Source organism: Ensifer sp. ENS08, from assembly GCF_014852195.1.
Classification (GTDB): Bacteria; Pseudomonadota; Alphaproteobacteria; order Rhizobiales; family Rhizobiaceae; genus Ensifer; species Ensifer adhaerens.
Genome location: NZ_JACVBF010000017.1, coordinates 1 through 57504, shown reverse-complemented (window position 1 = coordinate 57504; position 57504 = coordinate 1). Strand labels below are relative to the sequence as shown.

Annotated in this window: 52 protein-coding genes and 6 pseudogenes; 21 read left to right on the top strand and 37 right to left on the bottom strand. The window is 61.0% G+C overall.

The window, feature by feature from the left end; genetic code table 11:
* Positions 1-262: 262 nt before the first annotated feature.
* The 12 genes and pseudogenes from IB272_RS35055 (at position 263) to IB272_RS27410 (ending at position 13133) form a co-directional block, all read left to right on the top strand.
* Positions 263-971: pseudogene (locus IB272_RS35055) on the top strand (sulfite exporter TauE/SafE family protein).
* A 161-nt stretch (positions 972-1132) separates the two neighbouring features.
* On the top strand, positions 1133-1387 hold the full coding sequence (locus IB272_RS27460) for a type II toxin-antitoxin system VapB family antitoxin (protein WP_034798574.1): 255 nt from the start codon (positions 1133-1135) through the stop codon (positions 1385-1387).
* Positions 1387-1774: pseudogene (locus tag IB272_RS27455) on the top strand (type II toxin-antitoxin system VapC family toxin). Before IB272_RS27460 ends, IB272_RS27455 begins: the two are co-directional and overlap by 1 nt.
* A 199-nt stretch (positions 1775-1973) precedes the next feature.
* Positions 1974-2123, top strand: a pseudogene (locus tag IB272_RS27450) (integrase); the annotation flags it as partial.
* 1205 nt (positions 2124-3328) lie between these two features.
* Positions 3329-4111, top strand: coding sequence for a GntR family transcriptional regulator (locus IB272_RS27445; protein ID WP_060529962.1), 783 nt, complete (start codon positions 3329-3331; stop codon positions 4109-4111).
* A 28-nt stretch (positions 4112-4139) separates the two neighbouring features.
* The gene (gene ugpC / locus IB272_RS27440; RefSeq protein WP_192445472.1) at positions 4140-5255 is read left to right on the top strand and encodes a sn-glycerol-3-phosphate ABC transporter ATP-binding protein UgpC; all 1116 of its coding nucleotides are present in this window, start codon (positions 4140-4142) and stop codon (positions 5253-5255) included.
* A 16-nt stretch (positions 5256-5271) separates the two neighbouring features.
* Positions 5272-6192, top strand: coding sequence for an ABC transporter permease subunit (locus IB272_RS27435; protein WP_060520814.1), 921 nt, complete (start codon positions 5272-5274; stop codon positions 6190-6192).
* A 5-nt stretch (positions 6193-6197) separates the two neighbouring features.
* Positions 6198-7079 carry a carbohydrate ABC transporter permease gene (locus tag IB272_RS27430; RefSeq protein WP_192445471.1) on the top strand — a complete coding sequence of 294 codons (882 nt, stop codon included), beginning with the start codon at positions 6198-6200 and terminating at the stop codon, positions 7077-7079.
* Between the two features lie 39 nt (positions 7080-7118).
* Positions 7119-8687, top strand: coding sequence for an extracellular solute-binding protein (locus IB272_RS27425; RefSeq protein WP_192445470.1), 1569 nt, complete (start codon positions 7119-7121; stop codon positions 8685-8687).
* A 64-nt stretch (positions 8688-8751) separates the two neighbouring features.
* On the top strand, positions 8752-11076 hold the full coding sequence (locus IB272_RS27420; protein ID WP_192445469.1) for a DUF4962 domain-containing protein: 2325 nt from the start codon (positions 8752-8754) through the stop codon (positions 11074-11076).
* Between the two features lie 16 nt (positions 11077-11092).
* Positions 11093-11842 carry a glucose 1-dehydrogenase gene (locus IB272_RS27415; RefSeq protein WP_192445468.1) on the top strand — a complete coding sequence of 250 codons (750 nt, stop codon included), beginning with the start codon at positions 11093-11095 and terminating at the stop codon, positions 11840-11842.
* A gap of 7 nt (positions 11843-11849) precedes the next feature.
* Entirely contained in the window at positions 11850-13133 is a 1284-nt protein-coding gene (locus tag IB272_RS27410) for an SGNH/GDSL hydrolase family protein (RefSeq protein WP_192445467.1), read from the top strand.
* Positions 13134-13226: 93 nt separating this feature from the next.
* On the opposite strand, the gene IB272_RS35050 is transcribed toward IB272_RS27410, so the two are convergent.
* From IB272_RS35050 to IB272_RS27375, 8 genes and pseudogenes are all read right to left on the bottom strand, one after another.
* Entirely contained in the window at positions 13227-13721 is a 495-nt protein-coding gene (locus IB272_RS35050) for an MFS transporter (RefSeq protein ID WP_246810445.1), read from the bottom strand.
* Positions 13722-13782: 61 nt separating this feature from the next.
* Positions 13783-14382, bottom strand: a pseudogene (locus tag IB272_RS35045) (MFS transporter); the annotation flags it as partial.
* A 175-nt stretch (positions 14383-14557) separates the two neighbouring features.
* Entirely contained in the window at positions 14558-14989 is a 432-nt protein-coding gene (locus IB272_RS27400; protein WP_246810444.1) for a hypothetical protein, read from the bottom strand.
* Positions 14976-15977, bottom strand: a complete 1002-nt coding sequence (locus IB272_RS27395; protein WP_192445466.1) for an alpha/beta hydrolase — start codon at positions 15975-15977, stop codon at positions 14976-14978. Before IB272_RS27395 ends, IB272_RS27400 begins: the two co-directional genes overlap by 14 nt.
* Positions 15978-16164: 187 nt before the next feature.
* Positions 16165-17136 (bottom strand): ABC transporter permease, encoded by a 972-nt coding sequence (locus IB272_RS27390; RefSeq protein WP_110819009.1) that lies wholly within the window; start codon positions 17134-17136, stop codon positions 16165-16167.
* Between the two features lie 11 nt (positions 17137-17147).
* A complete protein-coding gene (locus tag IB272_RS27385) occupies positions 17148-18128 on the bottom strand; it encodes an ABC transporter permease (RefSeq protein ID WP_060644214.1) in 981 nt (326 codons plus the stop codon).
* Positions 18125-19666, bottom strand: coding sequence for a sugar ABC transporter ATP-binding protein (locus IB272_RS27380; RefSeq protein WP_192445465.1), 1542 nt, complete (start codon positions 19664-19666; stop codon positions 18125-18127). The genes IB272_RS27385 and IB272_RS27380 overlap by 4 nt, the downstream gene beginning before the upstream one ends.
* Positions 19667-19737: 71 nt before the next feature.
* Positions 19738-20862 (bottom strand): sugar ABC transporter substrate-binding protein, encoded by a 1125-nt coding sequence (locus IB272_RS27375; RefSeq protein ID WP_034798635.1) that lies wholly within the window; start codon positions 20860-20862, stop codon positions 19738-19740.
* A 350-nt stretch (positions 20863-21212) separates the two neighbouring features.
* On the opposite strand from IB272_RS27375, the gene IB272_RS27370 reads away from it, so the two are divergent.
* Genes IB272_RS27370 through IB272_RS27360 form a run of 3 tightly spaced genes read left to right on the top strand, consistent with a single transcriptional unit; the run spans position 21213 to position 23416 of the window.
* Positions 21213-22124, top strand: coding sequence for an SMP-30/gluconolactonase/LRE family protein (locus IB272_RS27370; protein ID WP_060644216.1), 912 nt, complete (start codon positions 21213-21215; stop codon positions 22122-22124).
* Positions 22125-22139: 15 nt separating this feature from the next.
* The gene (locus IB272_RS27365; RefSeq protein WP_192445464.1) at positions 22140-22364 is read left to right on the top strand and encodes a tautomerase family protein; all 225 of its coding nucleotides are present in this window, start codon (positions 22140-22142) and stop codon (positions 22362-22364) included.
* Positions 22361-23416, top strand: a complete 1056-nt coding sequence (locus IB272_RS27360) for a LacI family DNA-binding transcriptional regulator (RefSeq protein WP_234824553.1) — start codon at positions 22361-22363, stop codon at positions 23414-23416. The genes IB272_RS27365 and IB272_RS27360 overlap by 4 nt, the downstream gene beginning before the upstream one ends.
* Before the next feature lie 327 nt (positions 23417-23743).
* On the opposite strand, the gene IB272_RS27355 is transcribed toward IB272_RS27360, so the two are convergent.
* The 6 genes from IB272_RS27355 to IB272_RS27330 all read right to left on the bottom strand — a co-directional run bounded on the left by IB272_RS27355 (position 23744) and on the right by IB272_RS27330 (position 29534).
* Positions 23744-24535 carry an inositol monophosphatase family protein gene (locus IB272_RS27355; RefSeq protein WP_281436409.1) on the bottom strand — a complete coding sequence of 264 codons (792 nt, stop codon included), beginning with the start codon at positions 24533-24535 and terminating at the stop codon, positions 23744-23746.
* The gene (locus IB272_RS27350; protein WP_192445462.1) at positions 24532-25563 is read right to left on the bottom strand and encodes a TIM barrel protein; all 1032 of its coding nucleotides are present in this window, start codon (positions 25561-25563) and stop codon (positions 24532-24534) included. The genes IB272_RS27355 and IB272_RS27350 overlap by 4 nt, the downstream gene beginning before the upstream one ends.
* Positions 25564-25605: 42 nt before the next feature.
* Positions 25606-26664: an ABC transporter ATP-binding protein gene (locus IB272_RS27345; RefSeq protein ID WP_192445461.1), complete on the bottom strand. Its 1059-nt coding sequence runs from the start codon at positions 26662-26664 to the stop codon at positions 25606-25608.
* 2 nt (positions 26665-26666) lie between these two features.
* Positions 26667-27455: an ABC transporter permease gene (locus IB272_RS27340; protein ID WP_192445460.1), complete on the bottom strand. Its 789-nt coding sequence runs from the start codon at positions 27453-27455 to the stop codon at positions 26667-26669.
* Positions 27452-28336: an ABC transporter permease subunit gene (locus IB272_RS27335; protein ID WP_192445459.1), complete on the bottom strand. Its 885-nt coding sequence runs from the start codon at positions 28334-28336 to the stop codon at positions 27452-27454. Before IB272_RS27335 ends, IB272_RS27340 begins: the two co-directional genes overlap by 4 nt.
* 79 nt (positions 28337-28415) lie before the next feature.
* Complete coding sequence (locus IB272_RS27330; RefSeq protein WP_113080419.1) at positions 28416-29534, bottom strand: ABC transporter substrate-binding protein; 1119 nt, start codon at positions 29532-29534, stop codon at positions 28416-28418.
* Between the two features lie 227 nt (positions 29535-29761).
* On the opposite strand from IB272_RS27330, the gene IB272_RS27325 reads away from it, so the two are divergent.
* Entirely contained in the window at positions 29762-31273 is a 1512-nt protein-coding gene (locus IB272_RS27325) for a PLP-dependent aminotransferase family protein (RefSeq protein ID WP_192445458.1), read from the top strand.
* Between the two features lie 116 nt (positions 31274-31389).
* Here IB272_RS27325 and betA read toward each other — a convergent pair whose 3' ends face one another.
* The 7 genes from betA to speB all read right to left on the bottom strand — a co-directional run bounded on the left by betA (position 31390) and on the right by speB (position 38211).
* Positions 31390-33075 (bottom strand): choline dehydrogenase, encoded by a 1686-nt coding sequence (gene betA / locus IB272_RS27320; protein ID WP_192445457.1) that lies wholly within the window; start codon positions 33073-33075, stop codon positions 31390-31392.
* A gap of 18 nt (positions 33076-33093) precedes the next feature.
* Positions 33094-34557 (bottom strand): cytosine permease, encoded by a 1464-nt coding sequence (locus IB272_RS27315; protein WP_192445456.1) that lies wholly within the window; start codon positions 34555-34557, stop codon positions 33094-33096.
* 1 nt (position 34558) lies between these two features.
* Positions 34559-34729 carry a hypothetical protein gene (locus tag IB272_RS27310; RefSeq protein ID WP_090297727.1) on the bottom strand — a complete coding sequence of 57 codons (171 nt, stop codon included), beginning with the start codon at positions 34727-34729 and terminating at the stop codon, positions 34559-34561.
* Between the two features lie 102 nt (positions 34730-34831).
* Positions 34832-35722, bottom strand: a complete 891-nt coding sequence (locus tag IB272_RS27305; protein ID WP_127890255.1) for a polysaccharide deacetylase — start codon at positions 35720-35722, stop codon at positions 34832-34834.
* Positions 35719-36456: an SDR family oxidoreductase gene (locus IB272_RS27300; RefSeq protein WP_112772678.1), complete on the bottom strand. Its 738-nt coding sequence runs from the start codon at positions 36454-36456 to the stop codon at positions 35719-35721. Before IB272_RS27300 ends, IB272_RS27305 begins: the two co-directional genes overlap by 4 nt.
* Entirely contained in the window at positions 36453-37235 is a 783-nt protein-coding gene (locus IB272_RS27295) for an SDR family oxidoreductase (protein WP_192445455.1), read from the bottom strand. Before IB272_RS27295 ends, IB272_RS27300 begins: the two co-directional genes overlap by 4 nt.
* A 4-nt stretch (positions 37236-37239) precedes the next feature.
* The gene (gene speB / locus IB272_RS27290) at positions 37240-38211 is read right to left on the bottom strand and encodes an agmatinase (protein WP_060582008.1); all 972 of its coding nucleotides are present in this window, start codon (positions 38209-38211) and stop codon (positions 37240-37242) included.
* Positions 38212-38303: 92 nt separating this feature from the next.
* Between speB and IB272_RS27285 the strand changes: the two genes are divergently transcribed.
* The gene (locus IB272_RS27285; RefSeq protein ID WP_051659442.1) at positions 38304-39233 is read left to right on the top strand and encodes a LysR family transcriptional regulator; all 930 of its coding nucleotides are present in this window, start codon (positions 38304-38306) and stop codon (positions 39231-39233) included.
* 1089 nt (positions 39234-40322) lie between these two features.
* Here IB272_RS27285 and IB272_RS27280 read toward each other — a convergent pair.
* The 3 genes and pseudogenes from IB272_RS27280 to IB272_RS35040 all read right to left on the bottom strand — a co-directional run.
* On the bottom strand, positions 40323-40916 hold the full coding sequence (locus tag IB272_RS27280) for a mobile mystery protein B (RefSeq protein ID WP_034798541.1): 594 nt from the start codon (positions 40914-40916) through the stop codon (positions 40323-40325).
* Between the two features lie 5 nt (positions 40917-40921).
* Entirely contained in the window at positions 40922-41386 is a 465-nt protein-coding gene (locus tag IB272_RS27275) for a mobile mystery protein A (RefSeq protein ID WP_034798540.1), read from the bottom strand.
* A gap of 853 nt (positions 41387-42239) precedes the next feature.
* Positions 42240-42479: pseudogene (locus IB272_RS35040) on the bottom strand (hypothetical protein); the annotation flags it as partial.
* Between the two features lie 11 nt (positions 42480-42490).
* Between IB272_RS35040 and IB272_RS35645 the strand changes: the two are divergent.
* Positions 42491-42811: pseudogene (locus IB272_RS35645) on the top strand (Fic family protein); the annotation flags it as partial.
* Positions 42812-42885: 74 nt separating this feature from the next.
* Here the strand turns inward: IB272_RS35645 and IB272_RS27270 are convergent.
* From IB272_RS27270 to IB272_RS27225, 10 genes are all read right to left on the bottom strand, one after another.
* Positions 42886-43308 (bottom strand): hypothetical protein, encoded by a 423-nt coding sequence (locus IB272_RS27270; protein WP_177235763.1) that lies wholly within the window; start codon positions 43306-43308, stop codon positions 42886-42888.
* A 22-nt stretch (positions 43309-43330) separates the two neighbouring features.
* A complete protein-coding gene (locus IB272_RS27265; protein WP_034798539.1) occupies positions 43331-44119 on the bottom strand; it encodes an SDR family oxidoreductase in 789 nt (262 codons plus the stop codon).
* A gap of 103 nt (positions 44120-44222) precedes the next feature.
* Positions 44223-45167: an ABC transporter permease gene (locus IB272_RS27260; RefSeq protein ID WP_234798869.1), complete on the bottom strand. Its 945-nt coding sequence runs from the start codon at positions 45165-45167 to the stop codon at positions 44223-44225.
* 41 nt (positions 45168-45208) lie between these two features.
* A complete protein-coding gene (locus tag IB272_RS27255) occupies positions 45209-46744 on the bottom strand; it encodes a sugar ABC transporter ATP-binding protein (protein WP_127890257.1) in 1536 nt (511 codons plus the stop codon).
* Between the two features lie 47 nt (positions 46745-46791).
* Positions 46792-47727 carry a sugar ABC transporter substrate-binding protein gene (locus tag IB272_RS27250; protein WP_034798535.1) on the bottom strand — a complete coding sequence of 312 codons (936 nt, stop codon included), beginning with the start codon at positions 47725-47727 and terminating at the stop codon, positions 46792-46794.
* A gap of 22 nt (positions 47728-47749) precedes the next feature.
* Positions 47750-48514 carry an SDR family oxidoreductase gene (locus tag IB272_RS27245; protein ID WP_051659440.1) on the bottom strand — a complete coding sequence of 255 codons (765 nt, stop codon included), beginning with the start codon at positions 48512-48514 and terminating at the stop codon, positions 47750-47752.
* Between the two features lie 100 nt (positions 48515-48614).
* On the bottom strand, positions 48615-49397 hold the full coding sequence (locus IB272_RS27240; protein ID WP_034798533.1) for an SDR family oxidoreductase: 783 nt from the start codon (positions 49395-49397) through the stop codon (positions 48615-48617).
* Positions 49398-49473: 76 nt separating this feature from the next.
* Positions 49474-50418 (bottom strand): LysR family transcriptional regulator, encoded by a 945-nt coding sequence (locus tag IB272_RS27235; RefSeq protein ID WP_060529983.1) that lies wholly within the window; start codon positions 50416-50418, stop codon positions 49474-49476.
* The gene (locus IB272_RS27230; RefSeq protein ID WP_192445454.1) at positions 50415-51080 is read right to left on the bottom strand and encodes a TetR/AcrR family transcriptional regulator; all 666 of its coding nucleotides are present in this window, start codon (positions 51078-51080) and stop codon (positions 50415-50417) included. The genes IB272_RS27235 and IB272_RS27230 overlap by 4 nt, the downstream gene beginning before the upstream one ends.
* 173 nt (positions 51081-51253) lie before the next feature.
* Positions 51254-52144: a LysR family transcriptional regulator gene (locus IB272_RS27225; protein ID WP_192445453.1), complete on the bottom strand. Its 891-nt coding sequence runs from the start codon at positions 52142-52144 to the stop codon at positions 51254-51256.
* Between the two features lie 110 nt (positions 52145-52254).
* Between IB272_RS27225 and IB272_RS27220 the strand changes: the two genes are divergently transcribed.
* Positions 52255-53322 carry an SDR family oxidoreductase gene (locus IB272_RS27220; protein WP_192445452.1) on the top strand — a complete coding sequence of 356 codons (1068 nt, stop codon included), beginning with the start codon at positions 52255-52257 and terminating at the stop codon, positions 53320-53322.
* A gap of 153 nt (positions 53323-53475) precedes the next feature.
* Here the strand turns inward: IB272_RS27220 and IB272_RS27215 are convergent, their stop codons facing one another.
* A complete protein-coding gene (locus IB272_RS27215; protein ID WP_034798527.1) occupies positions 53476-53784 on the bottom strand; it encodes a NifU family protein in 309 nt (102 codons plus the stop codon).
* Positions 53784-54791: an amidohydrolase family protein gene (locus IB272_RS27210; protein ID WP_060582015.1), complete on the bottom strand. Its 1008-nt coding sequence runs from the start codon at positions 54789-54791 to the stop codon at positions 53784-53786. The genes IB272_RS27215 and IB272_RS27210 overlap by 1 nt, the downstream gene beginning before the upstream one ends.
* Before the next feature lie 197 nt (positions 54792-54988).
* Here IB272_RS27210 and IB272_RS27205 point away from each other — a divergent pair, with 197 nt between their 5' ends.
* Together IB272_RS27205 and IB272_RS27200 are read left to right on the top strand one after the other, a co-directional pair.
* Positions 54989-55876 (top strand): transketolase, encoded by an 888-nt coding sequence (locus IB272_RS27205; protein WP_090297713.1) that lies wholly within the window; start codon positions 54989-54991, stop codon positions 55874-55876.
* Position 55877: 1 nt separating this feature from the next.
* A complete protein-coding gene (locus IB272_RS27200; RefSeq protein WP_060582016.1) occupies positions 55878-56864 on the top strand; it encodes a transketolase C-terminal domain-containing protein in 987 nt (328 codons plus the stop codon).
* A 92-nt stretch (positions 56865-56956) separates the two neighbouring features.
* On the opposite strand, the gene IB272_RS27195 is transcribed toward IB272_RS27200, so the two are convergent.
* Positions 56957-57504: aldehyde dehydrogenase family protein (locus IB272_RS27195; RefSeq protein WP_192445451.1), on the bottom strand; the 548-nt coding region annotated here is incomplete at its 5' end.

The following is a 57504-nucleotide window of genomic DNA, read 5'->3' as shown; positions in this document are numbered from 1 at the left end:
TTGCCATCGACAGCCCTGAAGCGACGGGATGAGCAGCGTTCGAATCCCGTCATTTCCCGTCCTTCGGGAAGTGCGCTGCTCGGTAAGCGTTGTTCCCCTGACACGTGGCTCAGATTAATTTAGATCAAACGCTACTGACACGTAGCTCTCCGGCAAGGGACTGCCGCACAATCGATTTATTAGACAGTACGAATTTGTTCGGCTAACTCGCATCGAAATAGGGTTGGGCTTACGCATCCACGCGCTCTCGGTGTAATGGCGAATGGGACTTTTTCTCATCTTAATCATCGGCCTGCTTGCCGGGATCATAAGTGGCATTATCGGTACTGGCTCATCAATCATGCTCGTCCCAGTGTTGGCCTATTTCTATGGGCCAAAAGAAGCTGTGCCGATAATGGCGGTAGCTTCCGTCATGCGAACATTTCCCGGATTCTTGCATGGTGGCGGGAAGTTGATTGGCGAGCTGTGGCAGCCTATGCGGTTACTGGCGTTTCTCCCGCGGTTCTTGGCGCGCGAACGATGCTTGTTCTGCCGCCAGGGGCAGTAGATGCGGCGATTGGATCGTTCTTGCTTTTGCTGATTCCTGGACGTCGGTGGTTGGCCGCAAACCTTATCCACTTGCGATTACCTCATCTGGCCGCAGCCGGAACGTGCATCGGCTTTTTGACTGAGATCGTGAGCTCGTCTGGACTTGCTTCCGTACTCATCGGTTATGGTTTGACCACTTTATCGGCACCGAAGCTGCAGCTTCGCTCGCGATCTACACTACCAAAGCACTCACCTTTCAAGGATCGGGAGCACTTCCTTTTATTCTTGTACTGAAGGGTCTCACGGTGGGGGCATCTCTGCTGGTCGGTTCCTTCATAGCGAAACCTTTTCTTCTCCGCCTCACGCCAGAGGCCTTTCGCCATATCATGGATGCGCTACTGGTAACTTCAGGACTCAGCCTGCTTTGGGGAGCGGCGGTCTAGGCAAGACGATAAGGCGCGAGCCGCAATCGGCTAGTTAGCGGCCATTATTGGAATTCCACGGCAACAGATCGCTTATTGGCCATTCACTATTAGGCCGCGTCGGCTGGCGCGACGGTGCTATAGGTAGAATATAGAAAATTTAGGAGCCTTGATCGACAAGAATGGCGCTGAGCATCAAAGACCACGACACTGAACAGCTGGCCCGCACCCTTGCCGAACGGACCGGTGAAAGCATCACACTGGCAACCAAGCGTGCGCTCGAAGAGCGCCTGCGACGGCTTGGCTCTGACTTGCGCAAAGCCGCTCTGCTCGAGGACCTCGAAGCGATTCAGCGACGCTGGAACGCTCGGCCCGTTCTCGACAGCCGCACAGCCGACGAAATTCTTGGCTACGACGAGAACGGACTGCCATCCTGATGGTCATCGATACCTCCGTCCTTGCCGCCATCGCATTCAATGCGTCGGAAGCGGCGGCTTTGCGAGAGCGCATTGCAGAACGACGCCGTCAGACTCATCTCCGGCGCGACCGTCCTAGAGGCTGCCATGGTGATCGAAACTCGACTTGGGGAGGCCGCAGGCGCCGATCTCGACCTCTGGCTCTACAAGGCAGAAGTCGAAATCGTCCCAGTTACAGCCGAACATGCCGATCGTGCGCGGCGCGCCTGGCGGCGCTATGGCAAGGGACGTCATCCGGCCAGCCTCAACTACGGCGACTGCTTTTCCTATGCTCTTGCGGCGCTTTCGGGAGAACCGCTCCTCTACAAGGGCAACGATTTTTCGCAAACCGACATCGAGGCGGCGTGAGGACGAAGTCATGGCGGCTCGAAGCAGCCCAGCAAAAGCGCCCGCAGACGTGTCGGCGACCACACAGAGCGGCAAGCGGAGCCAGAGGAAAATCCTGCTTGATCGACGAGGTATGGCTGTGCGCCGTAGAAGGCATACCGGGTTCGGGGCGCCGCGTGATGTCGGCACACAGCGATCTCTATATCAACGGCCTGCCGAAATGAGCGAAGCCTCCTCAAAATCCGCCCCCAAACGCGCTGAAGAACTCGACGCGCTCGACGCCATCCTGCCCTTCGATCGTTGCGGCCAGCTTGCGACCCTCCTAAACAACGACGATGTCGCCACGCTCAAGCATCTGGCCAGCGAGGGCGAAGTCATTTCGTTTCGAGCCCTGCTTCTTGCACTTTTGGAGAGCGGGAACGGCTCGGCCTCCCACCGAGCGCCGGAGATTTGCGAAGCGCTTCGTCGCCCCTCAAGCTTGATTAATTCGTCCGCCGCCCTTGGAAGTAATCTGGCGGGACCTGTAGCTCGATGGTTAGAGCCCGCTCAATGGGTCGCAAGTTAGAGTCCTGCCGGGCTCACCATGCCCTTAGGAGCGAAGTCCGCCGTCCATGCTAGTTTGGGTCTCGCCCGATTGATCTCTCTTGGGCGTCAATCCGAAGTGCTGCAGAGTAGCCGCTTTGGGCCGAAAGAAGCCATCGCCGCGCTATTGGCCGCTGATTTCAACCAGTCTCGGGTGCTGATAAATAGTAGGACGGCCAGCGTGATCTCGCGGCAGCAACGTGACGTCAATCGGTCGCCCGACCCCGTTCTAAAAATAACGGCGATCGCGTCCTCGAGGACTTTTGACAGGCCGGGGACATTTAGTCCACCCAGACTCTGCCCGACTAGCACGACTCTTTTGTTCGCCGGGTTTTGAGCTCGGGACCTTGTCGCCAAACCACTTATTCAGGATGACGTGCACTGCGACTGACGCGCTGAGGCGCCGATCGTAGAGGAATTGCAGGACCGAACTTAAATATGGGATGGCCTACCAACGGCCGGAGCCCCACCGCGATGAATGATCAAGTCCGTCGGCCTGGTTGCACTGACACCGCCTGATCCGTCGCCGCTGGCCATCAGGTCGAGCGGCCGTCGAAATCAGTAGGCCGGTGCGCCAATGTCGGGGTCCAGACAAGTTGGCGACATTTGAACGTCCGCTATTCGCGGAGTATTCGAGCGACGCTGCGAACGGACGCGTGGCAGGTGTTCACTTCCAACGCTTATAACGCTCAGACAAATGTAGGTCATTCTAATTCTAAGTGCGATATGCCAATTATTTCAATGGTTTCCAATTAGAGATTTTGATGTCTCGACGCTATTCACAGCTGACTCTGGCCGATCGACGCTGCCTCTTCCACTTTGTCGAACGATAAAAGACAGCCGTAGCCAGCCCCTCGGAGGCGCCTTCATTGACTGCAATATAGTTCCAGTGTCTGCAAGTTTAACGCAGTCGACTGTCAACGTGGATTTCACCTTGACAACCGCGCTATGAGACATCACTCTCGCAACTAAGATATCAGTTTGCGGAATGATATGTCTCAAATTGTCGAAATTCCTGCCTTACCCCTTGAAGAATTGCTTCGTTCTTTTCCGAAGGAGGGACCGGGCAACACCACGGCCAAGGTCTATCGGCTGCTTCGACAATTGATCGTCGAAGTCAGGCTTCTGCCCGGACGGGCGTTGCCGGAAAAGGAAGTGGCCGCGATCCTCAACGTCTCCAAGACCCCGGTTCGCGAGGCGATCATCCGGCTATCCGAGGAGGGCCTGGTCAAGGTCGTGCCACAGGGCGGCACCTTTGTCGCGACGATCGAGGTGCAGCGCTACATCGAGGCCTGCTTCATTCGTTTTCGCCTCGAGTCGGGCGCAGCGGCGGAGGCCGCCAAGCGGCATACGCTGGAAGATCTTGGCCGATTGGAGCTCTCTCTCAACCAGCAGATCGAGGCTGTCGCAAACGAGGACTACACGCGCTTCTTCGAGCTGGACGAGGACTTTCACCGGGTGATCTTTTCGACGGCGCGGCTGAGCGGCGTCTGGGCTTTCGTCAATCAGGCCAAAGGCGAGATTGACCGGATGCGCCATCTGAAGATGGTGTTTGGCGTGCGTAGGACCGGCGAGGTCATCCACGAACACCGCGACATCATCGATGCGATAAGGGCCGCATCTCCGGATGAAGCGGTGGCCGCGATGACCCGGCATCTTGGCTCTCTCGAGGCCAAGATCACAGAGCTTTCACGCGATCCGAAACTGTGGAGCTACATCGAATCGATCAATGCAACCACAACAGAAAAACGGAAACCACGGCGCAGCCTGACCTGAGGAAGGCGCCGTCGGGAGGAAAACTGAAATGTCTGCAGTGGAATTGAACGACGTAGTGAAACGCTACGGCGCACTCGAAGTCGTGCACTCTGTAAACCTGAATGTCGAACGCGGGGAGTTCGTCGTTCTCGTCGGGCCGTCGGGATGCGGCAAGTCAACGACCTTGCGGATGGTGGCGGGCCTGGAGGAGATTTCCGGTGGAACGATCGCGATCGGCGGTCGGCTCGTCAATCGGGTCGCGCCAAAGGACCGCGACGTAGCGATGGTGTTCCAGAACTACGCGCTTTACCCCCACCTCAATGTCGCTGAAAACATCGCCTTCGGCCTGCGCGTGAGGCGTGAAAAGAAGGACGCAATCGAAGCGGCCGTCAAGGAAGCGGCGGCTATCCTCGACCTCACGCCCTACCTTGCACGCAAGCCCGCGGACCTGTCGGGTGGCCAGCGGCAGCGCGTTGCCATGGGGCGGGCGATCGTCCGCAAGCCGCAAGTCTTCCTGTTCGACGAACCTTTGTCGAACCTCGATGCCAAGCTTCGCACCCAGATGCGCGCGGAGATCAAGCGGCTTCACAAACGCATGGGCGTCACCAGCATCTACGTCACCCACGACCAGATCGAGGCGATGACGCTGGCAGACCGCATCGTCGTCATGAACGGCGGCCGCGTCGAACAGGTCGGCACACCGATGGAGCTTTTCCTCAAGCCGGCCAATGCCTTCGTTGCAAGCTTTCTCGGTTCACCACCCATGAACCTCCTGCGCGCAACAGTCGTCTCCGTGGACGGTGAACTGCAGGCGCGCATAGACGCTGCCGACGCGGAAGCCGCCCTCCTCAGATTACCGATGGCAATGGTTACATCCCTGCGCGCCGATCAACGCATCCTCGTCGGCCTCCGGCCCGAGCACGTCGCGGTCGGCAAGCAAGCGAGCGGGGACGTCCAGCAAATCGCCGCGACAGTCGACCTCGTGGAGCCGCTTGGGTCCGAGGCTCTTCTGCACACCAGGATTTCCGGCCAGCCGATCGTCGCCAAGATCGAAACGCCCGCCGATGTCGAGGCACTCTCGCAGATCGGCAAGCTGCAGATACCGGTGGGCCGTCTCCATGTCTTCGACGCCGAGAGCGGCAAAGCCGTCAACGGTCATGCGTGAAGCGAGGATGACATCGATGATCGCCGGATATTTCAAGCGCCTTGGCGAGGACCTCCGGAAAGACTGGCAGCTTTACCTGCTTATCCTTCCGATGCTCCTTTGGTTTATGCTCTTCCTCTACAAGCCCATGGAAGGGCTGCAGATTGCGTTCAAGGATTTCAGCCCGTTCCGCGGTATCGCCGGAAGTCCCTGGGTGGGTCTTGAGAACTTTCGCACCCTTCTTGGCGACCAGATCTTCATCCGCGCATTCGTCAATACGATCACCATCAGCGGCCTCGGGCTGATTTTCGCCTTCCCCGTACCGATCGTGCTCGCCATCATGTTTAACGAGCTCCAGAGCGAGTTGGGCCGCAGGTTTTCCCAGACCATCGTCTATCTGCCCCACTTCATCTCCGTGGTGATCGTCGCGGGCATTGTGATCAACCTGCTGTCTCCCACGACAGGCGTGGTCAACCTCATCCTGTCGAGCCTCGGCCTTGACCGGGTCTACTTCCTCACCCAGCCGGAATGGTTCCGTACCGTTTTCATCGGATCGAACATCTGGAAGGAAGCAGGCTTCGAATCGATCGTCTATCTCGCGGCGATCGCCGGCATCAGCCCGACGCTCTATGAATCGGCCCGGGTCGATGGCGCATCGCGCTGGCAGATGATGTGGCGCATCACGCTTCCGTGCATCCTTCCGACGATCATCATCATGCTGATCATCCGCATCGGCAACCTCGTCGAGGTCGGGTTCGAATACATCATCCTGCTCTACCAGCCGGCAACCTACCGCACGGCCGACGTCGTCTCGACCTACGTCTACCGGACGGGTCTGCAGGGTACGCAGTACGACCTTGCCACCGCCGCCGGCCTCTTCAATGCGGTCATCGCCTTCGCTCTCGTCTTCGCAGCCAACCGGATCAGCCGGAAGGTTTCGACAACCTCGCTCTGGTGATCGTCATGGCTAGGTTCAATCTCTATTCTCGCGGCGACCGGATCTTCGGATATGCGAACGCGACCCTTATCGGGCTCTTCGTCCTTTCGACGCTCTACCCGTTCATCTACATCCTGTCGGTATCGATCTCGTCGGGTGCCGCAGTCACCTCGGGTCAGGTCGTGCTGTTGCCGAAGGACCTGACACTTGCGGCCTACGAATTCGTTCTTTCGGATCGGCTCTTCTGGATCGCCTACGGCAATACCTTCATCTACACCTTCGGCGGCACGGCGGTCAGCCTCGCGATCATGATCCCCGGCGCCTATGCGCTGTCGCGTGCCCGCCTAAGGGGGCGCAAGATCCTCAACATGATGGTCGCGTTCACCCTGTGGTTCAACGCCGGCATGATCCCATTCTTCCTCAACATGCGGGATCTCGGGCTGCTCGACTCTCGGTTGGGCATCATCATCGGTTTTGCCTGCAACGCCTTCAACGTCATCTTGCTGCGCAACTTCTTCGAGGCCGTGCCGAAATCCTTCGAGGAGGCCGCCAAGATGGATGGCGCCAGCGAGTTCCAGCTGCTTTGGAAGGTTTTTATCCCCTTGTCCAAACCGGCGATCATCACGGTCGCGCTGTTCTGCATCGTTTCCAGGTGGAACAGCTACTTCTGGGCCATGGTGCTGTTGCGCGGCGAGGAGAAGATCCCGCTTCAACTCTACCTCAAGCGGATCATCGTCGATCTTACCGCCAACGACGAGTTCGCAAGCAGCCTTTTGACGTCTCGTTATTCGTTCGAGACCGTCACCGCGGCGATCATGATCGCTTCGATCATTCCGGTGCTGCTCATTTATCCAAGCATCCAGAAATACTTCAACAAGGGCATCACCCTTGGCGGCGTGAAGGAATAACGGCCGTCTCAGTCAGTTCTGTTTAAGGAGGAGAATGGAATGAGATATATTCGAGACACGTTGGCGCTGCTTGCCACCTGTGCGTTGCTGCAATCGGGCCCTGTCTATGCGCAAGACGCTTCGACGAAGATTACGGACGACCCGCTCGAGCTGACGATCCATTTCCATTTCCGTGACAAATACGTCTACACGGAAGACTGGCCCGTCGAGAAGAAGGCGGCCGAATGGACCGGGATCCACGTGAAGAATGTCGCCTCGCTTGCGACCAGCAGCAGCCGGGATGCGTTCAACTTGCTGATGGCCTCCGGCAACCTGCCGGACATCGTTGGCGGCGACGTCACCGGCGGGCTGAAGGACGACTTCATTCGCTATGGCATGGAGGGCGCCTTCATGCCCCTGGATGACCTGATCGAGGAGAACGCCCCCAACCTCAAGAAGTTCTTTGATGAGCATCCGATCGTGCGCCAGGCCATCAGCGCACCTGACGGTCACATCTACTTCATCCCCTACGTGCCCGAAGGCGAGTTCTCGCGTGCCTGGTTCATCCGCCGGGACTGGCTCGACAAACTGGGCCTGAAGGTTCCGGAAAACGTCGACGAACTCTATGCCGTTCTCAAGGCTTTCCGCGAGAAAGACCCGAACGGCAACGGCAAGAAGGATGAAGTTCCCTACTTCGCACGCGAGCCGATCGAAGCAGTCCGACTGATCAACATGTGGGATGCCCGCGTGTCCGGCTCGGAACGCTACGGCGACTTCATGATCGAAGACGGCAAGGTCGTGCATCCCTGGACAACACCGAACTATAGGACCGGCATTTCCAAAGTTGCGCAGTGGTTCAAGGAGGGCTTGATCGATACGGAGGTGTTCACGCGTGGAGCTCGGGTGCGTGAGTACATGCTCGGCAACAATATTGGGGGCATGACGCACGACTGGTTCGCAAGCACGTCCAACTACACCGACGCTCTGAAGGACAGCGTTCCAGGCATCGACTTCGCGCCGATGCTGCCGCCGAAGACCGTGTCCGGGAGGCGCTTCGAGGACAGCCGGCGTGCGACCGTTCAGCCGGCAGGCTGGACGATCTCCTATTCGAACCAGCACCCGGTCGAGACGATCAAGTACTTCGACTTCTGGTTCTCCGAAAAGGGCCGGATCCTGTCGAACTGGGGCATCGAGGGCGAGACCTATGACATGGTCGACGGCAAGCCCGTCTACAAGCAGACCGTCCTTCACAACCCCAAGCCGGTGAACGCCCAGATGTGGGAAATCGGCGCCGGCGTGCCGCGTGGCTATTGGGCCGCCTATGCCTCCGAGGAGCAATGGACCAACAAGATGGCTCTCGACGGGATCGCCATGTACGAGAAGGAACCAGGGCTTCTGCAGCCTGAGTTTACCGGCGTCTCGATGAACAGCGACGAGCGCGCCGTTTACGACAAGTACTGGCCGAGCCTTCTCACCTACATGATGGAAATGCAGCAGACCTGGGTCCTCGGAGCCCAGGATGTCGATGCCTCCTGGGACGGCTACCTCGCCCGCCTCGACCAACTCGGCTACGCCAAGGTCTCCGAGGTGATGCAGGCGGCCTATGACCGCCAATACGGAAAGAACTGACCCGATTATCGGGCGCGACCGGCTCGCGCTCGCCTCTATCACGTATTCAAAGGACGTCATTTCGATGCCCAAAACCGCTGAAGCACCCCGCCTGCAATATCTCGATGAGCCAAAACCGGGGACCCTGACGATCGGCTATCAGCCGGCCGGCGAAAGCTCTGTCGAAAATCCGCCCCGTTTCAGCTGGCTGCCGGCCCTGAACGACGATGCGCGCTATGTGGTGCGGATCTCGAGCGATGCGGGCTTTGCGCCCGAGCGGACGCTGGTCTTCGACAACATCGCCTGGAACTTCTTCACCCCGGATACAGTGCTCGAACCCGGTTCCTACTGCTGGTCATTTGCCCTTTGGAACGACGCCGAAAAGCGCGCGGCCTCCGATTGGAGCAGCGTGCGTGAATTTACGCTCAAGCCGGGCCTTCCCGAGACGGCCTTGCCGCGCGCGGCAAAGCGGCGCGACATCATGGATCTTCGCCATCCCCGCCTGTGGCTCAATCCGGATGGCATCACCAACTTCCGCAGCCGGTTGCAGGAGGATCCTGATTGCTGCGGCTGGAAGACCTTCTACGTGAACTCGGTGGAGCCGTGGCTCTCGCGGAGCCTGATCGCCGAACCGCAACGTTACCCGGATAATGTGCGCACCGCCAAGCTCTGGCGGCAGATGTACATCGACTGCCAGGAGGCGATCTACGCCATCCGGCACCTGGCGATTGCAGGTGTCATCCTGGATGACGCAGACATGATTGCGCGGGCCAAGGACTGGCTGCTGTCGGTCGCGGCCTGGGATCCGCAGGGAGCAACGGCCCGCTCCTACAATGACGAGGCGGCATTCCGCGTAGTGACCGCGCTCGCCTGGGGCTACGATTGGCTATACGACCATCTCGATGACGGTGAGCGAGATCGCGTGCGTCGTGTGCTCCTTGCGCGGACACGCGAAGTCGCAGACCACGTGATCTGGCGTGCGCGCATCCATGTTTTCCCCTATGACAGTCACGCGGTGCGCTCGCTTTCGGCGGCCCTCACAGCGGCATGTATCGCGCTGGCCGGTGAGGAAAAGGAAGCCGAGGGCTGGCTGGACTATACGGTCGAATTTCTTTTCACCCTCTATTCGCCATGGGGCGACAGCGACGGCGGGTGGGCGGAGGGTCCACACTACTGGATGACCGGCATCGCCTATCTGACGGAAGCCGCCAATCTCATCCGAAACTTCCTCAAGGTCGATCTCTATCGGCGGCCGTTCTTCCAGAAAACAGGTGATTTTCCGCTCTACACGAAGGCGCCGGGTACGAGGCGGGCCTGCTTCGGAGACGACTCCACCCTCGGCGATCCGCCTGGTCTCAAGGTTGGCTACAATGTCCGCCAGTTTGCCGGCGTCACCGGCAACGCCCATTACCAGTGGTATTTCGAGCGGCTGAAGGCGGATGCCGCCGGTACCGCCATGGAATTCTATAACTACGGCTGGTGGGACCTCAATTTCGACGAGCTTGTCTATCGGCACGATTACCCGCAAGTCGAGGCAAAGGCACCTGCCGACCTGCCGCCGGTCAAGTGGTTCAGGGACATCGGCTGGGTTGCGATCCAGAAACACATGGACGATCCCGATCGCCACATCCAGTTCCTGTTCAAGAGCAGCCCCTTTGGTTCCTTGAGCCACAGTCACGGCGACCAGAACGCATTCCTGCTCTATGCCTTCGGCGAGGATCTGGCGATCCAGAGCGGTTACTATGTCGCCTTCAACTCGACCATGCATCGCAGCTGGCGCCGGCAGACCATATCCAAGAACGCCGTCCTCATAGGCGACAGCGGGCAATACGCCGAAGGCGACAAGGCGATCGGCAAGAAGGCGGGAGGTCGGATCACGGCGGTGCGCGAGGAGCCGACGCATGTCTTCATCAGCGGCGATGCCACGGCGGCCTATCGGGCGAACAATCCGCTGGTCCGCAGGGTCGAGCGAGACATCCATTTCGCCAGCAGCGACTTTCTCGTCATCGTCGATCGCGTCGAATGCGTCGAACCACAGCCCCTCAAATGGCTATTTCACTCCTCCCATCAAATGGACGTGGGCAGCAACAGTTTTCGTCTGACCGGCGAACGGGCGGGGCTCTACGGGCAGTTCGTGTTTTCAACCGCAGGGCCGCCGCAGATACGCATGATCGAAGGTTTCGAAGGCGTCGATCCAACCGAAATCGAGGGCCTGGCCACCCAATATCACGTCGAGGCAACGCTTCCAGCGTCCACCAAGCAGACCCTGGTGACGCTTCTCGTTCCCTATGCCCTTAGCGAACCCCGGCGGGTCTTTCACTTCGTCGATGACCAGGGCTTCAGCGCCGACCTCTATTTCACCGATGTCGACGACAACCAGTTGCGCATCATCATCCCCAAGAACTTCTGATCGGAAAGGAAATGTCATGAACGGACTGAAGGACAAGGTCATTTTAGTAACTGGCGGCGGCCGCGACATCGGCAAGGCCTGCGCCGAGAGGCTTGCCCGCGACGGCGCGAAGGTCGCAATCACCTACCTTGGCTCGGCGGCTGGCGCCGAGGAGTGCGTGAGGGCGATAACGGCTTCCGGTGGCAAGGCGATCGCCATCAAGGCGGACATGACCGTGGCCGCCGATGCACAAGCGGCTGTCGACGGGGCAGTTGCCGCGTTCGGTCGGCTCGATGGGCTCGTGCATGTCGCCGGCGGACTTTTGGCGCGCAAGACCTTGCAGGACATGGACGAGGCGTTCTTCCGGCAGGTGATCGACGTCAATCTCACTTCACTCTTCAATGCATCCAAGGCGGCCGTTCCGGCGATGGCCGACGGTGGCGCGATCGTCACCTTTGCCTCACAGGCCGGCCGCGATGGCGGCGGCCCTGGTGCGTTGGCCTATGCCACCTCGAAGGGGGCGGTCATGACCTTCACGCGTGGTCTTGCAAAAGAACTCGGACCAAGGATCCGCGTCAATTCGGTTTGCCCGGGCATGATCTCTACGACCTTCCACGACACGTTCACCAAGCCGGAAGTGCGCGAGCGTGTCGCTGCCGCAACCCCGGTCAGGCGCGAGGGCCGATCGGACGAGGTCGCCAATCTGGTCGCCTTCCTTGTCTCCGATGAGGCGTCGTTCATCACCGGCGCCTGCTACGATGTAAACGGCGGCACGCTGTTTTCCTGATATGGTCATGACAGTGCGATTTCCGATCCATGGCAAGCGCGTCGCCCTCATCGGCACGTCGCTTGTCCAGCAGAACCACCACGCAGGCGACAGGCACATCCACTCCTGCGCCCGCGGGTGGGCGACATGGGCGGAGGTTCTCTCCGCCGGCCAGCTCGACATTACGGTGTTTCACGATCCGCGCGTATTTCCCGGCTGGGAGCCAAGCGGCAGGATCGGCGTCACCCGTGGCTTCGGCGGACTGAACGCCGGCGTTTCGGGCCAGAAGGCCCGGGACATCGCACAGCGTCTCGAGGAGGTCTTGAAGCTCGATTTTGACCTGATCGTCGTCGATGCCGGCACGAACGACATGATGGTTGAGACAAAGGAAGTCATCCAGTCTATCCGCGAAGCGGTCGTTGATCGACTGATAGCGGCTGGAAAGACGGTGATCCTGCTGCCGATCCTGGCGCGTGGCACGCAGAAATGGGTCGCCGGCGGATCGGAACGGGCAAAAGCACACTGGATCAACCAGAAGAGCCTCGCCTTTGCAGCCATGAGACCGCACTGCCACGTCTTCGACTGGAATTCCGTCTGGGTGGACCCTTATTCTGCCGATGGGGCGCCACACGATGGTTTCTCCGACGACGGCACGCACTTTTCGGTTCCGGGCGGTTACGCGGTCGGCAAGGCGTTGGCAGCCTATCTTAGTGGCTTCCTCGCTCCACCTGCTCCTCGAACATGGGCGCAGGACGACCGTTTCGATGCAGTCAACAACCCGATCGGCAACATCCTGCCGAATCCCCTTCTTGCCGGGAACGGACCGTTGGCCGAGGGATTGGCCATTTCTCACGGTCGAACGACTGCAAGCCGGATCATCTGCCAGCCCGACCGCATGGCGAACTGGCAGGAGATCGGTGTGGCGACCGAGAGGTGCCGCGTGGATCTCCTGCCGGACGCTTTCGTTAGTCCGCTGCCGGCGGGCACCTGGGTGCAGGCAAGCGTCCAGGTGGAAGTGCCCGCGCACGGTGACTGGCGGGACATTTCGCTGATCCTGGAAGATGGTGCGGCGAAGGGCCTGGTGTCGCAGGCGCTCGCTCCGTTCGATCTCGGCGATGGAAACCTCGCACCCTTTCCAAGGGAGGCGTGGTCGGGCGTGTTGAGGACACCTCCGATCAAATTGAAGACGCCGATGCAAGATCTCCGGCTTGGGCTCAACCTGCAGGTTGGTCCGTCAAGACAACCATCAAGCATGCAGTTTTCAAGCCCCGAGTTGCGTCAGGTCATGCCTCCACAGAGCCAGCTGTTTTGACGTGAATGGCCATGGCTCGTCTCAACACGCGCTGAACGCGGCCCACAGAGGACCAAATCCGTAGGCGATACTCCAAAATCCCATGAGTTCCGATTATGCGGCAGGGCTTTTGGCTTGGCCTGGAATGCGTTCTCGTGGTCTTTCTGCCAACCTCGACGACCAGAACGCGCAGAAACTCGCGACCACGGCAAGCGCTGCAATGATCGCTCCAACCCACGGCAGGGCGTGGACTGAGAGGTTTGCAAGCGCGATCCCCCCAACTGCCGTCCCGAGCCCTACACCGATGTGCATTGTCGACAGGTTCAGGCTTATGCCGGTATCGGCCGTCTCCGGCCCGGCTGAGATCAAGAAGCTCTGTACCACCGGCGAGATCATCCAGCTGATGCAGGCCCAGATCATCAGCACGCTGAACATCACCCACGAGCTGCCCTCGACCAACGGTATTGTGACAAGGGCGAGCAGGTAGGCCGTCGGCGTGAGCAAAAGGACGTTGCGCGGCGAAAACCGGTCGGCAAGCCAACCACCGAGATAGCCACCGCTCACGCCGGCAATACCAAGCACCGCAAAGGCTATCGCGATGTGGGCCAAGAAAGGCGAACAGCACGAAGTGCCCGCCAATCATCAGAATGGAGACAAACTGGCCCGCAACGAGAGGCGGCTTTCGCAGGTGGTCCAGATACGTTGGAAGGGCGGCTTTACGGCGAGCGGAGACCGGAACATGCCGCCAGCTTGCCAACCACACCAAGCCGGCAAGCAGGGACAGTGCGATGAAGACGCCCCGCCAGCCGATAAGTCCGCAGATGAAAATTCCCGCGGGAACGCCGAGCACCAGCGAGCCACTGATCCCCATGAAAATGATGCCGATGGCTCGACCTTTCATGTCTTTCGCGACCAGCTCGGTCGCCAACATCGTTGCCAGAAGGCAGACGGTCGCGCTCGCCATGGCCATGCCGATGCGGGCGACGACAAGCGTTGCGAAATTGGGGCTCGCTGCCGCACAGAGATTGCTAACGACGAACAGGCCCAGAGCACAAAGAAGAAGGCGCCTGCGCTCGATCTTCATCGTAAGGACGAGCGCCAAGGGCGCCGTCAAGGCAAACACGATCGAAAAAACGGCCGTCAACTGCCCGGCAAACGCGATCGAAACGCCAAGCTCGCCGGCGACATCGGAGACGATGCCGACTATGATGTTTTCAGCGGTTCCTGTGGCAAATGTCGCAAATGCGAGCAAGACAACGATAGGGTTCATGCGCCCGTTCTCCCTGCATGATGACCCATGCGGGCACGAACCAGCGATCGCCCCGACATGGAATGGACATGTCGGGTTTCGAGGCAGAGCTTCGGTTATCCCTATGGCAGCTTGACTAGCACGTCGGCGCCCGAGCCGGAAGCCCCTCTCGGCCACCTATGCGAGCACTGCGCCGTCAGCCACCCGCTTGCCGTCGCGGCCGATTGCACCGCAGAGGCCAGGTCACGACACCTCCTGCAAAGACAGCGAGCCAGACGACGACCGGTTGCAGCGGCAGCCTGACGGCGTGATACAGCCACTGCCAAGGAGCGACTTCCGGCGCACTCAGGCTGTCCAGTGCATGCTTGATATTGGCCGGAAAGACGAGCACCGCATAAAGGGCGAGCGCAATGCCGGCATATTTGCGAAGAGCCGGGATCAGCAGACCGATCGCTCCTGCGATCTCGCAAAGTCCTGTCAGCAAGATCACCTCTGGCGCGTCAGGCACCCACGAAGGGGTGATGGCGACAAAGGGCGCTGGAAAGGCCACGTGCAGAACGCCCGCCGTTCCATAGAGCGCGACCATGCCGGCCCTGCACCTCGACCGCCAGAGATCAACGCTCGCCATCTGCCGCGATCCGCTCTTCGATCGTCCTTGCTACGGCGCTCAGATCGACTTTCCGGCCACTGATCTTTTCGATCGCCGCGACGGCCAGATCGCTTGCGACATAGTCCGACTTGTGCCCGAGATTGTGCACGACCATAAGCCTCGCGCCGCGGATATCCCGGGCCAGGTGCCGTGCATGCACATTGGGTGAGACAATCCTGTCGACGTCACCGGTGATGATGACCGTCGGCGCCTTGATCTTGCGGTATTTCCGACTTGCCGTCCGGGTCCAGTCGTTGAGTGCCGCCACTTCCTGGGCATTGTGCCGGAAGGCTGCGGGCCTGAGGGCCTGCAGTGTCCGGGCTTCACGCAGATAGTTTTTCGGCATTGTGTTCGGCGCAAATGTCGCGCGGGTCGCGCTGCCGATCGCAAGAAGGCCGATTGGCGGGACGATCAGAGTGCTGAAGAGCGCACCCGACACAGGAACGGCTGCTGCGTCATAATACCAGGCGACGCCGCCGTTCCAGGGGTAGACGGCTGGCGACAGGAAGACGAGACCGACAACCCTTTCGGGATGACGCACGGCAAGGGCCGCTGCGATCGCGCCGCCAAAGGAGTGGCTGACAATGATCGCCTTCGGAATCCCGCGCCTTGCCATAAGACTTGCGATGGCGTCCGCCTGTCCGTCAGGCAGTATGTTTTCAGGTCCGCCGACATCCGAGCCGCCATGTCCCGGCCGATCGACGAACAAAAGCGTCGCTCTTCCTTCGAGCTTCCCGCGAAAGGCATACATCGGGTCGTAAAGACTGGCGCTGGCACCGTGGATGAAAACGATCGGCGGCAGGCTCGTCTGCTTGCCGGGTTTAAGAAGTACGCTGTTCAGACTGAAGCCGCCGACATCGATGCGAACCGGGCGCACCTCGTCCGCGATCGCCCTGAGCGGCTCGAAAATGGTCCCGATCAAAATCAGCAGGCTTAGGACTACCTGAAATCTTGCGCGCGCTTTCATGACGTTCCTGAAGAATAGCGATCTCCAGGGAATATACGTGCGAGAAGCGCAATCGGTTTTGGTCTCTAATTCGGTATGGGCCGACAGCATCGAATACTGTCCAACCGTCGATGCGGCGGAACTCCGTCGCATCGCCGAGAACAGCGTCAAGGTGCGATGCCGAGTGACGTGTCGCGAGCCCGCATTCCTACCGGCTCGCCGGCGCGCGACCATAGAGCAGAAGCATCAGGATAATCACCACACCGTAGATGATCTGGCGCCCGGCTTCGGGCATCTGCGTAACGGAAAGGATCGACTGCAGGAGCGTGATCAGAATGACGCCCGCCACCGTACCGAGATAGGATCCCTTCCCGCCGAGGATTGACGTTCCTCCAAGGACGACCGCCGCAATGGCCGGAAGAAGATAGGCATCACCCATGGATTGCGCGGCCTTAGAGGCATAGCCCGCGAGCAGCACCCCGCCAAGGGCCGAAAGCCCGCCCGAGGCGGCAAAGGCAATCATGACGATGCGGCGGGTGTTGATGCCGGACAGATAGGCCGCACGCTCGCGATTGCCGATGCCGTAGACCGCGCGCCCGAAGCCCGTCCGGCGCAGAAGAAAGACCATTGCCGCGCCGATCAGCGCCCAGATGAAAACCACGTTCGGAATACCGGGAACCAGAGCACCGGTGGCGAGATAGCGCATGGCTGCGGTGGCGGAATCCTGTGGCGAGAAACCGCCCGTATAGACCACCATCACCCCTTGGGCGACGGCATTGGTCGCCAGCGTCACGATCATCGAGGGGATGCGCAGATAGGCAACCCCGACGCCGTTGATGAGCCCGATGCCGATGCCGCACAGGACGCCGAAGGGAATGGCAAGCGCTGTCCCGACCGGACCGTAGGCCGCGGCCGCACAGGCCATCATCGCGCCCGTGGCAACGGTCCACGGCACCGAAAGATCGATCTGGCCGAGCAGGATGACGAGCATCATGCCGGTGGCGATGATGCCGAGGAAGGACGCCACCTTCAATTGCTGCAGCAGATACTCCGGCGACAGGAAGCTGCGCGAATAGAGGCTGCCGAGCACAAGCAGCAGCAGGATGCAGCCGAACGCAGTGACCACCGCGGGGTCGAGATTGCGTATGAAGGTCGATTTGCGTCCGGTTGCGCCAGTCATTGCCGTCTCGCTCACAGGAACCACTCCAATCTATTGCGCACCCTGAAGAGCGCAAGGGCCCCGAGACTGATGGCCGCCAACAGGATCAGTCCCTGGAACAGCGGTTGCCAGAGTGGATCGAGATCGAAAACGAACAACAGGTCGCCGATCGTGCGGAATGCCAGCGCACCGAAGACCGCGCCGATGGCGCTACCCTTGCCGCCGAACAGCGAAACGCCCCCCAGCACCACGGCTGCGATCGAAAACAGCGTGTAGGCGTTGCCGCTGGCGAGTGCTGCGTCGCCGGTATAGGTAAAAAAGGTGAGGAACAGCCCCCCGAGTGCGGCGACCAGTCCCGCAAGCGTGTAGGCGAGCAACTTGCCGCGGCGGATCGGCATGCCGGACATGTAGGCGGCCGTCTCGGAGGAGCCCACGGCATAGGCTGCACGCCCATAGACCGACCGGCTGAAGGGCACCCATATCACGACGACTACCGCTGCAAGCGCGACGAGGCTCGCCGGCACAACCCCGAAAATCCGGCCGGTCAGGGCATCCGCGAGCCCCTCGTTGACGGATCCGCCGGGAAAAGGCCGCAGCAACAGGGCAAAGCCGAAATAGACCGCCCCCGTTGCGATCGTCGCCACGATCGGCTGCAGTCGCCCATAGATGACGATCGCGCCGTTGATGGCGCCGCATGCAGCCCCGACGCCAAGGACGACCACGACGCCGAAGGCCGTCTCAAGCGGCGAGCCAACGACCAGCCACGAGGCCAGGCAGTTGGTGAGAAGGAAGATCATGCCGACCGAGAGGTCGATGCCGGCGGTGATCACCACCATGGTTTGAGCCATCGCGACAAAGGCAAGCAGCACGCCTTTGTTGGCGGCCGTCTGGATAACGTTGGCGGTGAAGCCGGCCGGATGGTTCGATGTGTAGATGATGAACATCACCACGAAGATCGCAACCGCCGCCAGCGTGCCCCGGTGTTCCGTCAGTCGATACCGCCAGTCGTTCATTGGATGGGCTCCCGGTGGCTTGGGTCTGCGGACGGAATGTTGAGTGCGCTCGCAATCAGCGCGCGCTCCGTTATCTCAGGGCCCGCCAACTCCCGTTTTACCGCCCCGTCATAGAGCACGAGGACCCGGTCGCAGCAGCCGATGAGTTCGGCATAGTCGGTCGAATAAAAGAGGATAGCCGCCCCTTCGTCCGCCAGACGCCGCAAGAGCTGGTAGATCTCCTCCTTGGTGCCGACGTCAATGCCGCGCGTGGGGTCGTTGAGAAGGACGATGCGCGGCTGCCGCATCAGCCACTTCGCAATGACGACCTTCTGCTGGTTGCCGCCCGAAAGCGCCCCGACCGGCGCGTCAATATTGCCCGCCTTGATGGACAGCAACGTCATCATCCGGTCGATAGCGCTCTCTTCTTTGGCGCGATCGATGATTCCGCCGCGCGTCAGCCGGTCGAGAGAGGCGAGCGAGAGATTGTCACGCACCGTCATCGGCAGCATCAGCCCCTCGGTCTTGCGGTCCTCGGGAATGAGCGCCATGCCGATGCCGTGCCGGCGCGCCTGCGCAGGGCTGCCGATGCTGATCGTTCTGCCGTCGACGAGAACCGTGCCGCGCAGCCCGCGCAAGACCCCGAACAGCGCCAGGAGGAGGTCGCGCTGTCCCTGCCCGTCCAGCCCGCCGAGACCGACGATTTCGCCTGCACGCAATGAAAACGAGATGTCGTGAAGGCGGTTCGCCCAGGACAGATTTCGCGTCTCAAGGACGGGTGCCGCTGGTGCAAGCGGGCCCGGCTTGGGTGGATAGACGCTATGATATTCACGACCGATCATCATCTCGATGACCTCGCTGTCGCTCCTTGTCCCTGCCGGGTAGCTTGCAACCTTGCTGCCGTTTCGAAACACGGTGCAATCGTCTGCCAGTTCCGCAATCTCGCTCATCCGGTGCGAGATGTAGACAAGCGCCAGCCCCTCAGAGCGCAGCCGCTTCAACACCGCAAAGACCTTGGAAACATCGGCCGCCGTGAGCGCCGACGTCGCCTCGTCGAGAATGAGGATGCGTGGCTTGCGCGCCAGCGCCTTGGCGATCTCGACGATCTGCTGGCGCGACAGCGGCAGGTCCTTGACCAGCGCCAGAGGGTGGATGTCTGCCGCACCGGCGCGCGCCAGCGCCTCTTCTGCCAGACGCCGCTGGGCCTTGCGGTCGATCATGCCGAACCGGGTCGGCGGATTGAAGATAACGATGTTGTCGGCAACGCTAAGTTCCGGGATCAGCGACAGCTCCTGGAAGACGCAGGCGATGCCGGCGGCGTTGGCGGCGGCCGGTGACGCAAACGTCACCGGCTGTCCATCGAGCGTCATCTGCCCCTCGTCGGCGGCGACAACGCCCGCCATGATCTTGATGAGCGTCGACTTTCCGGCACCGTTCTCGCCGAGAACGGCGTGAATGGCGCCGGTCCTGACGGACAGTTCGGCATTTTCAAGCGCCCGCACCCCGCCGTAGCGTTTCGATATGCCTTCCATGCGAAAGAGCGGTGCGCCGCTTTCCATTGCGCTCTCCGGAAAACCGTTGTTGACGACAGGGCACTGCACAGCTGTGCGGTGCCCTGATCCTGATCGAACTACTGGTTATCCTTGCTCTGCTTCATGATCTCCTGGGCGGAGAAATTGATCCCGCAGGTGGGGAACGAATTGCCGACGAAGAAATTGTCGGACTCCGCCTGGAAATAATCCTGGCCTTCCTTGAAGTTCGGATCTTCGACGATGGCCAAGGGCAATTTGACCGACTGCGGCACCACCTGACCCTCGAGCGCGGCAATCGCCGTCTTGATGGCGACGGCCACTTGCGCGGGTCCGGTTCCAGCCGACGAGCATTTCAGGCCGTCGGCGGCATGTGCCGCACAGAACTTGCGAAATCCGTTTTCGGTTTCGCCGCCGAAAGGCACGAAGGGGTGCTTTGCGTCGATCATCGCCTGAACGATGCCGGTGTCGCCGCCCTGCCCGGTAATGCCGTCGAAGGGGCCGCTGGTTGCGATTGCGTCTGCAGTCACCTTCTGGGCGACGCCGTCGTCCCATTTGCCCATGACCTCGACGACCTCGAACTTCTTGCCCGACGCCTGGAGCTTCTCATGGATGCCGTCGTGCCTGTCGGTATCGACAGACGTGCCGGCGACACCGCGCACCTCAAGCACCTTGCCGCCATCAGGCAGATGTTTGACGAGCCAGTCGCCCCACAATTGCCCGAGCCCCTTCTGGTCGACGTTGACGTTGATGGCGTCCTCGGTGTCGAGGATGTTGTCAAAGGCGACCAGCACCACGCCAGCTTCCTTCGCCCGCTTGATGACCGGCGCAAACGCCGTCGGATTCTGGGCATTGACGACGATCGCGTCATAGCCGGAGTCGATGAAGTTGTTGATCGCCGAGATCTGGGCCGGCACATCCTCGCCCGTCGAAACAACCTTGAACTCCTTCAGTTTGGCTGCGACGTCGGGTTGAGCGGCATAGGCCTTGGCGGTCTGCACCATCTGGATACGCCAGGTGTTGGCGATGTAGCCGTTGGCAAGTGCGATGCGATATGGGCCGTCCTTTTTCGGGAACTTGAAGAATTTCGTATCCGCCGACCACGGCGCGAAACATTCCGGCTCGGCTGCAGGCCCTGAAACGATTTCCGGATCTGCATAGGCAGCAGATCCCAGCATGAAAAAGGCAGTGGCGGCAACGATGCCGCCAGCGAGTGACTTCACCATCGACATTTCCTCCCATTGGCGCGCCACTTGTTTGTTCTCCAGCCCGGGGATGAAACTCACCCTCGAGCGGCACGAACTCCTGCGGCACCGGCACGCTGGATGCCTGCTTTCACCATTGACGAGGCGCTCTGGTCTCCTCCCGAAAACACCGCTGTCTCTTAATTAGGTAGCGCTACCACATGCGATTGTAAAGTAACATTTGCGGATTACGGAGGACCGAATATCACCGGTTTAAGATCGAAATCAGCGTGATTTCGACGTCTCGGAAGGAAGCCTATTTCCTTCCGCAATGATAGCGCTATCATATCGCGACGCTCAAGAATACGTTCTTTGCCGCATGAGGGAGCCCTATGGCCGAGGATTTCGAGATCGTAGACCCGCGCTTTGCCCGGCTGGTCAACCACAGCGCCCGCGTGGAGCAGCTTTATACGGGGTGTCGCTGGGCCGAGGGGCCGGCCTATTTCGCCGCCGGGCGCTATCTCGTCTGGTCGGACATCCCCAACGACCGGATGCTGCGCTATGACGAGACCGATGGGCATGTGAGCGTCTTCCGGCAGCCGTCGAACTTTTCAAACGGCAACACCACCGACCGGCAGGGCCGCCTGGTGACCTGCGAGCACGGCGGCCGCCGCGTGACCCGCACGAACCATGACGGCAGCATCACAACCATCGCCGATCGCTGGAACGGCAAGCGGCTCAACTCACCGAACGATGTCGTCGTGCGCTCCGACGGGTCGATCTGGTTTACCGATCCTGCCTACGGCATCGAGAGCGATTACGAAGGCCACAAGGCCGAAAGCGAAATCGGAGCCTGCCATGTCTATCGCGTCGACCCGGCGACGGGCGCGGTCACTGCCGTCATTAAAGACATGGTGCGGCCGAACGGCCTTGCCTTCTCCCTTGACGAAAGACGGCTCTACGTCGTCGACACCGGACGGACGCACGGCCCTGATCTTCCAGCGCATATGCGTGTATTCGATGTTGATGAAACTGGTACCGCGTCGGGTAGCGAGGTCTTTGCCGATTGCACCGCCGGGCTGTTTGACGGCTTCCGTCTGGATGACGAAGGCCGGATCTGGACAAGTGCCCGCGACGGCATCCACTGCTATCACCCGGACGGCACCCTGCTCGGCAAGGTCAGAGTGCCTGAAAACACCGCCAACTGCGTGTTCGGCGGGCCCAAGCGAAACATCCTCTACATCTGCGCAACCAGTTCGCTTTATGCCGTTCGGCTGATGGTCAACGGCGCACGTCTCTACTGAGGCAGGAGGTCAATCATGCCGTTCGTGCGGCTCACCATCGTACGAGAGGTCCTCGGCGACGATCCTTCGGTCAAGAAAGCTGCGATCGCAAGCAAGCTCGTAACGGCGATTGCCGAAGCGACCGGGCTTGCCGAGCGTGAAATTTCCGTCGTCTTCGATGAGGTCGACGCAAGGAACTGGTATGTCGGCAACACCGATGTGGAGACCTTGCGCGCGCGCAACCGGCAGGGATCGACGTGACGGACGACATCGTCTCCAGAGACCAGGGCCGCAAGGCAAGCCGGCGCGGCAGTGGCAGGCCGACGATCGCCGACGTCGCCAAACTGGCCGGCGTCGCGGCGATCACCGTCTCGCGCGCGCTGCGCGACCCATCGCTCGTTTCGGCCGAACTGCGCGCCGAGATCGATACGGCGGTGATCCAGCTTGGCTATGCGCCCGATCCCAATGCTCGCGCGCTCGCGTCCGCGCGAGCCGATGTGATCGGCGTTCTCGTGCCGTCGCTGACGAACATCGTCTTCGCCGACACCCTTCGAGGCATCTATGACGGGCTCGGCGACGGCCCGCTGCAGATCCAGATGGGCAACACCCACTACTCTCCACGGGAAGAGGAACGGCTGATCCGGATGTTTTTGGGCCAGCGGCCATCGGCGTTGATCGTGTCCGGTATCGACCAGACCGAAACGACCCGCAAACTGCTCGAGAGCGCGGATTGCCCCATCGTGCAGATCATGGAATATGGCGAGGATCCGGTCGATATGCTGGTCGGCTTCTCCCACTTCGATGGCGGCAAGGTGGCCACCAATCATCTGATCGAGGCGGGATATCGCCGCATCGGCTTCATCGGCGCCCGAATGGATCCACGCTCGCAGCGCCGCCTCGCCGGCTACCGCTCGGCGCTCGAGGCCGCACAGTCCTTTGATCCCAAGCTGGTGACAACCACGTTGACGCCGTCTCGCGTCTCGCTCGGCGGGCAGCTCCTGGCCGACGCATTGGCAAAGGTCGCCGATCTCGACGCCGTCTTCTGCAACAATGATGACTTGGCCATGGGCGTGCTGTTTGAATGCCAAAGGGCAGGCATCGCCGTGCCGCACCGCATGGCAATTTGCGGCTTCAACGACCTCGACATGATGCACGTCGCCTATCCGTCGCTCACCAGCATCCGCACGCCGCGCTATGAAATCGGCCGACAGGCTGTACAGATGGTGCTTGATCGACTGGCTGGCCTGCCAATCGCATCGCCAATCGTTGACCTGGGCTTCGAGCTCAAGATACGTGAAAGTACGATGCAATGACAACGCACCGCGCTGGAACCGAGCGGATCGGAACATCCGGAAACTTGCCGCAGACACCTCATCGCCTCGTCAATACCTCTACTTCGAAGGCTGAGGTCTTGGTGGTATCGTCGAGCGCCTAGCTACCGCCCACTGAAGCGTCCGCAAATTGCCACCATGAACTGACTTTTAGTGCCGATGTGCGGAATGTTCACCGAGCACGGCTACGGCAACGTCGAGTTCGGCCCTAACTGCGCTTCGTTCGCGACAATGATCGTCGAGGATGGGTGGTGCTGAAGCCGAGCGCGACGATCAGGCAATTGATTAAGCGGCCCGTTCGTCTGGATTTCATCCTAGCCGGCTAAGGATCTTCACGGCGGCTCGATGGAGGTCGGCGTTTGCAGCCATCAACACGGTGTCGTACCGTGTCGCATCCGCAAGAGGCTGCCCATCCCAGTCGGTCACGATGCCGCCTGCAGCCAGAATAATGGGCATCTGTGGCAGGATGTCGTAGTCGAAAACATTGCTTTCGACGAGTAGGTCGATGCCACCCAGCGCCAGCAGCCCGGCCGCGTAGCAATCGTGAGATATGCGGGTGAAGCGTACCTTGTCAGTCAAGGCGTCGAAGCGCTCGTGGCGCACGCGGTCGAACTGCTCAAGGGCCGAGGTATAGAGGATCGCCTCGCCGAGCGCAGTCTTTTCGCTGGTGCGGATCGGCTCCTCATTAAGGGTCGCGGAGGAGCCTATGCCGAACCATCGTTCGCCGGTGATCGGCTGATTGATCATGCCGAGGACAGGTTTGCCGCGATGGAGCAATGCGATCTGCGTGCCGAAGGCGAGCGAGCCGGAGATGAAGGACTTCGTGCCGTCGATCGGGTCGAGCACCCACACCCATTCGGCATCCGTTCGGCATGCGCCGAATTCTTCGCCCCTGATCCCGTGGTTGGGATACTGCGCCTCGATCATCCGCCGCATCGTGGCCTCGGCGTCGCGGTCGGCAATGGTGACGGGGCTGGAGTCTGCCTTGGCGTCGACGACAACACGCTTGCGGAAGTGTGGACGGATGACGCTGGCTGCGGCATCGGCCATGGCGTGCGCAAGTGTCAGGTAGGGCGGTGGGCAGTCAGGCTCATGGGTCATCGGTCGATCCTCAAAGCTTCGGCAGCAATCTGATTGAGCATGGTTCTTACGGTTTCGAGCTGCCGATGAGCGGCGATGGCCTCTTGGCTAAGCCGCGCGCCAAGGTCGGTGGTCCCGATGTCCGTGAAACTCGCGGAGCGAGCCGCGATGAACGGGTCGCTTTCCTCCGAGGGGAAGCGCAGGGCGGGTGCGAAATAGCCCTCCTCTTCCTCGAGCCCGAAGCTTAAGACCTGCGGACGGTCCTGGCCAAGCAGAAGCAGGTCCACGAACATCGCATGCAGCGGCAGATGGCCGGTGCCTGTTTGGCAGGCGAGGTGCGCCCAGCCGTCGCGATCTTGCTGAACGAGGCAGTCTTTGACATGCACTTCGGTCACATAGGGTGCCTGTGCGGCAAGCGCCGGCAACGGCAGCTCATAGGCATTGATCATGTTGCCGAAGTCGAACAGCAGGCCAAGGCGCGGATTGGCGACAGCCTTTACGATGCCGATCAGCTCCTCCGACTTCAGGTCCTCGTGCTGTTCGAGCGTGTAGCGAAGCCGCCCCTCGGGATCGAAGGTCTCCAGTCGTCGCAAATCCGCAATCGTCCGTGAGACAATTTCCGAAACGCGTCCCTCGTAGCGCGGATAGCAACGCAGCGACGTCGCGCCAGTGGCAAGCGCGATGCGTACCGCATCAAAGAGACCTGTCTCCTGCGTCGTGCTGGTCTCGATATGGAGCTCCAGTCCGAACTGCTCGACTGCGGCACCATATTCAGAAAGCGCTGCGTCTGACATACCGGCGAGACTGGCTGCCTCGCCGTCCTCGACATGGACCTTGAGGCCGACGAGCCGCTGCTCATAGGCGAATTCGGCAAGCTGCAGCGGTGTCACTCCGCCAAAACGCATGTTGAGATGAAAGGCATAGGCGTGCGCAAACAGCGGCGCGTTGCGCGCCCGCTCCGCCAGCCGGGCGCGGGCCGGGCCGGAAAGGGTGGCAATTTTTGCGCGCCAGTCCGGCGACGACAGATCGTCAAACGTCGTTTCGGTCAAAGAGCCGGCTCCTTCACAGGCGACTTCAAAGCTGAGGGAACATCAGGCGGCAAGCACCAGAAGATCGCGATGCGGCAGGCTGACCTCTACGGTGGTGCCAACCGAGGGCGGCGGCCTGTCGGGCTGGTTGAACGTATCGAGCGAAACGAACTGGCCCGCGACCGCCACTTTGATGCGGATCACTGAACCGAGAAAATGCACTGCTGCAATTTCGCCGGAAAGGACGACGCGATCGCAGTCGCTGCGCCCCAGTTCGACCGATTCTGGACGCATCGCCAGGCTGATGCGCTCGCCGGGCCGACCATTAAGCGGCTGGCACAGCGCCACCGGTACACCACCAAGCCGCACCTTACCGGTGGTCGCATCCAACACGTCGGCGTCGAGGAGATTGAGCGTACCGACGAATTGCGCAACGAAGCGCGTCGCCGGCCGGTTGTAGATCTCGAACGGCGTGCCGACCTGGTCGGCGACGCCCTGGTGCATGACCACGACGCGATCCGAAATGGACAGCGCCTCCTCCTGGTCATGCGTCACGAAAATGGCGGTGATGCCGAGATCGCGCTGGATCCGACGGATCTCGTCACGCAGGCTAATGCGAACCTTCGCGTCCAGAGCTGATAGCGGCTCATCGAGCAGCAGCACTTGCGGGCGCGGTGCCAGTGCGCGCGCAAGCGCCACACGCTGCTGCTGGCCGCCGGAGAGCTGGAAGGGATAGCGGCCCCCGAGTTGAGGCAGGCCAATCAGATCCAGCATTTCACCGACGCGCCGTGCAATGGCCGCCTTGCCCTCACCCGCGACCTTGAGGCCGAAGCCTATGTTTTCCGCCACCGTCAAATTTGGGAAAAGTGCATAGGACTGGAACACCATGCCGATATTGCGCCGGTTGGCGGCAAGCCCCGTCACCTCCCGTCCGTCGATGCGGATCGCGCCTGATGTCGGCGTCTCGAAGCCGGCGACCATGCGCAAAACCGTGGTCTTGCCGCAGCCAGACGGGCCGAGGAAGGAGACGAACTCCCCTTTTTCGATGTCGAGGTTGAAATCCTTGACGACACGGGTCGGGCCAAAGGATTTTTCCAGGTGATGGATATCTAGAAAAGCCATGGTCAACGCCTCACGGTGGCGAATTTGGAGAAATGGGTGACAAGCTGGATCAGGGCCATACAGGCCCAGGTGATGGCGAAAGCGACAACGGCGAGCGCCGAGGGTTCGTAGGCGCGGTTGCCACCCATCCAGACCATGTAAGGGCCGAACGAGCCGACGTTGAGCAAGGCGGCAAAGACATATTCGCCGATGACGATCGCGAAGGTGAGGAAGGCGCCGGATAGCACCGAGACAAAGACGTTTGGCAGGATGACGACGGCAAGGATCCGCGTCCAGCCGGACCCCAGGCTCTGGGCCGCCTCCGTCAGGCTGCCGACATCGATGGTGCGCAGGCCCGTGTCGACCGAGCGATACATGTAGGGCAGCGACAGTGTCGCATAGCCGAACAGAAGGAGGAGATTGGTACCCCACCAGCTTCCTGTGAGCGGCAGGACGGAGGATGTATTGTAGATGCGGATGTAGCCGAAGACGATGACGATCGGCGGAATCACCAGTGGCAGCAGCGTCAGGAACTCGACGACCGGGCGCAACCCGGGAAACCGCAGCCGGACAAAATAGGCCGTCGGCACGATGAGCAGGATTCCAAGAACGATCGTGAGCAAGGCCAGAACGACGGAGTAGCCGAAGGTTTGCTGGAACTGCGGATCGGCCAGCACCACGCGGTAAGCTTCGAAGCTGTAGCCATCGCGCTGCATGCGCATGGAGAAGTCAAACATGCCGACGAGCGGAAGGAGGAAATAGAGCCCACCCAAAGCGACGGCGAGCCAGGACCAGACGCGCCTTTCCCTCATTTGACCCACCTTTCCGCGCGCATGCGCAGGAGGATATAGATTGCGTTGGCAATGGCGGTGAGAAGGATCATGGCAAAGGCGATCGCATAACCCAGATGCGGATCATTGAGCACGTCACCGCGGATCTGGGCGAACAGGACGATCGGCGCGATCGAGAGCGATGAGCCGGTCAGCGCAATGGCGGTCGCAACTGCTCCAAAGGCATTGGCGAAAAGCAAAGCCAGCGTGCCGAGAAGCGAGGGCCAGAGCACTGGCAACGCCACCAGGCGCCAGTACTGAAAACCGTTGGCGCCGAGACTTTCGGCCGCCTCTCGCCATTCGCGGCGCAGCCCCTCCAGTGCCGGCGTGATGATCAGCACCATCAGCGGGATCTGAAAATAGAGGTAGGTAAGCGCCAGTCCGAGGAAGGAGACAATGTTGAAGCCGGCGCCATAAAGATTGATGCCGAACCAGTGGCGCAGCAGCATCGTCACGAAACCAAGGCGGCCGAGGGTTGCGATGAAGGCGAAGGCGAGCGGCACGCCGGCAAAATTCGAAGCGACGCCTGAGAAGGTCAGGATGGCATTGCGAAGGGGGCGCGGAAGGCCGCCGAGCGTGATGGCAGCGGCAATGAGGAAGCCGAACAGACACCCGAGCGCCGCTGTCAGCAGGCTGAGCTCGATCGAGATCCAGAAGGCCGATCGTATGGATGGCGCAAGAAGCTTGCCGAGGTTCTCCAGCGTCATCTGTCCCTCAGCGTTGCGGAACGCGCCGAGCACGATGTTGAGCGTGGGCAGGATGAGGAACAGCGTGGCGAAGACGAAGAAGGGGGCGACCCCTAACCAGCTGAGAACCTGTCGTGGCCGGAAGACGGCCGGCAGGGATGCGACGCTTGTCGTCATCGGATTTGTCCCTGGGAAAATTGCGCCAAAGGGGGCGAGAGGCGTCACGACCAGTGAAGCCTCTCTCTCAAGCGAAGGATTACTTCACGTTGGCGCCGACCACCTTGTCCCAGCCCTCGACGATCGCCGTCTTGTTGGCGGAAAGCTCGTCGACCGTCGGGAAGATCGCCTTTTCATAGGCTTCGGCAGGCGGCAGCTTGTCGAGCAGCTCCTGCGGGAACTTGCCAGCCTTCAACATGGCATTGAAGCGCGCCGGGTGGCAGTAGCCCTTCAGCCAACCGGTCTGGCCTTCGTCGGAATAGAGATATTCCATCCAGAGCTTGGCGGCGTTCGGGTGTGGCGCGTAGGCCGAGATTGCCTGAACATAGACCCCGGCGACGACACCGCTTGCCGGTACGACGACGTCCATCGGCGGGTTGCCCTTCAACGCGTCACGCCAGGCCAACAGATTGTAGTCCCAGGCGGCGACGATCGGGGTCTGCCCCTGCGCGATCGTGCCGGCCTTGCCGAGCACAGGCACGAAATTGCCGGATTTGTTCAGTTCCGCAAAGAGCTCCAGGCCCTTGCTGCCCGATTCCGTTCCAGGCTTGGCGCCCCGCGAGATGCCTGCCGACATCAGCGCCAGGATGGCCTGTGCCGAAGACCGTGGATCGCCGGTGAGTGCGACAGCCCCAGAGTACTCCGACTTCGACAGATCCGACCAGTCGGCCGGTACAGTATCAAGCAGATCCTTGTTCACACCGAAGGCCATGACGCCGTAGTAGTCGCCGTACCAATAGCCTTGCTCGTCCTTGATGTTTTGAGGAATTTCGTCCCAGGTCGCCACCTTGTAGGGTTGAAGGAGGCCCTCCTTGGCGGCAGCCGGCGCAAAAGCCAGGCCAAGATCGACGACGTCAGGCGCCTGCGAACCCGTGTTGCCCTTGTTCGCGCGGATGGCTTCGAGCTCGTCGGCGGTACCGGCGTCGGGGTTCAGTTCGTTGACTTCGATGCCCGGATACTTCGCCTTGAAGCCGGCAATGACGTCTCCGTAGTTGCACCAGTCGTGCGGAAGCGCAATGACGGTCAACATGCCTTCCTTCGTTGCGGCAGCGACCAGCTCTTGCGATGCCTCAGCCTGGGCAAGACCCGGCAGGGCCGCCGCCAGGGCGAGTGTGGAGACGAAGGCGCGACTGGTTGCACGCGATAGAAGCTTGTTCATGAATTCCTCCTGTTGACCGTCGACGACGGATCGTGGGCGATGGCTGCTTTTTGTCCTTGCATCCGGTCGTCGGCACCGCCGCCTTTCCCGGTTCCCCCGCACCTTGTCTGCGTCCTGCGAAGGGATGCATCGGTGCGTTTTCGTGTAGGGACAGGATGTAACAATTGGACGACGAAGAAACGTCCATTATGGTGCATTCTACTGTACCAATTTTTGGAGGCGCACCGGTGGTCAAACAGCTTGAAGGGCCAATCCTGCCTTTCCTTCGCCTCGACGCGACAGTCGCCCTGCCGAAATTCCGCCAGGTGCAGGACCAATTGCGCATGGCGATCCTGAAAGGGCACCTGCGCGCTGGAACACGGCTCCCTGCAAGCCGAATCCTTGCCGAGGAGTTGGGCCTGTCGCGCCAGACGCTGGTGCGGGTGCTCGATAACTTGAAGGCGGAGGGCTATCTGGAGGCACGACAGGGTGCCGGTACTTTCGTCTCGGCCGCATTGCCGCGCCAACCGGCAAAGCCGCTGTCGAGGCCCACCCGCCACGATGTCGCCGACCGCGCGCCGCCGCGGCTATCGCGAATTGGCGACTTGTCATGCCGGATGTCGGCCGATATCGGCCAAATGGAAGACAGGCCTTTCCTGCCCAACCGTCCGGCGCTCGACCGGTTTCCCTTCGCTGTGTGGAGGAAATGCTGGAACGCCGTGACGCGCGGCGGCAAGGCCGTGGCCATGGGCTATGGCGACGTCGCGGGCGAACTGGTGCTTCGCCAGAGGATCGCCGAATATCTGGCCCTGCACCGGCGCGACCCTTGCGATCCCGAACAGATCGTCATCACGCCCGGGGGGCACGCCGCCTTCACGCTTTCGGCTTTGGCGCTTGCCGATCCTGGCGACGGGATCTGGTTCGAAGATCCGGGGCCGGTGACCACCAGCAACCTGTTTCGCACGCTCGGGCTGCGGCTGTGTCCGGCCGATGTCGATGCAGACGGCATGGATGTCGAGGCTGCGATGGCTCGCTATCCCGACGCGCGCCTCGCCTTCGTCATGCCGTCGCGCCACCACCCGCTCGGCATCACCCTATCGCTTCCACGCCGGCTTGCCCTGCTCGAATGGGCGCGGGCGAGCGACGCCTGGATCATCGAGGACGACTACGACAGCGAATTCCGCTACGACGGCGCGCCTTTGCCTTCGATGCGCTCCATCGACAGCGACGACCGGGTGATCTACGCGGGCAGTTTCAGCAAGGCGCTCTATCCGGGCATCCGCGTTGGCTTTCTCGTCCTGCCACCCCAACTCGTCGGGACATTTCGCACGCTCTCGGGGCTGATCCACCGCAGCGTCCCGGTGGAAACCCAGCTCGCGCTCGCCGAGTTCATCGGCGGCGGTCACTTTGCCAGCCATCTGCGCCGGATGCGCGGCCTTTACGCCGAGCGCCGCGAGGCTTTCATGTTAGCCGGGCGGGATGCGCTTGCCGGACTTGCCCGCATCGACTGCTCCGAAAGCGGGCTCAATGCACTCGCCTGGCTGGAGGGCAGCCGGGAAGACCAGGCCTCCCACCGCGCCGTGCTCGATGCCGGACTGCAATGCTATCCCCTGTCGGACTACACGATCGCGACACCTCAGCCGGCTGCGCTCATTCTGGGCTATGCCGGCGTTCCGGCGGATCGAATGAGGCCTCTTCTTTTCCGGCTGGCCGATGCGATCGCCCGATCGCAAGGCCGCATCGGGCGATCAGGCGATTGAGGAGCCTTTCGACCGCCATGGCCCAATCCTCCGGATCCTCGTCATCGCCGCGAAGCCGCCGGGCGACCACGTAGCCGATACCGCGCAACATGACGCACCGCCCTTTCCAAGGATCATTATTGCCGGACGGCGCGAAGCGGCTTTCCACTGCGCTGGGTGACGCCAACGCCGGGGGCGACGCCGACTGCGGCGTTGGAAGCCGCAAGCAGTGGCTTGCCGCGCACCATGTCGGAGGCGCGTTCCGCCAGCATGATCGTCGGCGCATTGAGGTTGGCGTTCGGCTCTGACGGAAAGACGGAACTGTCGATCACCCTCAGCCCGTTGATGCCGCGGACCTTGAGCTCGCTGTCGACGACTGCCATTCCGTCCTCACCCATGCGGCAGGAGCCGCAAGGATGGTAAGTGCTTTCCATTGTCTCGCGCACCCAGGCGTCGATCTCGTCGTTGCTTCGAACATCCTTGCCCGGCGCCATTTCCTCGCCGCGGAAGCGGTCGAAGGCCGGCTGGGCGATGATTTCGCGCGTCAGCCGCAGGCAGCGGCGGAAGCCCTCGCGGTCCTCCTCGCGGTCGAGATAATTGAAAAGGATATCCGGTTGTTCATGGGCCTCCGGAGAGCGAAGCCGGACATAGCCGCGGCTCTTCGGCTTGTTCGGACCGGTCAGCACCATGAAACCGTGGCCGTCGAGCGGCTTCTTACCGTCGTAGCGCATGGCGGCCGGCAGAAAGTGGAACTGGATATCCGGCCATTGCAGCGACGCGTCGGAGCGAATGAAGCCGCCGCTTTCGAAGTGGTTGGAGACCGAAAGCCCCTTCTTGAACAAGAGCCATTCGGCCCCGATCAAAGCCTTGCTGAGGAGCCCCATCTTGCCGTTGAGCGTGATCGGCTCCTTGCAGGCATACTGGATGTAGACCTCGGAATGATCCTGCAGGTTCTCGCCGACCCCTGGCAGATCGTGCAGCACGGGAACACCGGCCTTCTGCAGCACGGCGGCTGGCCCGATACCGGAGCGCTGCAACAGGTGCGGCGATCCGATCGGTCCGGAGGAAATCAGCACCTCGCGGTTGGCGCGCGCGACATGACGCTCGCCGCCGAGCTCGTACTCGACGCCAACGGCGCGCGTGCCTTCGACAAGCACGCGCCGCGTCATCGCATGGGTGATGACCGTGAGGTTCGGCCTCTCCATCGCCGGCTTCAGATAGGCGTTGGCCGTCGACCAGCGCACGCCGTCCTTGACGGTCATGTGCATCGGCCCGAAGCCCTCCTGCATGTGCCCGTTCGGGTCGTCTGTGGTGATGTAACCCGCCTCGCGGCCGGCATCGACGAAGGCGCCATAGAGCGGGTTCTTCATCCCGTTGCCGGCATTGGTCGCAAGAGGCCCGGAGGCGCCGCGATAGCTGTCGCCTCCGTCCTGCCAGCTTTCGGCGCGCTGGAAATAAGGCAGGCAGTTGGCGTAGCGCCAGCCGCGCGCACCCAGTTCCTCCCACTCGTCGAAGTCGCTGGCGTGGCCGCGCATGTAGACGAGCCCGTTGATCGAGGACGAGCCGCCGATGACCTTGCCGCGCGGGCAATGCACGCGCCGGCCGTCGAGACCGGGCTCCGGCAGGGTCATGTATTTCCAATTGTACTTCGTTCCGTTCATCGGGATCGAAAGCGCCGTCGGCATCTGGATGAAGATCGACTTGTCGCTGCCGCCGAATTCAAGAACCAGCACCCTGGTCGACGGGTCCTCCGAAAGGCGGTTGGCGAGCACGCAGCCGGCCGATCCTGCGCCGATGATGATGTAGTCGTAGGTGTCGCTCACGGCGGTCTTCTCCAGGCGTTACGGGTATTGGCCCCAACCACGGCCACGGGCAAAAAGCCGCGTGAGCACGTAGTGGGTGGCGCCTGCGGCAAGGCAGGACGGCACGGAGGCGGTCAGGTATTTGAAGGCCGGCAGGCTTGCCAGCGTCTGCGGATTGAAGACGGCGACATAGACGATGAAGCCGACCGCAAGGGCAAAGAGCCCGATGGGGTTGAAGCCCGCCCAGAACCGATAGGGTCCGTTTTCCTGCGGTCCGTGCAGGCTGCGCATGTCGAGCTTCTGGCCACGCAGGAAGAAGTAGTCGGCGATCCCGATACCGGCGAGCGCGGAATTCAGCGCCGAAGTCCAGACGAGGAAGATGAAGAAGCCGTCATACATCTGCGGGTAGAAGACCACGAGCCCGAACGGGATGAGGCAGAAGAGGAACAGGATAGCGCCCCAGGAAATGGCGCGAACCGATGCGGTTCCGACCTGCCTGAGGCCGACGATCGACGTGTAGAGGATGTTTGCCATCGAGGTCATATTGGCGAAGGCGACGAAAAGCAGCGCGACGATGCCGATCATCGGACCGGCGATCTTCGTCATCCAGATCGTCGGATCGCTTTCGCCGAGTGCGACTGCTGCAAGCAGGCCGACAATTTCGCCGAGTGCTGCCGCCCCGAAGATACCGAGAACATTGGGCCAGAAGGCGGTGCGCTCGTTCTTCGTCAGCCGCGCCAGATTGCCGATATAAGGCCACCAGGAGAAGCCGGCTGCCAGATTGACCTCGATCGCGACGATGAAGTTCAGCGTCTTGTCCTCGAAAGGCGGCGCAAGGGCCGGCAAGGCCAGAAGCTCGCCGATCGAATGATGGCTGAGAATGAGGTAGAGCATCGCCACCATCAAGAGGACCAGCGCCGGCGACACGACCATGTTGAAGAACTTGATCGAGGTCGGCCCCTTGGCGACGATGAACCAGGTGAGCAGGATTGCGCCGATCGCGGCGATGATCATCTTCGCGCCCGTCGGATTGGCGGCCTCACCGGCGCTCAGCGCCATCAGCCCGTCGATCGAGCGACCGAACATCATCGCGAGAACCGCAAGCCACCCCATGGTGAGAATGACGACGGCGAGCACATAGACGACGCGACTGCCGTTGTAACCAAATTGGCTGCGCAGCGCCACGAACTGCTCGACGCCGTAGCGGCCGGTCATGGTGGTGGTGGCGAGCGCCGTCAGCACGACGCCGACGATGTTGCCGATGATAATGGCGGCGATACCCTCCTTCGGCCCGACGAAGAGGCCGACAGAGCCGCCGATCAGAAAGGCCCAGGTGGCAATCGCCAGTGCCGAATTGGCATAGGTGAACTCCCAGAAGCCCCAGAGCCGTTCAGACGGCAAGAGGGGCGCATCGCCGCGCTCGGCGGCAGCACGATTGCGGGCGGCCTCTTCCTGTTCCGTCTTCAAAGTGGAGATATGTTCGAGTGCGACATGATCGGTCATCTCAAGCCCCCCAGAGCCAGAAGCCGACGACCAGCAGGAGCGTCAATACCGTCATGCCGGTGTAGTCGAGCACAGTCATCGTGCCCTCGAAGCGGTCGCCTGCCTCGATATCTTCATAGATGCGGGCGCGCCGCGCCAGTTCGCTCTGCCAGGCGATATCGTTGTTTTCCATCGTCGTTCCCCTTTTCGCGTCGCGCCTTCTGGCGTCTTTCCGCGAAGTCCATTGCGGCTCCATCAGCCGCCGATCTTCGGAAGCGGATAAACCCGCTGCCGGCTACCGAACCGTGACGGGCTCGGAATAGAAGGGCAGTCGGTCAATCCTCGGCGACCAGCTGCCGGTTTCGACAACACGCCGCACATGGGCGGCAATCTCCTCCATCGGCGCGAACCAGACGTCACCGCGCGTGAGAACCTGTTCGAGGAAGCGATGCACCACCTCCCAGCGGGCAAGCCGGCCGGTGGCAAAGGGATGCACGACCGGCACCCAGAGCGCGCCGTGGCGATAGGCCGCCTCGAACTCCTGCGAAAAGGCGGCAAAGCCCTGCTCCGGCGCGCGGATTGGCATCATGTAGTCGAGGTCCATCGACTGGACATATTGCGGCCAATCGTCGAGGCCCCAGTGCGACGGCAGCTCGACGAGGGCGCCGGCGTCGCATTCAAGCAGATAGGGAATGTCGTCACCCATCAACGAAGCGTCGTAGGCAAAGCCCCGCGACACCAGGAGGTCAGCGGACCGGTGGGAAAAATTGTAAAGCGGCGCCCGCCAGCCACGCGGTCGCTTGCCGCTCGCCTTCACGATCACCTCGATGCCGCGGTCGAGCCAGTGCGCCTCTTGCTCGTCCGAAAGTTCGCGGGGGTGCTCGTGCAGGAAGCCGTGATGCGCCAGCTCGTGGCCGCCTTCCAGAATGGCCTCGATCGCCTGCGGATATTGCTCGATGCACCAGGCCGGCACGAAGAAGGTCTGCTTGATGCCCAGTTGCCGATAGCTCTCGACAATGCGCGGGATCGCGACCTTCGGCCCGTATTGCAGCATCGAGATCGCCGATACGCGGCTGTGGCCATCCTTTGGATGGGCGATATGGACGAGGCTGTCGGCATCCATGTCGAAGGTGATGGAGGCGGCGCATTTGGCGCCGTTCGGCCAGGGAATGGGATTGGCGATCATGGCATGATGCTCCCGCCGTTGCTGCCGATCCCCTGGCCGGTGAAGTAGCGCCCGCCAGAGCCGGCGAGAAACCGCGCGAGTTCGGCGATCTCCTCGGGCTTGCCGAAGCGCGCAAGCGGTATCGCCAGTTCCCTGGCACGCCATTCGGCGCTCATGTTCGCCGCCCCAAGCATCTCGGTATCGATCGGACCGGGGCAGATCGCATTGACCAGCACGCGCGGCGCAAATTCCTTTGCCCAGGAACGCACCAGACCGAGCACGCCGTGCTTGGACGCGACATAGGGCGAAAAGGTCTCGCGGCCGTAATAGGCCATGTCGGAGGCAATCATGATCAGCCGCGCGGGCTCCTCAGCCGTTCCCCCCATCAGCCCCAATGCCATCTTGCCGACGAGGAAGCTGCCACGCAGGTTGATGGCGATGACCCGGTCGAAATCCGCAACGGGCGTTTCAAGCAAGGGCGCTTCATGAATGACGCCGGCGCAGTGGACGACGATATCCAGTCCGCCGAACGTCCGTTGCACCACCTCGCCGATGGCGGCGACCGAACCTTCGTCTGAGACATCGCAGGCAAGCGTCAGGGTTTCCGTAGCCCCTGCCTGTACAGCCGAAATCGCCGTCTCGTCCGGTTTGCGAATATCGGCAAGCGCAACCCGAGCTCCTGTCGCTGCGAATGCCAGGGCGCAAGCAGCCCCAATACCGCGATAGGCGCCGGTGACAAGAACGCGCGCACTCATGCCATCACCTCGCCGCGGTCGAGCATCAGCGCCTGGCCCGTCATGTCCCTTGCGCCATCGGAAGCGAGGAAGAGATAGGGTGCAGCGAGGTCTTCCGGTTCCAGGAGGCCCGGCAGGACCTGGGCTCCCAAGATCTCGTCCAGCAGGTCCTGCTCGCTGCGCCCGGTGCGCAGCGACATGTTCTTCAGCGACAGCATCGCCGCCTCGGTGCGCACCCAGCCGGGGCAGACGGCATTGACGCGAATGCCGCGTCCCCCAAGTTCCTTGGCCATCACCCGGGTGAAACCAAGATTGGCGTGCTTGGAGGCGATATAGGCGGAGAACTCCGGCACCGCGACACGGCTCCAGATCGACGCGGTGACGACGATGCGGCCCCCCTCGCGCATGTGAGGCAGCGCATGGCGGGTCACATAAAAGGTGCCGTTGGTGTTGATATCGGTGATGCGTCGGAACGTGTCTTCTACGCTATCGTCTTCGTCGGTCACCGGCGTAATGCGCTCGAGCCCGGCATTGTTGACGAGGACATCGATGCGACCAAGCGGCGAAAGCGTTGCCTTAACGGCAGCACTGTCGGTGATATCGCATTCGAGCGCCGCGATCCTGCGGCCGAAGCGTTCAGACATCTCGCGGGCGGCCTCTTGAATTCCACGGCCGGAGGAAAGAATTGTGACCTCTGCCCCGGCGGCGGCAAAACCTTCCGCGACGGCGCGGCCGATGCCGCGGCTGGCGCCCGTCACCAGCACGTGTTCGCCGGAAAAATCGTAAGCGATACGACCCATGGTCTCAGCCTCTCTTGGCGTGCATGACGCGGCCGATGAGGTTCATCAGCACCTGGGCGGCGAGGATCGAGGTCGAGCCTGAGTGGTCGTAATCCGGCGCAACCTCGACCAGGTCGATGCCGACGATGGTGCCGCGCCTGGCGAGTATCGAGAGGATCTCCAGCACCTCGTAATAGATGAAGCCGCCATGGGACGGCGTGCCGGTGCCCGGCGCAATCGAGGGATCGAAGCCGTCGATATCGATCGTGACGTAGTAGCGGGCTCCGGCCGGCACGCGCGAAGCAACCTTCTCCGTGCCGAGCGCGCGGATCTGGCGCACGGACAGGATATCCGAGCCCATTGACCGCGCATCCTCGTAGCCTTCCTTGGCCGTCGAGGAAACGTTGCGGATGCCGAACTGCGAGAGCCCGGAGACATAGGGCTTCTCGGCGGCCCGGCGCATGGGATTGCCGTGGCCGTAGCGAACCCCGTGCCGCTCGTCGACGAAGTCGAGATGCGCGTCGATCTGGACGATATGGATCGGGCCGTGTTCAGCACAGTCGTCTTCAAACGCGTTGATGCAGGGGATGTTGACCGAGTGGTCACCGCCGAGCACCACCGGAAGCGCGCCGGCGGCCAGGATCTTGCGCACGCCGAATTCGATGTTGGCGTGGCTCTTCATCGTGTCGGTATGGACGATGTCGGCGTCACCGATATCGACGATCGAAACCTTGTCGCTCGGCAGGTAGGTGACGTCGTCCTCGTGATCGTAGGCGCCCCCATGGCCGAAGGAAAACAGCGTCGATGCCTCGCGGATGGCCCGCGGCCCGAAGCGGGTGCCGGCGCGCCATTGCGTACCGCAGTCAAACGGCGCGCCGAGGATCGCCACATCCGCATCGATCGCATCCCAGTCCGGCTGGTAGGGATATTTGCCGAAGGTGCAGATGCCGACGAACGGCAGGTTCAGCCGCCCGGTTTCATAGGAATTACCCGCCATGTCTCTCCTCCTCAGGATGAAGGGAGTGTGTGGAAGGTCGATACGCTTAAAAATATCTATGATTGGATGTTTAGTTGTGACTTAATCAATGAATGATCAACAAGGTTCGCCATCGCATCCTCAATCTGTCGCTCGGCGATGCAGAGTTGAGATTGTTGCGTGTCTTTGCCTCCGTCGTGCAGCATGGGGGGTTTTCCGCCGCGCAATCATCACTCGGGATGACGCAGGCGACCATCTCCACCCATATGCGCCACCTTGAGGAGCGGCTGGGCTTACGCCTCTGCAGCCGCGGGCGAAGCGGTTTCCTTCTGACCGACGAGGGACGCCTCGTTTATGAGGCGACGCTGGATCTTTTCGGCTCGCTGGAAAAGTTCCAGAGCCGTGTCGGCGAAGCGCAAGGGGAACTGACCGGCAGCCTGACCTTCGGCACTGTCGACGCGATGATTACCAACCGGGATCTCGATCTCCAGGGGGCGCTCGCTGCCTTCCACCGACAGGCGCCGCGTGTGCATCTGGAGATCGACGTCGCCGCGCCGCAGGTGCTGCATCAGGGCCTTCTAAATGGTGGTTATCAGATCGTGCTGATGCCGACGGTCGGCAGCGCGACGCCGCATTTGCGCACGCAGCCCGTTTTTTCCGAGGTGCAGAAACTCTATTGCGCGCAGGGTCACCCGCTATTCGACCTGCCCGACGATGCGCTCACCGACGCAGTTCTGGAAGCGCAGTCTTTTGCTGGTCGCACCTACATGCTTACCGAGACGATCTGTGGGGTAAACTTCCACTGGGCGGCGGCCACGCCGCACATGGAGGGCACGCTGCTATTGCTCCTCTCCGGCGCCTATATCGGCTTCTTGCCCGACCACTACGCCGACGAATGGGTACGCAACGGTCGCCTGCGGCTGCTCGCCCCCGAGCGCATGACGTTCGAGGACATGTTCCACATCGCCCATCCCCGCAGCAAGCCCTCGCGTGCCGCCGAGACGCTTGCCCAGGCGATCCTCGCAAGCGCGCGCCCCGGCTAGACTCGATGGCGATTTCGGGGTGATCCTCGACACGCGGATTGGATGTGTCGGACGACTCAATCGTGGTAACGATCTGTTCGGTGAACTGCGGCAACGCCCATAGCGAACCTGAATCAGCCGGCGGCACCTTTCCGCTAGCGCCCTCGGCATGATCATGTACCCGACGCGCAGGGATTGCAGCAGCGTCATGCTGCAGGCGCCGATATAGATGACCTGGCTGGCCTGATCGAGCGCTTTCAGCGGTGGAATCGGACCGCCCCGATAGCGAAACTCGCTGCCCAGATCGTCCTCGATGATCAGCGCCTCGTGGTCGGAATGTCGGACATAATGCAGTCATGCAGGTAATCGGCGAAGGTGTCGCCATTCTGTCGGACAGCGCAACGGTCGCCATGGCGGTGCCAAGAGCAATGGCGGCATCCATCGGTATAACCCCGCACGCAAACTCGACGGCATGCCAGCTTGCTGCATTCGATGAAGGCGAGCGCATTGCCCATAAGCTGACGACGCGCTCTACAGTTCGAGGCTCGGCGTGCCGGCCGGACCGGGCGAGCGAACGTATGACAGAACGCTTTCGCGCGCTATTGCCCGAGCCATGCGGCACAACATGCTTGAGCAGCACTCGAAGCTGACGCTCCGGGGTTTCGATTCCATCTGGCAGGGCAATCACAGACGGCTCACGCCCCATAAGCGGGTAGGACGGGATGCGTTCTCCCGCCCGCCTCAGGCAAATTTCTGATCGATGGCTCGAAAGCCGAAGAGGGTTTTCCTCGTTGTTTGGTATTGGACACGATGTTGTCCACGGCAGGCGCTTCCGTGCCGGGCAAGGTGCGCGATCTCTGATCTGTCAGCCCGTCTTGTGTATCCCCAGCGCGTCCGCCATGGCCTTCACGCGTCTGCCAAGCTTGATGTAGAGCTGCACGGCTCTCATGCGGTCTTCGTACGAATACATGAACTATCTCCTGTTAGTCCAAGAATTCGTCCGCACCTCCAGGGGATCAGTTTTTCATTTCGCCCGACACTGCGACTGCGTGAATGTCTTCATATCGTCTTCCTCGGTTCAGTTCGGTTGGCTAACTCCCCGTTCGAACCTCAAGAGCGGGCGAACGCCAGCAACGGTCCTATGTCGTGGTTATCAGCCGCCCGAAGGGCCGCAACATAACGAGCGCGGGTCTCGCCCGCATCCACCAGATCAGCTCTGCCCCAGGTAAAGGGCGGCCGGCCAAGCCGACGTGCCAGCAGATCACCAGCCAGCCGGGAAAATCTGCCGTTCCCGTTCGGAAAGGGATGAATGGCCACGAGCATATGACTGAACCGCACGGCGATCTCGTCGGGCGGAAAAGTTTCGTGTTCGACCCAGTAGCGTACGTCGTCGACCACCTGCCTGACTGCCACTGAGATGCGATAGGCATCGATACCGATATTGCGAGGCGTGGTTCTGTAGTCCCCAGCCCAGTCCCAAACGTCCCCAAACATGCGGCGATGCAGCTCACAAAGAAAAGCCTGGTCGAGCACGTCCCTTTTTCGCGACGTTGCCCACCGCAGGCCCTCGCCGATATTGACTTGCTCGGCCTCATTCAACTCGTGCCGCAAGGTGATGTAGGAAGGGATGAGCCGCTCCCGCTCCTCAGGGGGTAGAGGGGTGTTTGCCTCGTCGTCGTGCTCGAATAGAGGATCTTCAGCCATGGATCTCAATCCTCATCCCAAAGGCGCCGTGCAGCGTCGGTAAGCAGGGATTCCACGAGCCGCCGACGTTCTGCCTCCAGGTCCGACTTAAGCAGCGCCTGATTCTCCAGCCGCATGGTGTGGTCGAGCCTCGTCATATCCTCGCCCACCTTTTCGGCGGCACGCTCGTAAAGGATATCGTCGAGCGGTTTTATCGGCACGAAAGCGTAGACGAACGTGCAGTTCATTGCCGCAGCGGCCTCACGAAGGGTCTTGATTGTTGTCGCTCCGGAAACCTCGGCCTTCTCGATGGCCGGTATGCGAGACGGAGCCGCTCCCATGCGGTGGGCAAGTTGTCGGGTGGTCATACCAAGAGCTTCCCGGATGGCCTTCATCCAACCGCGAGGCGGCGAGATGATTTTGAGTTCTCGCACGGGCGCGAGACGTCTTTCCAACTGTTTTCGCGCGAGCGCGGCTTGCTTTCTGTTCATATATTTATGTCCATAAAGAAGAAAATTATCACAAATAAATGATCATGGTCAGCTTAATAGAACATATAAAGATAATCAATATTCCCATCCTTGATCATATATCCATGAGCAGTGGCCGCAATTTCAACGTGAACTCTCTGGTCGCAGTGAACGCGTGCCGGCTTTCCAACCCGACATCAACAGCTGCATGGCGCCTTTTACCGCTGATTATTTCTACGCTACGAGCTCCACCGCCCGCTCGCGGACCGCATCTCGACCTTGCAATGGGATTGGAGGGTCTACACGTCATGCGCGTTTTTCTGATAACGGGCCTGTTGCGTTTCCGATGAAGCGACATTTCCGCCTGCTGACGGCAGCAAACTTTTGAGAGCTGCTTGATTGTGCGGAACCGTTTGGTTCAGATGCTCGACCACCAGTTTCGAGCCGCTGGAACCGCCACCTTCTTAGAACGCGTCGCGAACTCTTCGCGCAGGGATGGTCAGTATGGTCCAATATCAAGACTGGTGCGACTACAACGACGGGGCTCTTGGAAAAGACTACCTCCGGGTCATGACTGCGCACGGGGCCGATGTTGCGCCGTCCAAATGACAGCAAAAGCCCTGCCCGCTCACTACGTCGCCGAGGAACGGATCGCCAGACCGCTTGCAAGGATGTGTAAGAGCAGCGCTGGCCAAGATAATCACCGATCTACTGCCGAAGATGCCGCAGATCCGCTCCGGCGACCTTGGTGCGACCGAAGGGATCAATGCCTATAGCGGCTACAAAGCGCCCATGTCGTTTTGCATTTAACCGCAAGACTCCGACAGCAATAGTTTCAACAAGATAGCCTGGCACTAAATTTAAGAGTTGGCAGTCAATTGAGATTGCCCCTTTGGAGACCGGTAACTTCTCGAGGGTCAGGCGGCGCAAAGGGGGGTGGCTGGGGCTTGAATATCGAAGGCACGTTCGGGTCTGGCTGTCGGAATGGTGCCCTGAAGCGATCGCGAAGTCCGCCGTTCAACGCGGTCGTCCGGACCTGCGTGAGCATGTGAGCGCCGTGGAGCGACCATCGCATCTGCTGCTTCTTGACCATCCGCTTTCCAACAAGCGAATTACCGCCGACATGGAATCGCCGAAACAGCGGAACAAGCTTTTGAGACTGCCAATCAAATTGCACGACTGTTCGACGGCGACCGCGAACGCATCGTAAGGGAGTCTGAGCGTACGGGGTCAGTCCTCCAGATCCACGAAGCCATGCGCACCAGCCCTTATCTGACCGCCCCCACGGCGATGAAACGGAGCGGACTAACCATGCCCACCGTCAACGCAGCTCTAGACCAACTCCAGAAACTTGGGATCGTCGAAGAAGCAACAGGTCGACGGCGTGGCCGAGTCTTCGTCTATCGCGCGTACATGGAAATACTGAGCGAGGGAGCAAGCGGCTAAAGCGTTCCTGTCGATACATTATGCGACCTTGGACGCACAGAAGGAACATTCCATAGCAAAGCGTCCGCCTTGCGTCACATGGAGTCATTGAGATCGCGGACAGCGTTTTTTGGTGGTTCAACCCTGTCGCGCTCTCGCGCGAGCGCGCCCTTGAATTCTATAGTTGTGAAAGCGAGATGCGTCCCGCCGATGTTGGTCAGATCGTGAACCATCGTCTCGTCGGCAGCAAAGGCGAAGACCTTGCAGTCGCCGGCGTTGTAGTCGGTAACGACAGCCTTCCCATCTGAATATGTGGAGCGGGACCGTCCTGACGTCAGCGCAATCCAGCAGTAATCCAGCTGATGTCGGTGGAAACCGAGACGTTCACCGGGGGCGAGGCAGATGTGCCAGACACGCACGAAGTCAGTTTCGGACACGAGAACCTGTCCGACCCGCTCGTCCGCATTCGCAATCTCATCGCGAAAAGCCTTCGACATTCCAACGCTGCTCTCAATCATCGGTATCATCCCGGTTTCTCCGTCACGTGGTGGGTATGACCCCACCATCGATATTGATCACGTCGCCACTAATGAACTCGGAGAGGTCCGAGGCCAGGTAAAGAACCGCCATGGCCACGTCCCGGGCGGTGCCAAGCCGCCCCGCGGGCAGTCTTGATTCAGCAAGGAACGCGTCCACCGCGCCGTCGATCGTGGTACCGTAGCGCTCCGCAAGCGCGTGAAGGAACCCGCCCGGACGGTCCCACAGCTCAGTTCGTATGTGGGCGGGCGCAACCACATTCGAGCGAATGCCCTTGGACGTGAACTCACGTGCAAGCGCTTTGGACAGAAGCGCGATTGCCGCTTTGGAGGTGCTGTAGTCTGGCAACAGCGGATGCGGCATGCGCCCGGCCTCCGAACCACAATGGATAAGCACACCCCTCTTCTGCGCGAGCATGGTGGGAATTACAGCTCGCGCCATACGGACATAGCCCATGAGATTGACATTGAGCGTCTGCGCCCAATCCTCGTCCGAAACGTCGAGAAAACCGCCGCGCGTTGGACAGATGCCAGCATTATTGAAGAGCACGTCGATGCGGCCGAAGGCTTTGAGCGCCGTGTCCGCAGCAGCTTCCCCTGCGCCTTTCTCCCCAAGATCGACCTCGTATGTCCGCCAGCGGGCATGTGCGGCTAGGTCTCTCACCGGCGCCATGTCACGGCTGACCCCCAGCACGCGGGCGCCTTCGGCAAGAAGCGCCTTGGCCGTTTCCAGCCCGATGCCGGAGCTTGCGCCGGTGACGATGACGACCTTGTCTTTCAGGTTCAGATTCATGGCTGCAGTCTCCTCCACATACTTCTCGACGGCCGCAACAAGGATGCCACGGCAATCGAGGAGCGCGTCAAGGTTTCTTCAGCATCCTCCCTCGACCGGTTGGTCAAAGAAGCTTCAGCTTCGTCGTGCGGGAGACCACCGACACGGCGATGACGATGATGATGCCCTTGACGATGCTTTGCACGTAAGTGTCCATGCCCACCAGGTTGAGACCGTTGTTCATGATGCCGATCAGCAGCGCCCCGAAGAACGTGCCCATCACGGTCGCCGTGCCGGGGCGAAGCATCGTCATGCCGATGAACACGGCAGCAAGGCCATCCAGAAGATAGGTTTCACCGCCATTCGGCTGACCCGAACCAAGCCGGGCCGAGAGTATGATCCCGGAGATCGCGGCAAAGAGCGAGCTCAGTGCAAGGCCATAGACCCGATAGGAGCGCACCTTGATGCCCGAAAGTTCGGCGGCGCGGGCATTGCCGCCGACGGCATAAAGGTAGCGACCAAAGGTCGTGCGCTCCATGACGAACCACGAACTGCCAACAATGACCAACATGATCAGCGCCGGATAGGGCAGTATGCCTAAGACCTTGCCCTGGCCGACCGCCAGATAGTCGGCGGGAATGCCGCCATAGATCGCTCGCCCGCCGGAAATCATGAAGTTGATGCCCCACAGAATGGAGCCGGCCGCGAGTGTCGCGATCAGCGACGGAACTCCGACGCCGACGACGAGCGCGGAATTGATGAGGCCGACGCCAAGACCCGCGACGAGCGCGCCGACGATCGACAAGGGGATCGGCACGCCCGCCACCATCAAGAGGGGGGCGAGCAGACCGGCGAGTCCAACGACATAGCCGACGGAAAGATCCATCTCCTTGGCGGCAAACCCAAAGGTCAGACCGACCGCGACGATGGTCAACATCGAGATCTGCTGGAGGATGTTGACGAGGTTGGTGCCGGTGAAGAACCGATCCGTGCCGACCGCGAAAGCCAGGAAAAGGATGATCAGAACGGCAAGCGTGCTGTACTTCTGGATGAGTGTGCCAATGCGCATCGGGCGGGACGCTTTCTCCGGAGCAATAGTCGTTGTCATGGTCATTGGGTTACCCCCGCAATTGCATTGATGAAGACGGCCTCGCTGAAATCGCGACGGGCAATCTGGTCGGCGTCCCGGCCATTCCTGAACGCCACGACCCGGTCAGCCACATGGGCGATCTCGAGGAGATCGCTCGATGCAACGATGACAGCCGCGCCACGTTCGGCGAGCGAGACGATGAGCTCGTGGATCTCGCGCTTTGCGCCGACATCCACGCCTTCGGTTGGCTCGAGAAAGACGAAGAGCTTGTACCTGCCCTCGGAAGCGAATTGCCATTTGGCGACGGAGACCTTCTGCTTGTTGCCGCCACTCAGTTCGACGATCTTCGTCTCCGCACTCGATGTCTTGATGTTCAGCCGCTTGATCAGACGCTGTGTCTCGGCACGCTCGCGGCCGGTCTGAACAATTCCGAAAGGCTTGAGGCTCGTTTCCTGGATCCCGGCCATCGACATGTTCTCGCGCACGGTCCAGTCGCCGATCATGGCATTGATCATCCGGTGATCCGGGATAAGTGCTGCACCACAGCGTTTCATGTCGCGCACGCTGGCCCGCCCGACGTCCTTGCTCTTGAACCGGTATCGACCGGCCGTCGCCAGGCGCGGCTCGAACAGCGACTGGGCGAACTCGAAATGCCCCGAACCGGTCAGGCCGATCAGACCGACAATCTCGCCGCTGCGAACCTTAAGGCCGTCCATATGGAAACGCTCGCCTTGCCAGCCCTCGATATCGACGACGATCTCCGCGTCGGCAGCAAGCGTGCGCTCCGTCAGGGCACCATCAGGCAGACGATGTTGGTTGCCGGCCTGCCCACGATTGAGCATTAGGTCGATCAGTTGACGCTCGGTGACCTCGTGCCCGGCATTGGAAAGGTGGCTCACCTTGCGGCCATCCTGCAGCACGGTGATCTCATCGCAAAGATCGATCACTTCCTGCAGGAAGTGACTGATGAGGACGACCGCCATCCCGGCATCGGACAATTGGCGGATCAGCGTCCAGAGGCTCTGCTTTTCCTTAGCCGGCAGCGTCGCCGTGGGCTCGTCGAGGATCAGAACCTTGGGCCGCGAGTGCAGGGCACGAAGGATTTCGATGACCTTCTGATCGGCATAGGGAAGCTCGTCAACCTTGCGGTTGAGCGCGATTGCCGTATCCGGGAACCACTGTTTCGCGAGCTCTTCCGCCTGCCGCTGAACCTCGCGCCGGTTGATGAAGAACCGGCTTTTGACCGGCTCGAAGCCGAGACAGATGTTCTCGGCGCCGGTCAGATGCGGCACCAGGCTGCCTTCCTGCGATACGAGCGAAACGCCGTTTGCCACAGCCGCCGCCGGGTTTTCGAATGCGACCGGTTGGCCCGCCATGCTGAGCGTGCCGGCCGTCGGCTGGACGGCACCGCTCAAAATGCTGACAAGCGTCGTCTTGCCGGCTCCGTTCTCGCCGACAATGCCGTGCACACGGCCCTCGACGATCTCGATGGATACGCCATCGAGTGCGAGCGTGCCCGGCCATTGCTTGGTGATGTTCTCAAGAACAATCGACATGTTGCACCTCCGAAATGGACGGGCGGCAGCACCGCCCGCCCGACGGTTCACTTGCAGTTGTCCTTGGTGAAGAGCGTGGCACCGTAATAGACGATGTCCTTGCCGTTCGTGACTTCCTTTGGATGATCACCGTCCAGCATGACCCGCTTGGCATAGGTCGCAAGGTTCACGCCCCACTCCTCGAACTGCTGCCGCCCGGTCGCAACGAACATCGAGTTCGGCTCGCAGATCGCCTTGATCGCTTCCGGGTGCCCGTCCATGCCAGAGACCGGAACGTTCAGCCCAGCGCCTTGGAGAGCCGTGATTGCCGCTTGCGCCGGCTCGTCCCAAGGTGTCCAGACGGCAGTGATCTCTTCGCCGTAGCGTGTGGCGAAGTCCTGCACGGCGTTCAACGTTTCCTGATAGAAGTTGGCGACGTCAAAGTTGTATTCGCCGATGACCTTGATGTCGGGATATTCCTTCAGGATCGCCCGCAAGGTGTCGGTGCGCTCGCGCACCGGCTTGATCTTGTCGGTGGTGATAATGATGAGGTTGCCCTTGCCCTTCATCTGGCTGATCAGGCTCAGCGACACCTCAGCAGACATCTGCCAATTGTTGGTGGTGATGTCAGCCGTCGAGCCGGGGATCCAGCCGGAGTCGACCGTGTAGACTGGAATGTGGGCTGATTCTGCGCCCTTGAGGGCGTTGCTGGAGGCGCGCAGATCCGCATAGGTCACGTAAATGACGTCGACACCGCGGTTAACCGCATCCTCGATGTTGTTGGCGACCTTCTCGGCAGAACCGGCAGAGTCGAGATAGGTCACCTCCCAATCATCGATGTTGTTTTCGGTCAGGTACTTCTTGAAGCCGTCCTGGGTGCGCTGTTCGGCCTGGAAAGCGGCGTTACCCTGGATCCAGCCGATCTTGACGGGCTTGGCGAGCGCCGGTGACGCGGCCAATAAGGCGATGATCGCGGCGCTGGTAAATTTCAGAACTGTCGACATGATTTCTCCTCCCACTCTGTCGTCAGATTGATAGAAAACCGCCGTCGATATTGAGATCGACACCGGTGCAGTAACTCGCCGCCTCGCTTGCGAGGAACACCGCCGGCCCGCCCACTTCGTGTGGCTGCCCCATGCGTTTCATCGGTGTCATCTCGGCGAACTTGCGGACGTTCTCGGCCACTTCCGGCCGGCTGTTCATGGGCGTGGCCATGAAGCCTGGACTGAGGCAGTTGACGCGCACACCCCGCCCGGCCCATTCGGCGGCAAGGCTCTTCGTCAGGCGGATCACCGCCGCCTTCGTCGCGTCGTAGTGCACCTGCTCAAGACCGGGGATGGCGGTCGAGCCACAGATCGACGCCATGTTGAGAATGGAGCCGCGGCCACGCTCCAGCATGCGGCGGCCCTCGACCTGGCAGGACCAGAAGAGCCCGTTGAGGTTGATGTCCATCATCCGCAGGAACTGCGACTGCGGCATAGTCTCGGCCGCACTGACATTGGCGATGCCGGCGCTATTGGCGGCGATATCGATCTCGCCGAGCTCGCGCTCGGCTCGATCGAATGCGGCCTCGATGGAACTGCGATCGGTGACGTCGCCCTCGAGGGCCAGCACTCTGTTGCCGGTCGCGGAGATGGCTGCCAGCGTCTCGTCCTGGCCGGCTGCACGCGGCAAGTCGAAGCAGGCGACATGGGCACCCGCTTCGGCAAGCGCGATTGCGATTGCCTGCCCGAGTCCACTTGCTGCGCCAGTGACGAACGCACGCTTGCCGCCAAGATCAAATCTGTTCACCTGCACCTCCCGAAACCTGCTGATTTTATTGATAAACCGATTGGTGCTTGCGATTGAGGACGTTGCCCTGAATTCACTCTTCAGCCCCGCTGAAGAAGGCTCAGAGAATGGCCCTGATGGTGCCGCCCTCCGCACGCATCGCCATGCCGTTGAGGTGCGAGCTTGCCGCCAGATGCACGACGCTGCGCGCCACCTCGTCTGGCTCGATCATTCGCCTGATGAGCGAGGTCGGCTCGGTTTCGTCGAAGTAGTCGGAGACGACCGTGTCGCGGGTCGTACCCTTCTCGTCGGCGATTTCCTGGTGGTATCGGCGCACCGCTTCGGTGTTCGTCGGACCCGGCAGGATGGTGTTGACCCTGACCCGGGTGCCTTTCGTCAGTTCGGCAAGCGCGCGCGACAGACCGAGCAGGCAGGTCTTCATGGCGCCGTAATGCGCCATCCATGGCTGCGGCTTGACGGCGCTTTCGCTGCTGATGAAGACAACGCTGCCTTCGCCTCGCGCCAGCATGTCCTTCAGCACCAGCCGCGACATGCGCACACCGGTCATGACGTTCACGTCGAAATAGCGAAACCAGTGTTCATCCGTCGTCTCGAAGAAATCGCGCACTTCGAAGATACCGATGTTGTTGATAAGGATATCGACGGGGCGGTGGGACGAAGCGAATGCATGGAGCCGCTCGGCTTCACCCGCAGCGGTCAGATCGCCTGCGATCCCCCGGCATCGTTGACCGAGAGCGGAAACCGCCTCCTCGACCTCCGCGGCACTGATGCCGCTTACCGTGACATCCGCTCCCTCGGCGAGAAAGACGGAGGCGATGGCGCGCCCGATGCCCGTGGCACCACCCGTTATCAACACGTGCTTGCCGGTAAGACCATAATCCATTCTAAAAAACTCCATGCGTCGTCGTTCGGTGGTCAGCAAAGGCGCACCGTTGGAAACAAGGGCGATGAGAAAGCGATCAGGCGGCGCCGCGCAGCCTTGGGTACTCGGTCCTGCAGAGCTCCGCGCTTCGGCTCAGGCGCTTCACGCGCTGCAGGAGAAAATCGATGAACTCGGCCGTCCGCAAAGGCAGGCGGTGTCTCGGTTCAGACAGAAGATGAATGATCTCCGGGTCGCAGTCGAAGTCCCTGAGGACCGCAACCAGCGTTCCCTCTTCCAGTTCGCGCGCAACATCCCAGGACGACACGCGAATGAGGCCTTGTCCGGCCTTGGCAAGGTCGATCAGCGCCTGCCTGTCGGAAACAATGCGGTTGCCGCTGACGCGAACGAGCGTCGGTTCGCCATCGACGGCGAAACCCCATTTGTCGGCAGCCATCTTGCCGTCGAGATAGACGAGACAGTTATGGGCAGCGAGATCGGACGGGACATCCGGTGCCCCCACCCGCGCCAGATAGTCGGGAGCCGCACAAATGACCATCGGGTTTTCGCCAAGCTTGCGCGTGGTGAGCGCGCTGTCAGGCACGGCGCCAAAGCGAATGACGATGTCGCAATCGTCGTCGACCAGATTGACGTCCTCGTCACCAAGGATGAGGCGGAAACCGATCTCCGGGTGAGCGGCGCCGAACTCGCTGGTCAAGGGGATCAGGTACTTCCGCCCGAATTCAGTGGGTGCTGCGATCGTCACCGTTCCGTTCGGGTTCTTCTTGCGCGCGCGCATCGTCTTGTCGAGCCGCTCGAAATCCTCAAGGATCGTCTGCGAGGTTTCGAAGAGATAGCGCCCTTCCTCCGTCAGGCAAAGCGAGCGTGTGGTCCGCTTCAACAACGCGACCCCGAAGTGACATTCGAGCGCCTTCAGCCGTCCGCTCATCGTTGCCGGCGACAGGCCGAGCTTCGAGGCTGCTAGAGAAAAGCTGTTCGATTTGACGATTTCCGAGAAAACGCGGAGGTCTTGGATGCTGTTCATCGGCTGACCTCCAACTCGGGCAGGAACTGTCCGAGATCGCTCATGCTCGCGGCAAGGCCGGTGACAAACACTTCGACACGCGCGCGGATAATCGGATCGAGATCATCCGGGATATTGTTGCGGTAAACGTATTTCCGCACGCCCAAGTAGAAGAAACTGGAGTGAAAACCCCAGACGATTTCAAGCACCAGTTCGTCCGCCTTCGGACCTGTCGGAACCTCGACACCCGCTTCAGCCGCGATTTCGGCGAAGATCAGCGGAAAGGTCGTCTCATGCAGCAAACCGAGATATTTCTGGGTGATCTGCGGGTCTTCCAGCGCCGACGCGATGAAGATCCGGATCCAGCGCTCATCGAGGATCGCAGCCGTGTAGGCCCTAAGGTAACGGACGAGGCGTTCGCGGATCGACAGCGAACGATCGGCGAGCAGATCGTTCCAGCCCGCATCCCAGCGCTTCAGGTAGACTTCGTCATAGATCTTCTGGAGCAGGTCGTCGCGGTTCTTGAAGTACCTGTAGAGCAGCGGCTGAGAAACGCCGAGCGCATCGGCCAGTTCGCGCGTTGTGAACCGCAGTCCTCGCTGGGCGACGAAATCGATCGCAAATTCGAGGATCTGCTGCTCGCGATCGGCCGCGTCGAGGTATTTTCGTGCTGCTTTTGCCATAGCCTATCGTTCTGACACCTTAGCGACATCAGCCCTCATGCTTTGAAAATCAGACTTGGCTCCGACCCTAACGGCGGTCGGGAACCTCCCATGCTCTCTCCCTGAGCTAACACAAGAGGTAACACCATCGCCAAAACTGATCAAGTGATAATTTATCAACTGATCAGTTCTCGTCAGATCGCGCGCGCCAGGAAATCCAAGAACCTGCGAATTCTCTGCGGCACATGCGTCTGGGCCGAATAGATCGCCGATATGGGTTCAGTCTCCCCTGCATCCCAAGGACCGAGCAGCTGAACGAGGCGTCCTTCGGCAAGATCGCGACTGATATGAAATGCAGAAAGCCGGGCGATACCGGCCCCCTGCAGCGCGAAGTGGCGCATGGATTCGCCGTTGTTGACGACCAGCCTGCCGGCCACGTCGACATGAACCGACGCACCGTCTACCGGGTCCTTGAACTGCCAGGTGTTGAGATGCGGACGGCCGCCAAAGGTAAGACACGCGTGCTTGCGCAGGTCCTCCGGTCTGGCCGGCTCGCCGTGCCGGGCGAGATAATCCGGCGCGGCGACGACGTGCCTTGGTGAACTCAGCAACCGACGGGAACGTAACGAAGAATCGCGCAGAACGCCCGTTCGGATCGCGATATCGGTCTTCTCCGCAATCAGGTCGACCGGTTCGTCGCTGAATTCGAGATCGATCCGCATGCCCAGGTTTTCGTCGAGAAACCGCACGACGAGAGGTGACAACACGTGCGTGCCGAACGGCAGGTTGGTGCTGACTTTCAAAAGCCCACCGACGGCCTCTGCCTTGCGTGCGATCTTTGCTTCGGCCTCGGCAATTTCCTGAACGATGGCCCGGGACGTCTTGTAGAAATCGTTTCCTTCGGTGGTCAGTCGGAAACTGCGGGTCGAGCGCACCACGAGCTGTACGCCGAGGCGTTTTTCAAGACGCGTGACCAGCTTGCTGATGGCCGAAGGCGACATCGAGAAGACCCGGGCCGCCGCCGAAAAGCTGCCGGCTTCGACGATCGTCACGAAGACTTCCATCTCGAGTGCCCGGTTTTGCATTCCAATCGCCTTCGTGAACTTAATTCACTTCAGTTATTCCTCAAGCCGGCCTACCTGACCAGAGGGTAAACCGTCATCCTCTCCACCACATGTCACAAAGGGAGGAATCCATGTATCAAAAACGCGCATTGATCGTCGGTGCGACGGGTATCGTCGGGCTGAACGTCGCCGAGCATCTGAGAGATCTCGGCGGCTGGGAAATCCATGGCGCTTCACGGCGGCCACCGCTCGGGTCGTCCTACATCAAGCCGCACGCGGTTGACCTTTTGAAGCGGGACGAGGCGATCGCGGCCCTCTCCCACCTGGCCCCTACACACATCTTCTATTGCTCCTGGACGCTCGGATCGAACGAGGACGAGAACATTCGCCTCAACGGCAATATGCTGAAGAATGTGCTCGATGCCTTCAAGGACAAGGGCAGCGTCCAGCATGTCGGCATTGTCACCGGCACAAAGCACTATCTCGGACCCTTCGAGGACTACGGCAAGGTCCAGCCAGTCACGCCCTTCCGTGAAACAGCGCCGCGCCTGCCGAAGAAGAATTTTTATTACGAGCTCGAAGACATCGTCATGGCCTATGCCGCCGAGTACGATTTCGGCTGGTCGGTGCACCGCTCTCATACGATCATCGGCTACGCGGTCGGCAACCTGATGAACATCGGCGCGACGCTGGCTACACACGCCTCGATCTGCAAAGCCACGGGCCGTCCCTTCCGCTTCCCCGGAAGCCCGACGGCCTATCGTGGCCTCAACGATATCACCGACGCGCGCATCCTCGCCAAGCAGATCGTCTGGGCCGGCACGGAACCGAACGCCCGTAATGAAGCCTTCAACGCGGTCAACGGCGATGTCTTCCGCTGGGAGCAGCTCTGGAAGACGATCGCCGACTATTTCGACATTCCCGTGGCGGAGTATCCCGGCCAGTACAATTCGCTTGCCGAGCAGATGAAGGACCTCGGCAATGACTGGGACCGGCTCGTCACCCAGCATGCCCTGCAGCCGAACAAGCTCGATCGCCTCGCCTCTGCCTGGCACACCGATCTCGACCTCGGGCGACCGATGGAATGCGTGCATTCCATGGCCAAGGCGAGAGCGCTCGGCTTCGCGGAAACGCAGGACACGGAACGCTCCTTCATCGACGTGTTCGACCGCCTGCGCGCCGAACGCATCATTCCCTAATCGACCAAACCAATTCGAACGAAACCGCGGCGCGCCAATGGCGCGCCGTTTTCTTTTCTGGTTCGCGAAAATTCGGAACGCGTCCCGTGACGCAAAGAAGCCGCGCTCCGTGCGGGGGCGCGGCTTCTGACGTTTCTCAGTCTCTCCGCCTTTTCAGGCGATGAGCGGTCTTGAACCCAGTCTACGGGCAAGTCGATCGAGCGTCTTGATGCTTGCATTGACCTGTTCGCAGCGGACCTCCGCAACGCCGTCCACTTCCATGAGATAGGTGCGGATCGGCCCGACATAGGTCATCGCCATGTTGGGGCAGGCCTTGCAGGCGCCAACGAGCTTGATGCTCACGACGCCGTCCGAGCTGATATCGGCGATCTCGATATCGCCGCCATGGCCAAGGATCAGGGGGCGGATGCGCGCAAAAGCAGCTTCGAGCGCATCCGTCGATATGGCAGAGCGGGCCGTCATCAGACCAGCCCCAGTTCGATCTTCTTGGCCTCGATGTCGATGCCCATGCCGCGGGCAAAGGCCTTGCCGAGGATATTTTCCTTCATCTCCCGGGTGATCTCCGGATAGCCGTAGCGCTCCTGCAGCTCCTCCGGCATTTCGAGATTGGCGAGCGTATCGATGTAGGTCTGGACATGCGGCCAGATGAAGGCCTCGGAGCCGTAGCAGATGCGGTCGGAGCCGACATAGAGCAAGGCTTCGCCGAGGCGTGCCAGCATCTTCCAGGGCTGGAGGTAGTACTGGTTAAACCAGAGCGGCAGGATCAGGTAGATGTTGTCAAAACGGCTGGCGATCGAGATCGTCTCGTCGACATAGGGATCACCGAGGTGATGTATCCCGAAGTTCAGCTCGGGGAAGTCCGCGGCGGCATACTGGATGTCGTTGGGTTTGAAGGCCTCGACCGGGCCGAGTTCCAGCGGAAAACCCTTGTGGAACTGCACCATCTTGATGCCAAGCTCGATCGCCTTCTCCCAGAGCGGATAGGCGATGTCGCGATCGTCGGCGCGCCATGAACAGCCACGGCGCTGGTACTGATAGAACTTCATGCTAACGGCGCCGAGTTCCTTGACCTGGCGCTCCATCTCTTCGAGCGCAAAATCAAGCCCGTGATAGGCCGGGTCAACACCACCGGTGAGTACCACGCGTTTCGGGTTCGACTTGGCGAAGGCATCGCTGAGTTCGACCGGACCAAGCCCGGCCCGCCAGTGCGAGAACAGCGGCACGGAGCAGGCGCTTGCCATATCGGTGTCGGAGTTCTCGAAGAGCATCTTGTTGCCCCATTCAAGATCGGGGTTGGAGAAGGTTTCCGTTTCCGGCGGCGGCCCTCGGCGACCCGTCAAATTGATGAAGCCGGCGATCTGCGAGCGCAGCAGTTTCACACGTCTGCCGTCGCTTCCCGGCTTGATCTGGTTGTCGCCGAAGTCCTGGGTATGGACCGCCGCGTCGAAAACAAACATCCCGTCTTTCATTGTTTACCTCCTTGAGAAAACCGCCGCCTTCACTTGCGTCCCTCACTAGGTAACATGAGCCAACCCGTTCATTTCTTTGGAATAGTTGAAGATTGTTTTCAGCTATTCGTGCGGGCGGCCGCGCGTTTCTAAAGCTAAAACAGACCTCGTGATCAAGCATTCCGTGGGGCGACCCACCTTGAGGACGAGGACAGCACGTGACCCAACCAGGCAGGATCGAAATAACCGGGGGCCGAAACAGCCTCAGACCGACTGACGAGGAAATCGCGTTCCTCAAGGACCGCGCCAAATTCTGTCGCCTCGAGACAATCAGGCTGATCGAGATCGCGAAAGTCGGCCATTACACCTCGGTCTTTTCCGCAGCCGAGCTGTTCTCGGCGCTCTATTACGACGCGATGGACCTCAGACGTGGCGAACCGAAATGGGAGGATCGCGACCGTTTCATGATGGGCAAGGGGCACGCGGCCGTCGGGCTCTTTCCCCTTCTCGCCGACCTCGACTTCATCGATCGTGACGTGCTCGACGGCTATACCCGCCTCGGCAATCCGCTGGGCGATCATCCTGATATGACGAAGGTGCCCGGCATTGATTTCAGCTCGGGCTCGATCGGCCACGCCCTTTCGGCTGGTTGCGGCATGGCGCTTGCCGGCCGGATGCTGGGCAAGGACTTCTACACCTACGTGATGATCGGCGATGGGGAGTTACAGGAAGGTCAGGTCTGGGAGGCTGCCCTCTTCGGCGCGCACAACGGGCTTGGAAAACTGATCGGCATCATCGATCGCAACGGTTACCAGCTTGACGGATCGGTCGACGACATCATCGGCGTCGAGCCGATTGTCGAGAAATGGCAGGCCTTCGGCTGGGAGACCCATGTCGTTGACGGCCACGATGTGGCGGCAGTCGCAACCTTGCTTCGCACGCTCAAGGCCGATCGCGAGCGGACACGCCCCGTGATGATTATTGCGGAGACGGTCAAGGGCAAGGGCGTCTCCTACATGGAAACCGAACCAGGCTGGCACCTCGGCTATCTCGACCCTTCGGATGCTGCGCGCGCAATTGCCGAAATCGAAGCGATGGAGATCTGAGATGAACAAGCCGCTTTCCGACAAGTCCTGGCAATACCGCCAGCTCAATGCCGTGACACCCGGCCTCGATGCACTCTCGGACGCTCTTATCGAACTCGTCGCTGCGGGCGAGCCGATCGTCGCGGGCACCGCCGACCTGCAATATTCGAACGGCCTTGCGAAGTTCCACGCGCTCCATCCCGATCGCTTCGTTCAGTTCGGGATCTCGGAGCAGAACATGGTGTCGGCCGCAGCAGGCATGGCCGCTGTCGGCATGAAACCTTATGTCGCAACCTTCGCATCTTTCCTCGCACTGCTCTGCTGCGAGCAGATCCGCATGGACGTCGCCTATTCCAAACTGCCGGTTCGGCTGATCGGCCACCACGCCGGCATTTCGCTCGGCTTTTACGGCACCTCGCATCATGCGACTGAAGACCTCGCCATCATGCGCTCGATCGCCAACCTCACGGTCATCGCGCCGGCCGATGGCAATCAGCTGAAGGAAGTGATCAAGGCTGCGAACGACTATCCTCATCCGATCTATATCCGTATCCAGCGAGGACGCGATCCCGAGGTCTATGCGCAGCGCCAGCCGTTCACCATCGGCAAGGCGATTTCGCACTATTCGGGAACGGACCTCATGATCATTGCCACAGGCTCCACGGTCCACCCCGCCCTCGAAGCGACCCGCGCGCTGCGGGCCGCAGGCGCAAGCGTCGGCTTCCTCGACATGGCGACGGTGAAACCGATCGACCGTGACGCCATCCTAGAAGCCGCCGGTCAAAGCCCGCGAATCCTAACGGTGGAAGAGCACAATGTGCTCGGAGGACTGGGCGGTGCGGTCGCCGAGGTGCTGGCAAGCGAGGGCCTGCCGGTCAAATTGACCCGGCATGGTATCTACGACGAGTACAGCCTGATTGCGCCGCCGACCCATCTCTATGCGCACTACGAGCTCGACGCGAAAGGCATTGAGGCGCGCGCCACGAGGCTGCTCGAAGGCCGCGCGTAAAAAGCCGCAGCGCGCGTGACGTTTGGCTCTAAAGACCACTCTACTTGAAAGACCGCGGGGCTCGAGCTCCGCGGTCGTTTCCTTGTCTCGTTTCAGGCAACGCCGCCGATGCAGACATATTTGATCTCGGTGAACTCCTCGATGCCGTAGCGCGAGCCCTCGCGGCCAAGTCCGGAAAGCTTGACGCCGCCGAACGGCACTTCGGCCGTTGAGATCAGCCCGGTGTTGACGCCGACCATGCCGTATTCCAGCGCTTCGGCGACCCGGAACACCCGCGCCAGGTCCTTGGCGTAGAAGTAGGACGCGAGACCGAACTCGGTGTCGTTGGCCTGCTCGACCACATCCGCCTCGTCGGTGAAGCGGAAGAGCGGGGCGACCGGCCCGAAGGTTTCCTCGCGTGCAACCGCCATCGCCTGGGTGACGTCGGCCAGAACCGTCGCCTCATAGAAGGTGCCACCGAGCGTGTGGCGCTTGCCACCCTGGATCACCCGCGCACCCTTGGAGGTGGCGTCAGCGATATGCTCCTCGACCTTTTCCAGCGCCGCCTTGTCGATCAGCGGGCCAAGGATCACGCCTTCGTCGAGACCGTTGCCGATCTTCAGCTTGGCGACCGCCTTGGCGAGCTTGTCGGAGAAGGCAT

Coding starts and splice junctions, on each gene's coding strand:
- IB272_RS27295 (WP_192445455.1), bottom strand. CDS start 37,235: ATGGGTCGTATCGCTTACGATTTTTCCGGCGAACACGTGCTGGTGACG.
- IB272_RS27270 (WP_177235763.1), bottom strand. CDS start 43,308: ATGATTGAGAGCAGCGTTGGAATGTCGAAGGCTTTTCGCGATGAGATT.
- IB272_RS27335 (WP_192445459.1), bottom strand. CDS start 28,336: ATGACGACAAGCGTCGCATCCCTGCCGGCCGTCTTCCGGCCACGACAG.
- IB272_RS27395 (WP_192445466.1), bottom strand. CDS start 15,977: ATGAAAGCGCGCGCAAGATTTCAGGTAGTCCTAAGCCTGCTGATTTTG.
- IB272_RS27410 (WP_192445467.1), top strand. CDS start 11,850: ATGACAGTGCGATTTCCGATCCATGGCAAGCGCGTCGCCCTCATCGGC.
- IB272_RS27390 (WP_110819009.1), bottom strand. CDS start 17,136: ATGACTGGCGCAACCGGACGCAAATCGACCTTCATACGCAATCTCGAC.
- IB272_RS27200 (WP_060582016.1), top strand. CDS start 55,878: ATGAACAAGCCGCTTTCCGACAAGTCCTGGCAATACCGCCAGCTCAAT.
- IB272_RS27300 (WP_112772678.1), bottom strand. CDS start 36,456: ATGAGTGCGCGCGTTCTTGTCACCGGCGCCTATCGCGGTATTGGGGCT.
- IB272_RS27435 (WP_060520814.1), top strand. CDS start 5,272: ATGATCGCCGGATATTTCAAGCGCCTTGGCGAGGACCTCCGGAAAGAC.
- IB272_RS27345 (WP_192445461.1), bottom strand. CDS start 26,664: ATGGCTTTTCTAGATATCCATCACCTGGAAAAATCCTTTGGCCCGACC.
- IB272_RS27380 (WP_192445465.1), bottom strand. CDS start 19,666: ATGGAAAGCGGCGCACCGCTCTTTCGCATGGAAGGCATATCGAAACGC.
- IB272_RS27220 (WP_192445452.1), top strand. CDS start 52,255: ATGTATCAAAAACGCGCATTGATCGTCGGTGCGACGGGTATCGTCGGG.
- IB272_RS27430 (WP_192445471.1), top strand. CDS start 6,198: ATGGCTAGGTTCAATCTCTATTCTCGCGGCGACCGGATCTTCGGATAT.
- speB (WP_060582008.1), bottom strand. CDS start 38,211: ATGGCGGGTAATTCCTATGAAACCGGGCGGCTGAACCTGCCGTTCGTC.
- IB272_RS27230 (WP_192445454.1), bottom strand. CDS start 51,080: ATGGCAAAAGCAGCACGAAAATACCTCGACGCGGCCGATCGCGAGCAG.
- IB272_RS27460 (WP_034798574.1), top strand. CDS start 1,133: ATGGCGCTGAGCATCAAAGACCACGACACTGAACAGCTGGCCCGCACC.
- IB272_RS27275 (WP_034798540.1), bottom strand. CDS start 41,386: ATGAACAGAAAGCAAGCCGCGCTCGCGCGAAAACAGTTGGAAAGACGT.
- IB272_RS27445 (WP_060529962.1), top strand. CDS start 3,329: ATGTCTCAAATTGTCGAAATTCCTGCCTTACCCCTTGAAGAATTGCTT.
- IB272_RS27225 (WP_192445453.1), bottom strand. CDS start 52,144: ATGCAAAACCGGGCACTCGAGATGGAAGTCTTCGTGACGATCGTCGAA.
- IB272_RS27310 (WP_090297727.1), bottom strand. CDS start 34,729: ATGGAAAACAACGATATCGCCTGGCAGAGCGAACTGGCGCGGCGCGCC.
- ugpC (WP_192445472.1), top strand. CDS start 4,140: ATGTCTGCAGTGGAATTGAACGACGTAGTGAAACGCTACGGCGCACTC.
- IB272_RS27285 (WP_051659442.1), top strand. CDS start 38,304: ATGATCAACAAGGTTCGCCATCGCATCCTCAATCTGTCGCTCGGCGAT.
- IB272_RS27420 (WP_192445469.1), top strand. CDS start 8,752: ATGCCCAAAACCGCTGAAGCACCCCGCCTGCAATATCTCGATGAGCCA.
- IB272_RS27385 (WP_060644214.1), bottom strand. CDS start 18,128: ATGAACGACTGGCGGTATCGACTGACGGAACACCGGGGCACGCTGGCG.
- IB272_RS27250 (WP_034798535.1), bottom strand. CDS start 47,727: ATGTCGACAGTTCTGAAATTTACCAGCGCCGCGATCATCGCCTTATTG.
- IB272_RS27415 (WP_192445468.1), top strand. CDS start 11,093: ATGAACGGACTGAAGGACAAGGTCATTTTAGTAACTGGCGGCGGCCGC.
- IB272_RS27255 (WP_127890257.1), bottom strand. CDS start 46,744: ATGTCGATTGTTCTTGAGAACATCACCAAGCAATGGCCGGGCACGCTC.
- IB272_RS27260 (WP_234798869.1), bottom strand. CDS start 45,167: ATGCGCATTGGCACACTCATCCAGAAGTACAGCACGCTTGCCGTTCTG.
- IB272_RS27375 (WP_034798635.1), bottom strand. CDS start 20,862: ATGGTGAAGTCACTCGCTGGCGGCATCGTTGCCGCCACTGCCTTTTTC.
- IB272_RS27280 (WP_034798541.1), bottom strand. CDS start 40,916: ATGGCTGAAGATCCTCTATTCGAGCACGACGACGAGGCAAACACCCCT.
- IB272_RS27365 (WP_192445464.1), top strand. CDS start 22,140: ATGCCGTTCGTGCGGCTCACCATCGTACGAGAGGTCCTCGGCGACGAT.
- IB272_RS27235 (WP_060529983.1), bottom strand. CDS start 50,418: ATGAACAGCATCCAAGACCTCCGCGTTTTCTCGGAAATCGTCAAATCG.
- IB272_RS27305 (WP_127890255.1), bottom strand. CDS start 35,722: ATGATCGCCAATCCCATTCCCTGGCCGAACGGCGCCAAATGCGCCGCC.
- IB272_RS27400 (WP_246810444.1), bottom strand. CDS start 14,989: ATGGCGAGCGTTGATCTCTGGCGGTCGAGGTGCAGGGCCGGCATGGTC.
- IB272_RS27240 (WP_034798533.1), bottom strand. CDS start 49,397: ATGGATTATGGTCTTACCGGCAAGCACGTGTTGATAACGGGTGGTGCC.
- IB272_RS27315 (WP_192445456.1), bottom strand. CDS start 34,557: ATGACCGATCATGTCGCACTCGAACATATCTCCACTTTGAAGACGGAA.
- IB272_RS27370 (WP_060644216.1), top strand. CDS start 21,213: ATGGCCGAGGATTTCGAGATCGTAGACCCGCGCTTTGCCCGGCTGGTC.
- IB272_RS27330 (WP_113080419.1), bottom strand. CDS start 29,534: ATGAACAAGCTTCTATCGCGTGCAACCAGTCGCGCCTTCGTCTCCACA.
- IB272_RS27355 (WP_281436409.1), bottom strand. CDS start 24,535: ATGACCCATGAGCCTGACTGCCCACCGCCCTACCTGACACTTGCGCAC.
- IB272_RS27215 (WP_034798527.1), bottom strand. CDS start 53,784: ATGACGGCCCGCTCTGCCATATCGACGGATGCGCTCGAAGCTGCTTTT.
- IB272_RS27425 (WP_192445470.1), top strand. CDS start 7,119: ATGAGATATATTCGAGACACGTTGGCGCTGCTTGCCACCTGTGCGTTG.
- IB272_RS27265 (WP_034798539.1), bottom strand. CDS start 44,119: ATGAATCTGAACCTGAAAGACAAGGTCGTCATCGTCACCGGCGCAAGC.
- IB272_RS27210 (WP_060582015.1), bottom strand. CDS start 54,791: ATGAAAGACGGGATGTTTGTTTTCGACGCGGCGGTCCATACCCAGGAC.
- IB272_RS27340 (WP_192445460.1), bottom strand. CDS start 27,455: ATGAGGGAAAGGCGCGTCTGGTCCTGGCTCGCCGTCGCTTTGGGTGGG.